This is a genomic window from Halosolutus amylolyticus, assembly GCF_023566055.1.
In the GTDB taxonomy this organism is placed as follows: Archaea; Halobacteriota; Halobacteria; order Halobacteriales; family Natrialbaceae; genus Halosolutus; species Halosolutus amylolyticus.
Genome location: NZ_JALIQP010000001.1, coordinates 791,969 through 846,271 on the forward strand (window position 1 = coordinate 791,969; position 54,303 = coordinate 846,271).

59 protein-coding genes and 1 pseudogene (2 of these 60 only partly in view) are annotated in these 54,303 nt (G+C 66.5%); 35 read left to right on the forward strand and 25 right to left on the reverse strand.

Annotation, left to right across the window (positions count from 1 at the left end; translation table 11 throughout):
- Positions 1-391: the end of a DNA repair and recombination protein RadA gene (gene radA / locus MUN73_RS03760; RefSeq protein ID WP_250139112.1), read on the forward strand. The gene continues 641 nt to the left of window position 1, outside the view; only the last 391 of its 1,032 coding nucleotides appear in the window; the start codon falls outside the window, past its left edge; it ends in the stop codon at positions 389-391.
- A gap of 12 nt (positions 392-403) precedes the next feature.
- On the opposite strand, the gene ddfA is transcribed toward radA, so the two are convergent.
- The 8 genes from ddfA to MUN73_RS03800 all read right to left on the reverse strand — a co-directional run bounded on the left by ddfA (position 404) and on the right by MUN73_RS03800 (position 7,231).
- Positions 404-694 (reverse strand): DdfA family disk-determining factor, encoded by a 291-nt coding sequence (ddfA, locus tag MUN73_RS03765; RefSeq protein ID WP_250139113.1) that lies wholly within the window; start codon positions 692-694, stop codon positions 404-406.
- 209 nt (positions 695-903) lie between these two features.
- Positions 904-1,323 (reverse strand): Fe-S cluster assembly sulfur transfer protein SufU, encoded by a 420-nt coding sequence (sufU, locus tag MUN73_RS03770; RefSeq protein ID WP_250139114.1) that lies wholly within the window; start codon positions 1,321-1,323, stop codon positions 904-906.
- A 101-nt stretch (positions 1,324-1,424) separates the two neighbouring features.
- Positions 1,425-2,057, reverse strand: coding sequence for an HD domain-containing protein (locus tag MUN73_RS03775; protein ID WP_250139115.1), 633 nt, complete (start codon positions 2,055-2,057; stop codon positions 1,425-1,427).
- A 117-nt stretch (positions 2,058-2,174) separates the two neighbouring features.
- The gene (locus tag MUN73_RS03780) at positions 2,175-3,419 is read right to left on the reverse strand and encodes an aminotransferase class V-fold PLP-dependent enzyme (RefSeq protein ID WP_250139116.1); all 1,245 of its coding nucleotides are present in this window, start codon (positions 3,417-3,419) and stop codon (positions 2,175-2,177) included.
- Positions 3,420-3,675: 256 nt separating this feature from the next.
- Positions 3,676-4,524 (reverse strand): DUF8054 domain-containing protein, encoded by an 849-nt coding sequence (locus tag MUN73_RS03785; RefSeq protein WP_250139117.1) that lies wholly within the window; start codon positions 4,522-4,524, stop codon positions 3,676-3,678.
- Positions 4,525-4,622: 98 nt separating this feature from the next.
- Positions 4,623-4,916, reverse strand: coding sequence for a DUF424 domain-containing protein (locus MUN73_RS03790; RefSeq protein ID WP_250139118.1), 294 nt, complete (start codon positions 4,914-4,916; stop codon positions 4,623-4,625).
- Between the two features lie 3 nt (positions 4,917-4,919).
- Complete coding sequence (locus tag MUN73_RS03795; RefSeq protein ID WP_250139119.1) at positions 4,920-5,765, reverse strand: tetratricopeptide repeat protein; 846 nt, start codon at positions 5,763-5,765, stop codon at positions 4,920-4,922.
- Positions 5,766-5,815: 50 nt separating this feature from the next.
- Entirely contained in the window at positions 5,816-7,231 is a 1,416-nt protein-coding gene (locus MUN73_RS03800; protein WP_250139605.1) for an FAD-dependent oxidoreductase, read from the reverse strand.
- A gap of 197 nt (positions 7,232-7,428) precedes the next feature.
- Here MUN73_RS03800 and thpR point away from each other — a divergent pair, with 197 nt between their 5' ends.
- The 5 genes from thpR (at position 7,429) to MUN73_RS03825 (ending at position 10,306) form a co-directional block, all read left to right on the forward strand.
- Positions 7,429-7,986 carry an RNA 2',3'-cyclic phosphodiesterase gene (thpR, locus tag MUN73_RS03805; protein WP_250139120.1) on the forward strand — a complete coding sequence of 186 codons (558 nt, stop codon included), beginning with the start codon at positions 7,429-7,431 and terminating at the stop codon, positions 7,984-7,986.
- Between the two features lie 223 nt (positions 7,987-8,209).
- Positions 8,210-9,151 (forward strand): hypothetical protein, encoded by a 942-nt coding sequence (locus tag MUN73_RS03810; protein ID WP_250139121.1) that lies wholly within the window; start codon positions 8,210-8,212, stop codon positions 9,149-9,151.
- 53 nt (positions 9,152-9,204) lie between these two features.
- Complete coding sequence (locus MUN73_RS03815) at positions 9,205-9,357, forward strand: 50S ribosomal protein L39e (protein ID WP_007141389.1); 153 nt, start codon at positions 9,205-9,207, stop codon at positions 9,355-9,357.
- A gap of 2 nt (positions 9,358-9,359) precedes the next feature.
- Complete coding sequence (locus MUN73_RS03820; protein ID WP_250139122.1) at positions 9,360-9,638, forward strand: 50S ribosomal protein L31e; 279 nt, start codon at positions 9,360-9,362, stop codon at positions 9,636-9,638.
- Between the two features lie 2 nt (positions 9,639-9,640).
- Entirely contained in the window at positions 9,641-10,306 is a 666-nt protein-coding gene (locus MUN73_RS03825) for a translation initiation factor IF-6 (protein ID WP_250139123.1), read from the forward strand.
- A gap of 60 nt (positions 10,307-10,366) precedes the next feature.
- Here MUN73_RS03825 and MUN73_RS03830 read toward each other — a convergent pair whose 3' ends face one another.
- Entirely contained in the window at positions 10,367-10,678 is a 312-nt protein-coding gene (locus tag MUN73_RS03830; protein ID WP_250139124.1) for an ASCH domain-containing protein, read from the reverse strand.
- Positions 10,679-10,818: 140 nt separating this feature from the next.
- Between MUN73_RS03830 and rpl18a the strand changes: the two genes are divergently transcribed.
- The 6 genes and pseudogenes from rpl18a (at position 10,819) to MUN73_RS03860 (ending at position 15,024) form a co-directional block, all read left to right on the forward strand.
- Positions 10,819-10,995, forward strand: coding sequence for a 50S ribosomal protein L18Ae (rpl18a, locus tag MUN73_RS03835; protein WP_250139125.1), 177 nt, complete (start codon positions 10,819-10,821; stop codon positions 10,993-10,995).
- Positions 10,992-11,447: a prefoldin subunit alpha gene (gene pfdA / locus MUN73_RS03840; RefSeq protein ID WP_250139126.1), complete on the forward strand. Its 456-nt coding sequence runs from the start codon at positions 10,992-10,994 to the stop codon at positions 11,445-11,447. The genes rpl18a and pfdA overlap by 4 nt, the downstream gene beginning before the upstream one ends.
- A 26-nt stretch (positions 11,448-11,473) precedes the next feature.
- On the forward strand, positions 11,474-12,823 hold the full coding sequence (ftsY, locus tag MUN73_RS03845) for a signal recognition particle-docking protein FtsY (protein ID WP_250139127.1): 1,350 nt from the start codon (positions 11,474-11,476) through the stop codon (positions 12,821-12,823).
- A 108-nt stretch (positions 12,824-12,931) separates the two neighbouring features.
- Positions 12,932-13,075 (forward strand): annotated as a pseudogene (locus MUN73_RS03850) (signal recognition particle-docking protein FtsY); the annotation flags it as partial.
- Between the two features lie 201 nt (positions 13,076-13,276).
- A complete protein-coding gene (locus MUN73_RS03855) occupies positions 13,277-14,200 on the forward strand; it encodes a CoA transferase subunit A (protein ID WP_265339091.1) in 924 nt (307 codons plus the stop codon).
- Positions 14,200-15,024 (forward strand): CoA-transferase subunit beta, encoded by an 825-nt coding sequence (locus MUN73_RS03860; RefSeq protein WP_425492714.1) that lies wholly within the window; start codon positions 14,200-14,202, stop codon positions 15,022-15,024. Before MUN73_RS03855 ends, MUN73_RS03860 begins: the two co-directional genes overlap by 1 nt.
- Before the next feature lie 103 nt (positions 15,025-15,127).
- Here MUN73_RS03860 and MUN73_RS03865 read toward each other — a convergent pair whose 3' ends face one another.
- The 4 genes from MUN73_RS03865 to gdhB all read right to left on the reverse strand — a co-directional run bounded on the left by MUN73_RS03865 (position 15,128) and on the right by gdhB (position 20,372).
- On the reverse strand, positions 15,128-16,489 hold the full coding sequence (locus tag MUN73_RS03865) for an aminotransferase family protein (protein ID WP_250139128.1): 1,362 nt from the start codon (positions 16,487-16,489) through the stop codon (positions 15,128-15,130).
- 226 nt (positions 16,490-16,715) lie between these two features.
- Positions 16,716-18,572 (reverse strand): aldehyde ferredoxin oxidoreductase family protein, encoded by a 1,857-nt coding sequence (locus MUN73_RS03870; protein WP_250139129.1) that lies wholly within the window; start codon positions 18,570-18,572, stop codon positions 16,716-16,718.
- Between the two features lie 120 nt (positions 18,573-18,692).
- Positions 18,693-18,989 (reverse strand): MoaD/ThiS family protein, encoded by a 297-nt coding sequence (locus MUN73_RS03875; RefSeq protein ID WP_250139130.1) that lies wholly within the window; start codon positions 18,987-18,989, stop codon positions 18,693-18,695.
- Positions 18,990-19,079: 90 nt separating this feature from the next.
- On the reverse strand, positions 19,080-20,372 hold the full coding sequence (gene gdhB, locus MUN73_RS03880; protein WP_250139131.1) for a glutamate dehydrogenase GdhB: 1,293 nt from the start codon (positions 20,370-20,372) through the stop codon (positions 19,080-19,082).
- Positions 20,373-20,583: 211 nt separating this feature from the next.
- On the opposite strand from gdhB, the gene MUN73_RS03885 reads away from it, so the two are divergent.
- Positions 20,584-22,098, forward strand: coding sequence for an aldehyde dehydrogenase family protein (locus MUN73_RS03885; protein ID WP_250139132.1), 1,515 nt, complete (start codon positions 20,584-20,586; stop codon positions 22,096-22,098).
- A gap of 74 nt (positions 22,099-22,172) precedes the next feature.
- Here the strand turns inward: MUN73_RS03885 and MUN73_RS03890 are convergent, their stop codons facing one another.
- Both MUN73_RS03890 and MUN73_RS03895 read right to left on the reverse strand, forming a co-directional pair.
- Positions 22,173-23,414 (reverse strand): M20 family metallopeptidase, encoded by a 1,242-nt coding sequence (locus MUN73_RS03890; RefSeq protein WP_250139133.1) that lies wholly within the window; start codon positions 23,412-23,414, stop codon positions 22,173-22,175.
- Complete coding sequence (locus MUN73_RS03895) at positions 23,414-24,760, reverse strand: acetyl ornithine aminotransferase family protein (protein ID WP_250139134.1); 1,347 nt, start codon at positions 24,758-24,760, stop codon at positions 23,414-23,416. Before MUN73_RS03895 ends, MUN73_RS03890 begins: the two co-directional genes overlap by 1 nt.
- A 186-nt stretch (positions 24,761-24,946) precedes the next feature.
- Between MUN73_RS03895 and MUN73_RS03900 the strand changes: the two genes are divergently transcribed.
- The 15 genes from MUN73_RS03900 to MUN73_RS03970 all read left to right on the forward strand — a co-directional run bounded on the left by MUN73_RS03900 (position 24,947) and on the right by MUN73_RS03970 (position 39,794).
- Positions 24,947-26,116, forward strand: a complete 1,170-nt coding sequence (locus MUN73_RS03900) for an NAD(P)/FAD-dependent oxidoreductase (protein ID WP_250139135.1) — start codon at positions 24,947-24,949, stop codon at positions 26,114-26,116.
- A gap of 148 nt (positions 26,117-26,264) precedes the next feature.
- Positions 26,265-27,365: an ABC transporter substrate-binding protein gene (locus tag MUN73_RS03905; RefSeq protein ID WP_250139136.1), complete on the forward strand. Its 1,101-nt coding sequence runs from the start codon at positions 26,265-26,267 to the stop codon at positions 27,363-27,365.
- 81 nt (positions 27,366-27,446) lie between these two features.
- Positions 27,447-28,556, forward strand: a complete 1,110-nt coding sequence (locus MUN73_RS03910) for an ABC transporter ATP-binding protein (RefSeq protein WP_250139137.1) — start codon at positions 27,447-27,449, stop codon at positions 28,554-28,556.
- Positions 28,553-29,548: an ABC transporter permease gene (locus MUN73_RS03915; RefSeq protein WP_250139138.1), complete on the forward strand. Its 996-nt coding sequence runs from the start codon at positions 28,553-28,555 to the stop codon at positions 29,546-29,548. The genes MUN73_RS03910 and MUN73_RS03915 overlap by 4 nt, the downstream gene beginning before the upstream one ends.
- Complete coding sequence (locus MUN73_RS03920) at positions 29,548-30,345, forward strand: ABC transporter permease (RefSeq protein WP_250139139.1); 798 nt, start codon at positions 29,548-29,550, stop codon at positions 30,343-30,345. The genes MUN73_RS03915 and MUN73_RS03920 overlap by 1 nt, the downstream gene beginning before the upstream one ends.
- 90 nt (positions 30,346-30,435) lie before the next feature.
- Complete coding sequence (locus MUN73_RS03925; RefSeq protein ID WP_250139140.1) at positions 30,436-30,948, forward strand: Lrp/AsnC family transcriptional regulator; 513 nt, start codon at positions 30,436-30,438, stop codon at positions 30,946-30,948.
- A gap of 167 nt (positions 30,949-31,115) precedes the next feature.
- Positions 31,116-31,385, forward strand: coding sequence for a hypothetical protein (locus tag MUN73_RS03930; protein ID WP_250139141.1), 270 nt, complete (start codon positions 31,116-31,118; stop codon positions 31,383-31,385).
- Positions 31,386-31,387: 2 nt separating this feature from the next.
- Positions 31,388-32,815, forward strand: a complete 1,428-nt coding sequence (locus MUN73_RS03935; protein WP_250139142.1) for a sodium:solute symporter family protein — start codon at positions 31,388-31,390, stop codon at positions 32,813-32,815.
- Between the two features lie 31 nt (positions 32,816-32,846).
- Entirely contained in the window at positions 32,847-33,362 is a 516-nt protein-coding gene (locus MUN73_RS03940) for a hypothetical protein (protein WP_250139143.1), read from the forward strand.
- A 456-nt stretch (positions 33,363-33,818) separates the two neighbouring features.
- Positions 33,819-35,504: a nitrite/sulfite reductase gene (locus tag MUN73_RS03945; protein ID WP_250139144.1), complete on the forward strand. Its 1,686-nt coding sequence runs from the start codon at positions 33,819-33,821 to the stop codon at positions 35,502-35,504.
- A complete protein-coding gene (locus MUN73_RS03950; protein ID WP_250139145.1) occupies positions 35,494-35,766 on the forward strand; it encodes a hypothetical protein in 273 nt (90 codons plus the stop codon). The genes MUN73_RS03945 and MUN73_RS03950 overlap by 11 nt, the downstream gene beginning before the upstream one ends.
- Before the next feature lie 130 nt (positions 35,767-35,896).
- Positions 35,897-37,519, forward strand: a complete 1,623-nt coding sequence (locus MUN73_RS03955; RefSeq protein ID WP_250139608.1) for a Coenzyme F420 hydrogenase/dehydrogenase, beta subunit C-terminal domain — start codon at positions 35,897-35,899, stop codon at positions 37,517-37,519.
- Between the two features lie 107 nt (positions 37,520-37,626).
- Positions 37,627-37,899 (forward strand): hypothetical protein, encoded by a 273-nt coding sequence (locus MUN73_RS03960; protein WP_250139146.1) that lies wholly within the window; start codon positions 37,627-37,629, stop codon positions 37,897-37,899.
- 218 nt (positions 37,900-38,117) lie between these two features.
- Complete coding sequence (locus MUN73_RS03965) at positions 38,118-39,083, forward strand: phosphatase PAP2 family protein (protein ID WP_250139147.1); 966 nt, start codon at positions 38,118-38,120, stop codon at positions 39,081-39,083.
- 96 nt (positions 39,084-39,179) lie between these two features.
- Positions 39,180-39,794 carry a GNAT family N-acetyltransferase gene (locus tag MUN73_RS03970; RefSeq protein ID WP_250139148.1) on the forward strand — a complete coding sequence of 205 codons (615 nt, stop codon included), beginning with the start codon at positions 39,180-39,182 and terminating at the stop codon, positions 39,792-39,794.
- On the opposite strand, the gene MUN73_RS03975 is transcribed toward MUN73_RS03970, so the two are convergent.
- Positions 39,791-40,480: a haloacid dehalogenase type II gene (locus MUN73_RS03975; protein ID WP_250139149.1), complete on the reverse strand. Its 690-nt coding sequence runs from the start codon at positions 40,478-40,480 to the stop codon at positions 39,791-39,793. The two genes, MUN73_RS03970 and MUN73_RS03975, sit on opposite strands and share 4 nt — an antisense overlap.
- Positions 40,481-40,605: 125 nt before the next feature.
- Here MUN73_RS03975 and thiE point away from each other — a divergent pair, with 125 nt between their 5' ends.
- The 3 genes from thiE to MUN73_RS03990 all read left to right on the forward strand — a co-directional run bounded on the left by thiE (position 40,606) and on the right by MUN73_RS03990 (position 42,536).
- Positions 40,606-41,271, forward strand: a complete 666-nt coding sequence (thiE, locus tag MUN73_RS03980) for a thiamine phosphate synthase (protein ID WP_250139150.1) — start codon at positions 40,606-40,608, stop codon at positions 41,269-41,271.
- On the forward strand, positions 41,268-42,107 hold the full coding sequence (gene thiM / locus MUN73_RS03985; protein WP_250139151.1) for a hydroxyethylthiazole kinase: 840 nt from the start codon (positions 41,268-41,270) through the stop codon (positions 42,105-42,107). Before thiE ends, thiM begins: the two co-directional genes overlap by 4 nt.
- 159 nt (positions 42,108-42,266) lie before the next feature.
- Complete coding sequence (locus MUN73_RS03990; RefSeq protein ID WP_250139152.1) at positions 42,267-42,536, forward strand: DUF7553 family protein; 270 nt, start codon at positions 42,267-42,269, stop codon at positions 42,534-42,536.
- Between the two features lie 39 nt (positions 42,537-42,575).
- Here the strand turns inward: MUN73_RS03990 and MUN73_RS03995 are convergent, their stop codons facing one another.
- Entirely contained in the window at positions 42,576-43,211 is a 636-nt protein-coding gene (locus tag MUN73_RS03995; RefSeq protein ID WP_250139153.1) for a rubrerythrin family protein, read from the reverse strand.
- A 154-nt stretch (positions 43,212-43,365) separates the two neighbouring features.
- Between MUN73_RS03995 and MUN73_RS04000 the strand changes: the two genes are divergently transcribed.
- Positions 43,366-43,809, forward strand: coding sequence for a DUF2391 domain-containing protein (locus MUN73_RS04000; protein WP_250139154.1), 444 nt, complete (start codon positions 43,366-43,368; stop codon positions 43,807-43,809).
- Positions 43,810-43,929: 120 nt separating this feature from the next.
- On the opposite strand, the gene MUN73_RS04005 is transcribed toward MUN73_RS04000, so the two are convergent.
- On the reverse strand, positions 43,930-44,142 hold the full coding sequence (locus MUN73_RS04005) for a hypothetical protein (RefSeq protein WP_250139155.1): 213 nt from the start codon (positions 44,140-44,142) through the stop codon (positions 43,930-43,932).
- Positions 44,143-44,349: 207 nt separating this feature from the next.
- Positions 44,350-45,219 (reverse strand): sulfurtransferase, encoded by an 870-nt coding sequence (locus tag MUN73_RS04010; protein WP_250139156.1) that lies wholly within the window; start codon positions 45,217-45,219, stop codon positions 44,350-44,352.
- Between the two features lie 281 nt (positions 45,220-45,500).
- Here MUN73_RS04010 and MUN73_RS04015 point away from each other — a divergent pair, with 281 nt between their 5' ends.
- Positions 45,501-46,304: a sulfurtransferase gene (locus tag MUN73_RS04015; RefSeq protein WP_250139157.1), complete on the forward strand. Its 804-nt coding sequence runs from the start codon at positions 45,501-45,503 to the stop codon at positions 46,302-46,304.
- Positions 46,305-46,337: 33 nt separating this feature from the next.
- Here the strand turns inward: MUN73_RS04015 and MUN73_RS04020 are convergent, their stop codons facing one another.
- From MUN73_RS04020 to MUN73_RS04030, 3 genes are all read right to left on the reverse strand, one after another.
- Positions 46,338-48,245, reverse strand: coding sequence for a PAS domain-containing protein (locus MUN73_RS04020; protein ID WP_250139158.1), 1,908 nt, complete (start codon positions 48,243-48,245; stop codon positions 46,338-46,340).
- A 32-nt stretch (positions 48,246-48,277) separates the two neighbouring features.
- Complete coding sequence (locus tag MUN73_RS04025; RefSeq protein ID WP_250139159.1) at positions 48,278-49,822, reverse strand: dihydrolipoyl dehydrogenase; 1,545 nt, start codon at positions 49,820-49,822, stop codon at positions 48,278-48,280.
- A 66-nt stretch (positions 49,823-49,888) separates the two neighbouring features.
- Positions 49,889-50,116 carry a type II toxin-antitoxin system HicB family antitoxin gene (locus MUN73_RS04030; RefSeq protein WP_250139160.1) on the reverse strand — a complete coding sequence of 76 codons (228 nt, stop codon included), beginning with the start codon at positions 50,114-50,116 and terminating at the stop codon, positions 49,889-49,891.
- A gap of 196 nt (positions 50,117-50,312) precedes the next feature.
- On the opposite strand from MUN73_RS04030, the gene MUN73_RS04035 reads away from it, so the two are divergent.
- Together MUN73_RS04035 and MUN73_RS04040 are read left to right on the forward strand one after the other, a co-directional pair.
- Positions 50,313-51,704, forward strand: coding sequence for a signal recognition particle protein Srp54 (locus MUN73_RS04035; RefSeq protein ID WP_250139161.1), 1,392 nt, complete (start codon positions 50,313-50,315; stop codon positions 51,702-51,704).
- Positions 51,705-51,844: 140 nt separating this feature from the next.
- Positions 51,845-52,813, forward strand: a complete 969-nt coding sequence (locus MUN73_RS04040) for a hypothetical protein (RefSeq protein ID WP_250139162.1) — start codon at positions 51,845-51,847, stop codon at positions 52,811-52,813.
- A gap of 2 nt (positions 52,814-52,815) precedes the next feature.
- Here the strand turns inward: MUN73_RS04040 and MUN73_RS04045 are convergent, their stop codons facing one another.
- From MUN73_RS04045 to MUN73_RS04055, 3 genes are all read right to left on the reverse strand, one after another.
- The gene (locus MUN73_RS04045; protein ID WP_250139163.1) at positions 52,816-53,745 is read right to left on the reverse strand and encodes a CBS domain-containing protein; all 930 of its coding nucleotides are present in this window, start codon (positions 53,743-53,745) and stop codon (positions 52,816-52,818) included.
- A 111-nt stretch (positions 53,746-53,856) separates the two neighbouring features.
- A complete protein-coding gene (locus MUN73_RS04050; RefSeq protein ID WP_250139164.1) occupies positions 53,857-54,270 on the reverse strand; it encodes an RNA-binding domain-containing protein in 414 nt (137 codons plus the stop codon).
- A protein-coding gene (locus MUN73_RS04055) for an AAA family ATPase (protein ID WP_250139165.1) crosses the window boundary here: on the reverse strand, positions 54,267-54,303 show its 3' end. Its footprint extends 533 nt past the window's final position; only the last 37 of its 570 coding nucleotides appear in the window; its start codon lies beyond the right edge, outside the window; its stop codon occupies positions 54,267-54,269. The genes MUN73_RS04050 and MUN73_RS04055 overlap by 4 nt, the downstream gene beginning before the upstream one ends.

The window sequence follows — 54,303 nt, forward strand, 5'->3', positions numbered from 1 at the left end:
GGCGGGCGAACACGAGGACAGCGAGTACCCGATTCGGCTCCTCTGCGTCGACTCGCTGACCGCCCACTTCCGCGCGGAGTACGTCGGCCGTGGCGAACTCGCCGACCGCCAGCAGAAACTCAACAAGCACCTCCACGACCTCGACAAGGTCGGGAACCTCTACAACACCGCCGTCATCGTCACGAACCAGGTCGCCTCGAACCCCGACTCGTTCTTCGGCGACCCGACCCAGCCGATCGGTGGCAACATCCTCGGCCACAAGTCGACGTTCCGGATCTACCTCCGCAAGTCCAAGGGCGACAAGCGGATCGTCCGACTGGTCGACGCTCCGAACCTCGCCGACGGCGAGGCCGTCATGCGCGTCCAGGACGAAGGGCTGAAGCCGGAATAACGCCCACAGACCTCAGCGTGGGTTTCGGTCGTTCCGCCCCTCTATCGAGACCGTGTTCGACTCGCCGTACGCGACGGTGACGTCGTAGTCGCAGTAGCCGAACTCCACGCGCCCGGCGCGGCGTCGTGCTCGGCCGCCGTTCGTCGGTGCGAACAGTTCTTCGAGCGCTTCGGGATCGATCACGTTCCACAGCGGCGGCAACGTGCGGACGTCGACGCCCTCGGCGTCTGCGACCGCGGTGACGATCGCGTCGGTGATCGGCTCCGGCTGTTCGTCGCCTCTCCACGTCCCGGTGATAATCATCGAATCCAGTATGTGATTGACTATCAAAAAGCTATACCCGAACGAGTCGCTACCCTGCCGCTATCGGATCAGAGACGGCGTCGACGAGACGATCCTGGGCGATCGTCGTGAAAATCAGTCCGGACGTTCATACGGTCTGCTGTAACGAGTTGCCGGTGCAACCGCAGGATTGTCGCGGTTGCACCGGAACTGACTCGCAGTAGTCCGTATCAGTCCTCGGTCGTCGTCTTCTCGACGTCGAGTTCGCCGCGGTAGATCTCCGCGCCGTCCTGGGCGACCTTCTCGGCGAGGACCGCACACTTGACGCGCATCGGCGAGATATCGACTCCGAGCATGTCGATCACGTCGTCGCGGTCCATCTCGAGGAGGTCGTCGATCGTCGTCCCGGCGAGTTCGGTCGAGAGCATGCTCGCCGAGGCCTGGCTGATCGCACAGCCGTCGCCGGAGAAGGCCACCCGTTCGATCGTCTCCCCGTCGTCCTCGAGGCGGACGTCCATCCGAATCTCGTCGCCACACATCGGGTTCTCGCCGACGTGGGTAAACGTTGGATCCTCGAGTTTCCCGTAGTTCCGGGGGTTCTTGTAGTGGTCGAGGATCTGCTGTCGGTACATATCGGAACCCAGTCCCATCGTTGGATACGGGTAGGCCAGTGAGTTGTAAAAGGGTTCCGGGGCCCCACGGCGGCGGTCTCGAACCCGGGACGGTCGACGGTCCAGACCGCCCCTCCCGACTACCGCTCGCCCGCCGTCTCCGCGTCGAACTGGGTGACGAACTCGCGGACGAACGCCGCCCGATCGGTCGCGAGGTCCCGGCCGACGTCGGTGTACATTCGCGCCGGCAGGTCGAGGATCTTCTTGTGAATGTGGTTGTACTGGGTGGCACCGGCCGACGTCTCGTCCTCGGCGACCGGGACCGACGGATCGTGAATCGGCGAGCCCAGTTCGCCGCCGTACGCGAACACCCGGGCGATGCCGACCGCGCCGAGCGCGTCGAGGTTGTCCGCGTCGCTGAGGAGTTTCGCCTCGATCGTCTCGGGTTCGACGTCGTTCGAGTACCGGTGGGCCCGGATGCAGTGCTGGACCGCGTCGATCGTCGTCGCATCCGCGCCCACGTCCTCCAGAATCTCGCCCGCCTCCCGCGCTCCCCAGGTCGCGTGGTCGTCGATCTCGCCGCGATCCTCCCGCGATCGACCGACGTCGTGAAGGGCGACGGCGAGGTGCAGGACCCGCTCGTCGACCGGGTCCGGGTGGCGATCGGCGAGCGTCTCGGCCAGCGCGTCGACGCGCTGGACGTGGTGCCAGTCGTGGGCGGGGGGCGCGTCGTCGAAGTACGGGCGGGCGCGATTTCGAACGTCCTCGAGCATGCGACCCTCGTTCTCGGGGATCGGTGAAAAAATACCCGTCACTGACGTGTGCCGATCGTCCGGCCGGACGGGGAACGCTAACAATCGGCGACTGCGACGTGGTACTCGCTGTCGTTCTCACGCGAACAGTTGTCGCGCGTCGTCCAGCGCCGCGATCAACTTGTCGACCTCCTCCCGGGTGTTGTAGACGTAGAAGGATGCGCGAGCGGAGGCCGCGATACCGAGTTTGTCGTGCAGCGGCTGGGTACAGTGGTCGCCGGCCCGGATCGCGATCGTGTGGTCGTTCAGGATCGAGGTCAGGTCGTGGGCGTGGACGCCGTCGACGTTGAAGCTGACGAGGCCGCCCCGATCGGGGCCGCCCTCGGGGCCGTAGATCTCGACGTCGTCTTCGGCCGCGAGCCGATCGTAGGCGTAGGCGGCCAGCTCCTCCTCGTGGGCGCGGATGCGGTCCATGCCGACGTCCTCGAGCCAGTCGACCGCGGCGTGGAGGCCGACGGCTTCCGCGATCGGCGGCGTGCCGGGTTCGAACTTCCACGGGAGCTCGCCCCACGAGGAGTCCTCGAAGGTGACCTTGCGGATCATGCCGCCGCCGTAGAGGTAGGGGTTCAGCTCCTCGAGCAGGTCCCGTTTGCCGTAGAGGACCCCGATCCCGGTTGGACCGGCCATCTTGTGGCCCGAGAAGGCGTAGAAGTCGGCGTCGATTTCTTTCACGTCGACCGGGCGGTTCGGGACGGCCTGTGCGCCGTCGATGAACGAGAGCGCGCCGTGTTCGTGGGCGAGGTCGGTCAGCTCCGAGACGGGGTTGACGGTGCCGAGCGTGTTCGAGACGTGGACCGCCGAGACGATCGCGGTGTCGTCGGTGACCAACTCGCGGGCGTGGTCCATGTCCAGTCGGCCGGTCTCGTCGACCCGGATGTAGTTCACCTCGGCCCCGGTCCGCTTGCCGATCTGTTGCCACGTGACCAGCGAGGCGTGGTGTTCCATCTCGGTCAGGACGATTTCGTCGCCGGGACCGAGTTCGTCCAGGCCCCACGAGTAGGCGAGCAGGTTCTCGCTCTCGGTCGTGTTCTTGGTGAAGATGACCTCCTCCCGACCGTCGGCGTTGATGAACTCCGCGACGCGATCGTGGGCCTCCTCGTAGGCGATCGAGGCCTCCTGGCTGAGGTGGTGGATCCCGCGGTGGACGTTCGCGTTGGACTGCCGGTAGTAGTCGCTCATCGCGTCGACGACCGGGTCCGGCGTCTGGGTCGTCGCCGCGTTGTCGAGGTAGACGACCTGCTGGCCGTCGAACTCCCGCTTCAGAATGGGGAACTCCTCGCGGATGGCCCCGACGTCGAGCGGTTCGAGTTCCTGGTGACTCATTACCGTCTAGGAGGGACGCCAGACAAAACACTCCTTCGGTCCGCACCCCGTTCTGCCGGTCTCGCGGTCGCGTACCGACCAATGTGCCCAAAAAACCCGGGTAGGGGTACACGGCAGGACGCTTCCGTCGACAGGGCGTGATGGACCTGCCGTGCGTACGTGTACCACACTCGAACGTATACGTGTATCGCCGATCGACGGTCCCGGGTCCGCGCCGACCGACGGCCGGTGGGCCGCGACGGGCCGTCGCGATCGGCTACTGCTGCACTTCGAGGACCCGCACCTCGCAGTCGTCGCAGGTGATCGCGTACACCTCGTGGGAGCGACAGCAGGATTCGACAGTCTCCGCGTCGATCGAGATCGGTCCGTCGCAGGTCGGGCAGCGCTCGACGAACGCCCGGAGCCCGCTCGCGAGCTGGCTCCGCTGTTCGAGCGGCCGTGCCTCCCAGTCGGGCAGGCGATCCTCGAGTACCCGCGAACTCGCGAGGTCGGCCACCAGCGCGGCGTCGGACTCCCACTGGGCGGCCAGCTGCCCGTCGATGCGGGCGACGACGTTTCCGCCCGACACGTCGAGCGACAGTACCTCGGAGTCGGTTTCGAGGAAGTCGGCGACCTGCGACCGGCGATCGGCGTCGCGCATCTCCTCGATCGCCGCCCGCCAGGCAGTCCGGAGGCCGTCGTCGAGACAGAGGTCCTCCTCGCCGTCCGGCGTGGTACAGGGGGTGACGACTCCGTGGTCGAGGAAGTACGTCTCGGGGTCGACCGGCTCGAACTCGTCGGTCGGCGCGTCGCCGTCGGTCCCCGTCTCACGAGTCTCGACGGCTGGACCGCCCGGTTCGGGCGCCTTGTCGAACTTTGCGAGGAGCCAGTCGGGGAAGTACCGCTTCGTCAGCGTCGGCGTTCCCGGAACCAGGTAGCCCCGGAAGTAGATCGCGGCCAGCGAGACCGCCAGTACGATCGGCGCGGCCGGCGGTGAGAGCAGTGCGATCACCGCCGAGAGCACGGCTGCGATCACGACGTTGACGATCGTACACGGGATGCACCGGTTCTCGCCCGTGTACTCCGGCTGTCGGAGGCGATCGAGCGGGTGCGAGCTGTCTACCATACGGATTCAGTACATGTCTCTCTGCAAAAAGCTTGGTGTCGATCGGGCGCGCTGGCGGCGGATGCCCGGTATCCGTCGCGATCTGCCCGCTCGCGCCGCTAGTCCATCCTCAGCAACTGGGCGTGTCGCGTCGCGCCCACGTCGAGGACGTTCGCCTCGTCGACGAACCCCTCCTCGATCGCGAGTTCCACTGCGCGGGTGCCGACGATGTTGGCGACGGAGGCCCGCGCGAGGCTGTCGACGACGGCCCCCTCGTCGACCGGATCGCCGCCGTAGAACTCCTCGGTGACGGTCAGCGAGATCTCTCCCTCGGCGAACGTCTCGCCGAGGACGTCCTCGTCACAGACCGCGACCAGTAACCCTTCCTGCGTCTCGCGTTCGTTGACGATCATGGCCTACTCCAGTCTCCACTCGCCGTCCTCGTCCTGCTGGACGCGATCGACCTGTTCGATCTCCGCGTCGTCCATCGTGCCGGGCTGGCCGCCCTGGCCGTGCATCTCCTGGCGTTCCTCGACGACGCGCTGTTCGGCCCGCTCGCGCATCTCGTTGGCCTCGTCGGCGATCTCCTCGGCTTCGTCGTACTCGCCCAGTTCCTCGAGGATGCGGGCTTTCTCCTCTAAGACCTGCGCGTTGCGCATCCCGAGTCGAACCGCGTTGTCGATGCAGTGAAGCGCCTCCTCGGCCAGGCCGCGCTCGGAGAGGAAGAACGCGCGGTTGAACCAGCCCTCGGCGAACCGCTCGTCGATCTCGACGGCGCGCTCGGCGTGCTCCAGGGCCTGTGCGGTTTCGCCGAACTCCCAGAGCGCGTAGGCGAGATTCGTCTCCGCCGTGGCGGCGTGCTCGCTCGAATCGTCGATCCGGAGCGCCTCGCGGTGGGCCCCGATCGCCTCGTCGTACTCCTCGAGTTCGGCGTGGGCGACGCCCTTGTTGACCCACGCCTCCTGTGCGACGCGATCGTCCTCGGCGAAGCGGGCGGCCCGCTCGAAGGCATCGGTGGCCTGCTCGAAGCGGTTGATCTGCATGTAGTTCAACCCGACGTCGAGCAACTCGGCCGCGTCGACCGCCCCCCGGTCGATGTTCTGCTCGTCGAGCGTGTCGGTGACCACCCGCGAGTCGACGGGGTCGACCTTCGAGGGGTCGATCCCCAGTTCCGGCGGATCCAGGTCGAACTCCTCGTAGGGATCGTCGAATCCCTCGCCCTCGGAGAACGGGTGCTCGCGATCGCCCTCTCGGTCAGTCATTGGGAGAATGGTGGCGGCGACGACTGTTAAGGGCTACGACCCGAACGACGTCATCGAAGCGTCCCCGAGAGCACTTTCGCGGCGACGAGGACGGGATCCCACGTCGTGTTGAACGGCGGCGCGTACGCGAGATCGTAGTTCTCGAGGTCGGCGACGGTCGCGCCCTCGGTGATCGCGCCGACGATCGCGTGGCTCCGATGCACCGCCCCTTCTCCGTACTCGCTGACGAGGCTCGCCCCCAGAAGCCGGCCGGAGTCCCGATCGGCGGTGAGCGTGACGGTGACGGTGCCGCCCTCGGGGTAGTAACCCGCGCGGGACTTCGCCGTGATCGTCTCGGTGACGGGATCGAAGCCGGCGGTACGGGCCGCCCGGGGACCGACGAGGCCAGTTCTCGCCGCCTCGACGTCGAACGCCTTGACGGCCGCGGTGCCGGCGATCCCGCCGCCTTCCGTCGGCGTTCCGGCGACGGTCTGGCCGACCGCGCGCCCGTGACGGTTCGCGGTCAGCGCCAGCGGGACGTACGCCGGTTCGCCCGTGACGACGTGGGTCGACTCGGCGCAGTCGCCCGCCGCGTAGACGTCCGGCGCGCTGGTCTCGCGGTAGGCGTCGGTCGCGATCGCGCCCGTCTCCCCGATCTCGATCCCGGCGTCCTCGGCGAGAGCGGTCCGGGGTCGGACGCCGGTACCGAGCAGGGCCATGTCGACCGGGACCCGATCGTCGGCGGTGACGACGGCCTCGATCTCGTCCTCGCCCGCCAGTTCCTCCACTTCGGCGTCGAGGTACAGGACGACGTCCTGTTCGCGGAGGTGGTCGGCGACCGCCTCGCTCGTCGCGTCGCTGAACCCCGTCAGGACGGCGTCGCCGCGCTGGAAGAGGTGGACCTCGAACCCGTTCGCGGCCAGCGCTTCCGCCATCTCGATTCCGATGTACCCCCCGCCGACGATCCCCACGGGACCGGTACAGGTCTCTAAGTACTGGCAGGCCGGCCCCCGATCGGGCTGCTGGAGCGACTCGCCGCCCCGCGCTCGCGCGACGTACTCCCGGAGTTCCTTCCCGTCGCTCATCGATCCGAGGGTGTAGACGCCCTCGCGATCGGTGCCCGCGATCGGCGGCACCGTCGCCGCCGCGCCGGTCGCGATCAGCAGGTGATCGTACGACTGGACGACCTCGCCGTCGTCGCTCTCGGCCGTGACCGTGCGGTCGTCGGGATCGATCGCGACGACCTCGTGGCCCGTCCGCAGGTCGACGTCGCGCTCCTCGCGGAACTCCTCGGGAGTCACCGAGACGAGGTGGTCGAGCGACTGGATCTCGCCCTTGACGTAGTAGGGGAGGCCGCACGCGCCGTAGGAGACCCACTCGCCCTTCTCGAAGACGACGACGTCCAGGTCGGGATCGTCTCGCTTTGCCTTGCTCGCGGCGGCCATCCCGGCCGCGTCGCCGCCGACGACCACGAAGGTATCGGACATGGAGCCACGTAGACCACCCAGCCCCATTGCAGTGTTGCCGATCGTGCGTTCGCCGCGCAGTACCGGGGTCGCGTCCGCCGTGTGCGGCGTCGCCCGATCGCCGCTCAGGGTGTCGTGATCGATCGCGTCCCGCCACGTCGGCCGCGTCCCGTGCCGACCCACCACCGTTGAATAGCGTTCGCCCCGGAGTCTCCCGTATGCGACTGTTCGTCAGCGTCGACCTGTCCGACGAGTTCGCGGACCCGATCGCCGACCTGCAGGACGCCCTCGCGGACGCGAGCGGCCTCAACTTCACCGATCCCGAACAGGCCCACGTCACGCTGAAGTTCCTCGGGGACCTCGACGAGGACCGTCTCCCCGAACTCGAGGACGAACTCGCCGCCGCGGTCGCGGATGCCGACGTCGACCCCTTCACCGCCCGTTACGGCGGTCTCGGTGTCTTCCCCTCGCTCGACTACATCAGCGTCGTCTGGTTCGGCGTCGAAGCGGGCGGCGAGGAACTGACCCGTCTCCACGAGGCGATCGAGGAGCGGACGACCGCGATGGGGTTCGACGCCGAGAGTCACGACTTCACGCCCCACGTCACGCTCGCGCGGATGGAACACGCCGGCGGGAAGGAGCACGTGCAGGAGATCGTCCAGGAGCGCGACCCGACGATCGGCGAGTGCCGCGTCGAAGAGGTCCGACTCACCGAGAGCACACTCACCTCGGACGGCCCGGTTTACTCGACGGTCGAGTCGTTCCCGCTCGGGTGAGCGGCCGGTTTCCCCGATCTGGACCGCGTTCGACTGGTCTGGCATCGTGCCGGCTGTAGCCGCTCCCTACTGCCGACGAAACCGGGTTAAAACGTCTGTAAACGCGATAGTTCAGGAACTACAGAACTGGGTATCATGTCGGCGTCCGGTGTAGCCCGTCTCGTACGATGGCGTCCGCACCCGATTCCGCGGGCGGATCGATCGATCTCTCCAGGGGGCACCCATGACGGCCGATCCGGACGGCGAGCGAACAGCGAGCAGTCGCTCCGTGACACGCCGGGACGTGGTCGTCGCGCTCGGCGGCGCGGCGGCCGCCTCGACGATCGGCGTCGACGGCGCGACCGCACGCGAGGCCCCGCTCCACGTGCGCGTCTATCCGGGGCCCGTTCCGCTTCGCGCCTGGGTGCGATACCGGTTCCAGGGCATGTCCCGGGACTGGCCACCCCCGTACCGGGCGGCGATGGTGGCCGTCGAGGACGCCTTCGAACAGGTGCTCGACTACGCGCGGGAGCGATCGCGACTCCCTAACGTCGATTTCAGAATCGAGCGCGGACAGCGCGTCCGGTTCCCGCTCACGGCCGCGGACCCGTCGATCGACGCGTTCGTCCCGACCCGGAAGACGGTGCTCGACGTCTTTCGCGACCAGGTGCGCGAGCGCGACGTGGGGTCGGCGACGACCTGTCACCTGTTGCTGTGCTGGGCCCCGTTCAATTTCCGACTGGGCTACGGCGGCACGCACCCGTCGATCGATCGGATCGACCGCGCCGACGGAGAAGGTGCCTACACCGCGGCGAACGTCGGGGCGACGGAACTCTGGGACTCGCGGGCGGTGACCCGTAACATGGCGATCCACGAGACGCTCCACACCTTCATTTCGCCCGACGTCGCCGAATCGGTGGGCGGATCGCCGTGCGATCACAACCTCGGCTCTGCCGTCCGGACCGACGACGCACTTCGCGTCTCGCCGATAGCGACGGCCTACGCCAGCCCCGATCGGTTCGACGCCGGGACTCGCTGGGAAGGCCGCGGGTGTGCGGATCACGATCGGTTCCACCGCCACGACGGCCACGAGGGGATCGATCGGTACGCGTACACGACGCGGTTGAGCGAAGCGACCTGCGAGGCCGTCACGCGGTATCTCGAGCGTCAGCGGCCCCTCTCGTGAACGCCGGCAAGATGGACAAGATTTTAAGCCAGCGTGGGCTACGTCCGGCCACTATGGGTAAGAAATCGAAGGGCAAGAAGAAGCGTCTTGCCAAACTCGAGAACCAGAACAGCCGCGTTCCGGCCTGGGTCATGATGAAGACCGACATGGAAGTCCAGCGGAACCCGAAGCGACGCAACTGGCGGCGCAGCGACACTGACGAGTAACCATGAGTGCCAGTGATTTCGAGGAGCGCGTGGTAACGGTCCCGCTCCGAGACGTCAAGAAGGGGGCCAACCACGAGGCCGCCGACCTCGCGATGCGACTCGTCCGCGAACACCTCGCGAAACACTTCGCCGTCGACGAAGACGCCGTTCGACTCGACCCCTCGATCAACGAGACGGTCTGGTCGCAGGGCCGATCGAACCCGCCGCGAAAGCTCCGCGTCCGCGCGGCCCGCTTCGACGAAGAGGGCGAAGCCGTCGTCGAGGCCGAGGTCGCCGAGTAAACTTGCAACGTCTCGCCTTCGCCGGGTCGGCGTACGTCGGGGTGTTCGCCCGCGCGACCGACTCGTGCGTGCTCGTTCGCCCCGACCTCGACGACGACGTCGTCGCCGACCTGACCGACGAACTCGGCGTGCCGGCGATCGAAACGACCGTCGGCGGTTCGTCGACGGTCGGTGCCCTAGCGACGGGGAACGAGAACGGCCTGCTGGTCAGTTCGCGCGTCCTCGAGACCGAGCGCGATCGACTCGCAGAGGACGTCGACGTCCCCGTCGCGGAACTGCCGGGAAACATCAACGCCGCCGGCAACGTCGTGCTTGCCAACGACTACGGCGCGTACGTCCATCCCGACCTCCCGCGGGAGGCGATTCAGATCGTGACGGACACCCTCGAGGTTCCCGTCGAGCGCGGCGACCTCGCGGGGGTCCGGACGGTCGGCACGGCCGCGGTCGCGACGAACGCGGGCGTGCTCTGCCACCCGAAGGCCACCGACGAGGAACTGGACGTTCTGGAGGAGACACTCGACGTCCGGGCCGACGTCGGCACGGTCAACTACGGCGCGCCGCTGGTCGGGTCGGGCCTGATCGCGAACGAGAACGGCTACGTCGTCGGCGAGGACACGACGGGGCCGGAACTCGGCCGGATCGAGGACGCGCTGGGCTACCTGGACTGACGCCCGTCTTCGGTCCGATCTCGCTTCTCCGATCTCTCCACCAGCCACCACACGCGGCCGCTACTGCGGCTCGAACCGGTGCATGACGACTTCGCTGTCGTCGTCCCACTCGAAGTTCTCGTGGGCGCGCTCGAGCAGTCGTCGATAGGCCTCGAGATCGTCCATTCCTTCGGCCTGCGCGTCCTCGTCGGTCAGGTCGCCCAGCGTACGATCGGTCACCTCGCGCACCTCGAACGTCGTGTCGTCGATCGTGAACGTGTCTCCTTCTTCGGCGTACTGCTGGCCGCGGTGGATCTGCGTGACCGCGCCGTCTCTGGCCCGCTTGCGCATCCGATCGCTCGGGAGCAGGGTTGCGGGATCGATCTCGCTCATGGAGCGTCGTTCGCTCACGTCCCGGAAAACCGTTTGGCCTCCGCACGTGGGGTTTCCCCGACACCGTGGCGCGATCGATCGCGATCCGACCGTCGAATGGGAAGGGAAGATTCTTCCGGCTCCCTGCCGGAGGGGAAGACATGAGTGAGTTTACGGTCAGTGGTCGGTTCAAGAACCGCGACGGATTCGCGGAGTTCGAGACGACGATCGACGCGGAGAACGAGAACGTTGCCCGCGAGCACGCCCTCTCCCAGCTCGGGAGCCAGCACGGGCTCAAACGTACCGAGATCGAACTCGAGGAGGTAGCCCAGCGATGAGCAGTCAACAGCAGCTCCAGCAGCTCTCCCAGGAACTCCAGGAGATCCAGGAACAGATCGAGGCGCTCCAGCAGTCGGTCGAGGGCATCCAGCAGGAGAAGACCGAGGTCGACGAGGCCATCGAGGCCCTCGAGACGCTCGAGTCGGGCTCGACCGTGCAGGTGCCCCTCGGCGGCGGCGCGTACCTCCGCGCGGAGATCCAGGACATCGACGAGGCGATCGTCGACCTCGGCGCCGACTACGCCGCGGAGTTCGAACAGGACGACGCCGTCGACGCCCTCGAGAACAAGAAAGACCACCTCGACGATCGGATCGACGAGATCACGTCGGAGATTTCGGAACTCGAGACCGAGAGCGACCAGCTCGAACAGCAGGCCCAGCAGCTCCAGCAGCAGGCGATGCAACAGCAGATGCAACAGATGGGCGGTCAGGGCCAGGGCCCCGACGAATAGCCGCGTAGGGACCACCACCGATATCCATGTTCGACAACCTGAAGGACAAGCTCGGGAGCTTCCGCAAAGACGCCGAAGAGGCCGCCGAAGAGAACGTCGAGGAGGTCGAGGAAGACGAACTCGACGACGAGGAACGCGCGGAGGCCGAGCGTGGCGACGGTGTGGAGGCGGCCGCGTCGGCGGAAGCCCCCGATACTACCCCTGGAGAGTCTGCGGAGGCGGCCGAACCACGGGCGGATCTCGACGCCGCGGCGACCGAAGCGGCGGGCGCACGGACCGGGCCGGACGCGGAACTGGATGCACAGGACGGCGACACTCCTGGGTCGTCAGCGGCGACGACGGCCGAACCGTCTCCGACGTCCGGCGGCGAACCGGAGTCCACGGGGGCGCCCGACGCCGAACCGGAACCGGAACCGGAGGCCGACCCCGTAGAGTCCGCAGCCGACGACGCCGTGGACGAGGACGCTGACGGGGATGAGGAGAACAACTCGACCGGCTTCGGCCGGAAGGCCAAGTCGCTCGTCCGCGGGAAGTTCGTCATCGAGGAGGAGGACCTCGAGGACCCGCTGCACGAACTCGAACTGGCGTTGCTCTCGAGCGACGTGGAGATGGGCGTCGCCGAGGAGATCCTCGACAACATCCGCGACGAACTGGTCGGGGAGACCCGCACGTTCACCACCTCGACCGGCGACGTGGTCGAGGAGGCCCTGCGTGACGCGATCTACGACGTGATCAGTGTCGGCCAGTTCGACTTCGACGAGCGCATCGCGATCGAGGACAAGCCCGTCACGATCGTCTTCACCGGCGTCAACGGCGTCGGGAAGACGACCTCGATCGCCAAGCTGAGCCGCTACTTCGAGGAGCGGGGCTACTCGACCGTGATGGCGAACGGCGACACCTACCGTGCCGGGGCCAACGAGCAGATCCAGGAACACGCCGACGCGCTGGGGACGAAGCTCATCAGCCACGAGCAGGGCGGCGATCCCGCTGCGGTGCTGTACGACGCCGTCGAGTACGCCGAGGCCAACGACGTCGACGTCGTCCTCGGCGATACGGCCGGTCGCCTCCACACTGACGAGGGGCTGATGGACCAGCTCGAGAAGATCGGCCGCGTCGTCGATCCCGACATGACGCTGTTCGTCGACGAAGCCGTCGCGGGCCAGGACGCCGTGAATCGGGCCCGCGAGTTCAACGAGGCCGTCGAGATGGACGGCGCGATCCTCACCAAGGCCGACGCCGACTCCAACGGCGGCGCAGCGATCTCGATCGCCCACGTCACCGGGAAGCCCATCCTCTTTCTCGGCGTCGGACAGGGGTACGACGACCTGGAGCGGTTCGATCCCGAGGAGATGGCCGATCGGCTGCTCGAGGAGTAACGCGGTTCGTGCCTTCTTCGACGTTCAATACATCGAAACTGACGAAGCCGACCCGACTCCAACGGCGGTGAGCCGAGCAGCGCGAGGCGATCCACGTCGGACCTCCGGTCCGACGATGGCGCAGCGATCTCGATCGCCCACGTCACCGGGAAACCGATCCTCTTTCTCGGCGTCGGACAGGGGTACGACGACCTGGAGCGGTTCGACCCCGAGCAGATGGCCGATCGTCTCCTCGCGGACGACGAGTCGTAGCCCACTCGCCGTCTTTTCGGCACGTGATCCGTTCGGAACGATCGACGAGAGCGATGTCCATCCCGGGCGTCCGTCGATCGCGTCGACAGTAGCCACCGCAAGGTCTATAGAGTCGGGATATATTGTAATACGTACAAATGAAGTACGATATAGTTGGTCGAAAAACGACCAGAATGGCGGTAAATAATCCTGTGGTCAACAATGGCTGACGGATCGGCGGCGGTGACGGACATGGAGACCGCGATCGACCGATCCGTAAGCGACGGCGATTCGGTGTATCTCGCGGGGTTTACCCACCTGATCCCGTTCGCGGCCGGTCACGAAATCGTCCGACAGGAGTACACCGATCTGAACCTGATCCGGGCGACGCCGGACCTGATCTACGATCAACTGATCGCCGCAGGCTGTGCGTCGACGGTGACGTTCTCATGGGCCGGGAATCCGGGCGTCGGAGGCCTCCGCGCATTTCGCCGGGCGGTCGAAGACGACGTTCCGCATCCGATCGAGATCGACGAGTACACGCACTTCGGACTGACGGCACGGCTCGCGGCCGGCGCGCGCGGGTTGCCGTTCATGCCGGTCCGGACGTTCGTGGGTTCGGATCTGCCCGAACACAACGATCACATCCGCCGGGTCGAGGACCCCTTCGGCGACGACGAAATCTACGCCGTACCGCCGCTGTGTCCGGACGTCGCGGTCGTCCGGGCCCAGCGAAGCGACGCGAGCGGTAACGCACACGTCTGGGGGATCCAGGGCGAGATTCCCGAGGTCGCGTTCGCCGCGGATACCGTCGTCCTGAGCGTCGAGGAGGTCGTCGACGAGCAGGTCATCCGGAGCGATCCGAACCGGACCGTCGTCCCTGCCTCGGTCGTCGACTACGTCGTCGAGGAACCGTACGGTTCCCACCCCTCCTACGCACAGGGGTACTACGATCGGGACAACGACGCCTACCTCGAGTGGGACGAGGTCTCGGAGTCGCAGGCCAGCATCGAGGCGTGGCTCGACGAGTGGGTCCACGGCGTGGCCGATCGCCGCGAGTACCTCGAGAAACTCGACAGCGATCGACTGCTCGACCTGGAACCGACCACCGAGTACGCGACGCCGATCGACATGGGGGGCTACTGATGACGGGAACCGAATCCGACGCGGACGAGGCGATCGACGGAACCGACGAGCGAGCGGCCGACGCCGACTGCGACTACACGTCGACGGAACTGATGGTCACGACGGCGGCCCGGGAACTGGAGGACGGCGAGTCGGTGCTCGTCGGCGTGGGCGTGCCGAACCTCGCCTGTAACCTGGCGAAACGAACCCACGCGCCGAACCTGCGGATGGTCTACGAGTCGGGGACGATCGACTCGGACCCGACCTCGTTGCCGCTGTCGATCGGGGATCCAGTCCTCGCGACCGGCGCGGCCGGGGTCGTCCCGATGTTCGAGGGGTTCAGCAAGTACCTCCAGGGCGGCCAGATCGACGTCGGCTTCCTCGGCGGAGCCCAGATCGATCGCCACGGCAACATCAACTCGACGGTCATCGGCGACTACGAGGACCCGGCCGTTCGACTGCCGGGCAGCGGCGGGGCCTGCGAGATTGCCAGCAACGCTCACCGGACGCTGGTCATCACGCCCCACCAGGAGCGCCGATTCCCGGCTGAAGTCGACTTCGTCACCAGTCCCGGCTACGTCGACGGACGGGAGGGCCGCGAGGAACTCGGCCTCCGCGGCGGTCCAGAGGCGATCATCACGGACCTGGCGGTCATGCGCTTCGACGAGGACGGCGAACTGTACGTCGAGACGCTCCACCCGGGCGTCTCGCGCGAGGAGGTCCGGGACGCGACCGGCTGGGACGTCGCGTTCGCCGACGACGTCGGGACGACGCCGACGCCGACCGCCGAGGAACTCCGACTCATCCGCGAGAAACTCGATCCGGACGGCGTTTATCTCGAGTAGCCCGATCGCTTTTTTGCCGTTCGTCGTCCGAAGCACGTCGTCCGGATCGACCTCCGATACCCTCGCCGCACCGATGGAAAACAGCGCCCAGTCTCGAATTCGGTTACTGCGAGGCGGCGTTCGGCGCGACCGTCTCGGCTACGTGTTCGACCGCGTCGATTACCGCGTCCGCGACGCGCTCGATCGACTCCTCGCTGATCGTCAACGGCGGCGTCAGCATGAGGTGGTCGCCGGCGATTCCGTCGACCGACCCGGACCCGGGGTAAGTGTAGACCCCCTGCTCGAGCGCACGATCGTAGACGCGTTTGTTGACGTTCAGGTCCGGATCGAACGGCGTTTTCGTGTCGCGATCGGCGACGAACTCGATGCCGATCATGGCCCCGGCGTGACGGACGTCGCCGACGATCGGATGCTCCCGCAGTGAGGCGAGTTCGGAGACCAGTTGCTCGCCGCGCTGTCGTCCCGTCTCCAGCACCGCGTCCGTGTACTGGTCGACGACGTGGGCCGCGATCGCCGCCGAGAGCGGGTTTCCGCCGAAGGTGTGGCCGTGTGCGAACGACTGGCCGGACCCGTTCTCGAACTCGGCGGCGACGTCGTCCCGGACCAGCGTCGCGCTGATCGGCGCGTAGCCGCCGGAGAGCCCCTTGCCGAGAGTCATCATGTCCGGGACGACGTCGAAGCGTTCCATCGCGAACATCGGTCCCGTCCGGCCGAACCCGGTCATGACCTCGTCCGCGATGAAGAGCACGTCGTACTCGTCGCAGATGCGCCGGATCTCCTCGTAGTAGGCGGGGTGTGGGTGGGCGGCGGGGATGCTCGCGCCCGAGACGGGTTCCGCGACGAACGCGGCGACCGTCTCCGGCCCTTCCTGTTTGATCGTCGTCTCCAGTTCGCGCGCGGCGGCGATCGCCTGCTCCTCGCGCGTTCCGTCGTACGACCAGCGGTAGGGGTAGGCCGGGGGAACGTGGGGCCAGCCGTGGAGCATCGGTTCGTACTCGCTCCGTCTGGTCGTGTTCCCGGTCGCCGAGAGCGCCCCGAGGGTCGCCCCGTGGTAGGATTGCCAGCGGCCGATGATCGTGTTCTTGTGCGGGTTCCCCGTTTCCCGGTGGTACGTCCTGGCCAGTTTGAACGCCATCTCGTTCGCTTCGCTCCCGGAGTTGACGAAGAAGGCAGCGTTCAGGTCGCCGGGTGCCGCTGTAGCCAGTGACTCGGCCAGTTCCTCGGGAGCGTCGTGAGAGAAGTGTGAGAGACTGAGATACGAAACCTCGTCGAGTTGCCCGCCGGCGACGTCCGCGACGCCCGGAACGGAGTGGCCGAGATTGACGACCGCCGCACCCGCTGCGGCGTCGACGAGTTCACGACCGTCTTCGGTCACGAGAAATTCGTCGTAGGCGCGGCGGATCCGCGGAAAGTCGGGGTCCATTCCGCCGCCCCACTTGTAGAACAGGTGTTCTGGATTGCCCATGTATAGCGCTAAACGTATTTGTCTGAATTAAGTCTTACTGAAGGGGTAGTTGATTGGCTCTATTCTGAATAGAGTGGGATAATATGATAATCGTTGCAATAAATCGGGCCTACAGGAGAGCGACCGCTCTCGCGTCCCCGTCGGGGCTGGCAGAGTAGCGGCGACGGTCGCTGGCCACCGATCGCGTCGCCGCGCGGATCGAGCCTGGAGAAGAGTCGGTCCAGAATCAGGCCAGTTCGGCCATGCCGATCTCGGCGAGGTGGTCGTCGGTCGGCCGGCCCTCGTCGTCCCAGCCGCGCCGTTCGTAGTACTCCTCGAGCATCTCGGCCAGTTCGACGACCTCGCCTGCGTTGGACCCCTCCTCGTGGGCCTCGTCGGTGAACAGCGACGGGAGCCGATCGTCCTCGCGAGAGATGCCCTCGCGGACGTTGAACAGCCGCTTCATGGTGAAAATCCGATCGCCGAGTTCGAGCACGTCGTCCCGGTCCATGTCGCGGCCGGTCGCGAGGCCGAGGAGGTCCGCGAGCTGGGCGACGGTGATGTTCTCCGTCCCCGGCGGGTAGGAGAACTTGCAGCCACACATCGAGTCGTAGACGTTGAACAGGTTCTGCATGACGACCTCGAGTTCGGCCTTCCCTTCGGAGGCGTGGCGCGGGTAGTTGTCCGAGTAGATCTCGAGGTCCGGAATGTCGTAGCCGTAGATGTCGACGTAGCCGGTGAACGCCCGCATGTGACACGCGCCCCGGTTCGACGTGGCGTAGGTGAGCCCCATCGTCTTCTGGGCTCGCGGTTCGTGCATCGGGAGTTCGAGGCCCTTGACGTGAAGCGCGTGTTCCTCGCCGTCGATCGCACTCGCCGCCCGGACGACCCCGTCGGCGAGCACGTCACCGAAACCGTCGCGATCGGCGATCCGGTGGACGAGTTCGACGATTTCCTCCTCGTTCCCCCAGTCCAGGTCCATCCCGGTCTCGTTCTCGTCGACGAGGCCGCGGTCCTGTGCGGCGATGGCGAACGCGACGACGTGGCCGGCGCTGATCGTGTCCAGCCCGTACCGGTTACAGAGTTCGTTCGCCCGGGCGATGCTCTCGAAGTCGTCGTTCATGCTGAGGCTTCCGAACGAGGCCAGCGTCTCGTACTCGGGGCCGCCCTGGTCGGACAGCGAACCGAACCGATCGCTCTCCATCGAGACGACCCGGCCGCAGGCGATCGGACACTGGCCGCACGCGTAGACGTTCGTCAGGTAGTCCTCGGACATCCGGGGGCCGCTGATGTCCCAGGCCCCGTCGAACTCGCCCTTCTCGAAGTACTTCGTCGGGAGGTTGTCGAACACCTCCGACTCTTCCTCGATGGCGGCCGCGGTCCCGTGATCGCGCCGGGTCTTCGTGCTCGGGGTCTGCGTGACGGTCTGGGTGAGTTCCAGCGTCAGGTCCCTGTACGCCTCCGTGTCGTCGATGTGATGGTGCGGATCGCCCGTCCCGATCACGCTGATCGCCTTGAGTTGCTTCGCGCCCATGACCGCTCCCATCCCGGTCCGGCCGGCGGCGCGCTTGACGTCGTTCATCACCGCGGCGAACCGGACCTCGTTCTCGCCCGCCCGTCCGATCGTACTCACGACGGCGTCTTCGCCGACGTCGTCCTGGATCCGCTCGGTCGTCTCGGGGACGTCCAGCCCCCACAGATCCGACGCGTCGCGGAGTTCGTACTCGCCGTCCTCGACGTGGAGGTAGACGGGGTCGTCGGCTTCGCCCTCAACGATGACGAGGTCGAACCCGGCCCGCCGCAGGGCCGAGCCCCAGTCCCCGCCGCTGGTCGCTTCGCCGAGGATTCCCGTCAGCGGGCTGAGCGCGCTCACGGAGTGGCGGCCGCTGGTCGGGGCGCGCGTTCCGGTGATCGGGCCTGTCGCGAACACCAGTTTGTTCGCCGGGCCGAGCGGGTCGACGCCGGGTTCGAGTTCGTCGTAGAGGATGCGAGCGGCGAGACCGGTCCCGCCGAGATACGTCTCGACGAGTTCGTCGTCGATCCGTTCTGTCGTGACCGTCCGATCGGTGAGGTCGACGCGGAGCGTCGTTCCAAACGCTGACATGTGAGTCTCTTGGCGGAGAGAGGCGACAATTTCACTTAACACTTGTGTCGGACTGGTTATGTGTTAGTAACAATAACGAGAAACGATCGAACTATTGCGTGCTATAATAAAAATTCGGGTTCAAAATCGTCTTTGATACAGCAATCGATGACTTCCGCCGCTCATCGCGGCCGTGATCTGGACCGTCTCGCCCCCCTCGAGCGTCGTGTCGACGCCGTCCAGCGTCGCGAGCTTTCGCCCGTCGACGAGGACGTTGATCTCCGATCGGAACTCGTCGTCGTCGTACAGCGCCGACTCAAGTTCCGGGTGCGTGGCGACGACGTCCGCGAGCACCGCGTCGACGGTGTCGCCGCGTGCAGTGAGTCGTTTCTCGCCGACCGCGTCCCGGACGGGACCGTAGAGTACGACCTCGACCATCGCCCTCACTATCTGTGGCAGGTACAAATATATTCGCAATACGTTCGGTTCGTTCCAACGGAGTCCGGGGCCGGGACCGGACGGCGATCGTCAGGGCCAGAGCCCGCGAGCGGTTTTTGCGTCGGCGATTCGCGAGAGTGCGACGACGTAGGCGGCCTCGCGCCACGAGACGTCCCGATCGCGAACCTCGCGCCGGACGTCCCGCCAGGCCGACAGCATCGTCGACTCGAGTTCCTCGTGGACCTCCGCTACGGTCCACTGGCGACGGTTGACGTGCTGGAGCCACTCGAAGTAGCTGACGGTGACGCCGCCGGCGTTCGCGAGGATGTCCGGGACGACGTCGATGCCGCGATCGTCGAAGATTGCGTCGGCGGCGGCGGTCGTCGGTCCGTTCGCGCCCTCGACGATCAGGTCCGCCCGGACGTCGGGCGCGTTGTCGGCGGTCAGGACGTTGCCGACGGCGGCGGGGACGAGGACGTCGACGTCGAGAGTCAGCAGGTCGTCGTTCGAGAGCGCGTCGGCGTCCTCGTAGCCGGAGACGGCGCCCGGTTCCTCGTGATGGGTGAGGAGGACCTGCGGGTCGAGCCCGTCGGGATCGTAGATCGCGCCGTCGACGTCGCTCACGGCGACGACGTCGGCGCCCCACTCGTCGAGCAGGCGAGCGGCGTTCGCGCCGACGCTCCCGAACCCCTGGACGGCGATCGTCGCGTCCGCGAGATCGTCGCCGCGGTCCTCGACCGTCTCCCGGGTGACGATCGCGACGCTCCGGCCCGGTGCCGCGTCGCGACCGTAGCTTCCGCCGAGAACCGTCGGTTTCCCGGTCACGACGCCGGGGATGGTCTCGCCCTCCTGCATGCTGTAGGCGTCCATGAACCAGGCCATCGTCTGGGCGTCGGTCCCCATGTCCGGTGCCGGAATGTCGCGGGTCGGCCCGACGTAGTCGCGAAGTTCCTCCGCGAACCGGCGCGTGAGTCGCTCCCGCTCGCCCTCGCTGAGGTCTTTCGGATCGACGACCACGCCACCCTTCGCTCCGCCGAAGGGGAGGTCCATGACGGCGCACTTCCAGGTCATCCACATCGCCAGTCCGACGCACTCGTCTTCGCTGACGGCCGGGTGGTAGCGCAGTCCACCCTTGTACGGGCCGCGAACGTCGTCGTGCTGGGCACGATACCCCGTGAACACCTCGAGACTGCCGTCGTCTCGCCGCAGCGGTATCGACACGCGGTGGACCTGCGTCGGGTGTTTCAGCCGCTCGATGATCCCCGGATCGACCTCCAGGTGCGCCGCTGCGCGGTCGAGTTGCTGGCGCGCGGTGTCGGCCGCCGATTCGGACGCGCCGTCCGTTCGATTCCCGTCCGTCGTTCCGTCGCGGGTAGTTGCCATCTCCGTGAACCTCCACCGGACCGGTCCGACCCGATCGCCGCGGGCCGTCACCGCTCGCGGTCGTGTTCGACAACACCGAGCAACCTACATTAGGTTTCCTATCATATATCGCCTCCAAAATCGTATTCGGAGTTACCAAAAGGACGATTTATTGTAGGCGATCAAAACCACTAAGCGGTCCCGGTCCGTCGTCGCCGACGAGGAACCCACGATGGTCGACTACTACGACGGCACGATCGAGGAGAACCACCGCGAGGCGATCGAACGGGCGACGACGGATCGATCGTTCGGCAACTGGATCGATGGCGAGTCGGTCGCCGCGAGCACCGACGAGACGTTCGAGACGACCGACCCGGCCGTCACGATTCCCATCACGGCGGTCCCGCGAAGCGGTCCGGCGGACGTCGATCGGGCCGTCGCCGCCGCACGCGACGCGATGGACGGCGAGTGGGGCGAGACGACGGCCGCGGAGCGATCGCGGTTGCTCCGGGAGTGGGTCGATCGGCTCCGCGACCACGTCGACGAACTGGCGTTGCTGGAGAGTCTCGACGTGGGCAAGCCGCTCGCTCACGCGAAAGGCGAGATCGAGAAGGCCCTCGAGTTCGTCGAGTACTACGCGTCGGTGGGCCGCGGACAGGAGGGGGTTCAGGTTCCCGTCTCGAACGACTCCCACGTCTACACCCGCCGCGAACCGTACGGCGTCGTCGGCGCGATCGTCCCGTGGAACTTCCCGCTCGTGCTGGCATCGTGGAAGCTCGGCCCCGCGCTGGCGGCGGGGAACGCGGTCGTCCTCAAGCCGGCGGAGGACAGTCCCCTCACGGCCACCCGGGTCGCCCAGCTCTCGGCGGGCATCCTCCCGGACGGCGTCCTCAACGTCGTCCACGGCTACGGCGAGGAGGCCGGCGCGCCGCTCGCGGGCCACGAGGGCGTGGACAAACTCTCCTTTACGGGCGAGGACGTGACCGGCGAGGAAGTGATGCGCACCGCGGCCGACGCGATCACGCCCGTCACCCTCGAACTCGGCGGCAAGTCGCCGTTCCTCGTCTTCCCCGACGCCGACCTCGAGACGGCCGTCGAGACCGTCGCTGGCGGCATCTTCTACAACACCGGCCAGTCCTGTGACGCGCCCTCGCGGGTGCTCGTCCACGAGGACGTCCACGACGAGTTCGTCGATCGGTTCGTCGAGGCGGCCGAGTCCCACGTGATCGGCGACCCGCTCGCCGAGGAGACGACGATGGGACCGCTCACCTCCCGGGCCCAGTACGAGAAGGTCACGGGCTACGTCGACGCCGGGATCGACGAGGGCGCGACGCTGGTTTCCGGCGGCGATCGGCCCGGCGGCGACCTGGCGGATGGCTGGTACGTCGAGCCGACGGTCTTCGACGGCGTCGACAACGACATGCAGGTCGCGCGCGAGGAAATCTTCGGCCCCGTCGAGACGATCAACACCTTCGGAACGTACGAGGAAGCGATCGAGATCGCCAACGACACGCCCTACGGGCTGGCCGCTGGCATCGCGACGGAGACCACCGACCTCGCCCACCGGGCCGCCGCCGACCTGGAGGCCGGGAGCGTCTGGGTCAACACCTACGGCTCGACGGTCACCGGTGGTCCGTTCGGCGGCTACAAGCGCTCCGGGATCGGCCGCGAGTGCGGCAAGGACGCCCTCGAGTACTACACCCGGACCAAGACGGTCAACCTCGAACTCGACGAGCCCTCGCTGTAGGCCGTCTGCCGATCGAGACGGCCGCTTTTCGCACTTCTCGCTGGAGACCTGTTTTCACTCGAACGCGTGGATCGCTACGACAGCCAGGTCGCGGCGGCGTCGGCGACGATCCGGGCGACGTCCACGACGTCGTCCGTATAGACGTATTCGCCGGCGTCGTGGACGTTCTCGCCGTCGGGGCCGAGGATGACGGTCGGGATTCCGGCCGCGTGGCCGAGGTAGTTGAAATCGCCGATGCTCGAAAAGTAGCCGATTTCGGGGTCGCGCCCGGTCACCCGTTCGCTCCGATCGGCCAGCACCCGGACGAGGGGGTGGTCCTCGTCGGTCACGTACGGCCCGAACCGCGCGTCCTCGCCCGGCGTGTCCCTGAGTTCGACCTCGACCGTGGAGTCGAGATCGAGCCCCGCGACGAGCCGTTCCGCTTGCTCGAGGACGCTCGCCGCGGTCTCACCCGGGACCACGTGACGGTTGACCGCGAGCGTACACCGATCGGGCACCGAGAGCGGGTCCTCGCCGCCCCGGATCTCCAGGGGACAGATCGATCCCCGGCCGAGCGCCGGATGCTCGCCACAGTCCATCTCGGTGATGGCGGTCGCGATCCGGGATGCGTCGACGACGGCGTTCGTCCCCATCTCGGGGTGGGCGGCGTGGGCCGGGTCGCCGGAGACGGTGATCTCGTAGCGGAACCCGCCCCGCGCCCCCAGGACGAGCGCCGGATTCGTCAGGTCCTGCTGGCCGATCGCGGGGCCCGGTTCGGCGACGATCGCGCCGTCCACGTCGTCGAGGAGTCCGTCCCGAAGCAGCTGGTAGGTGCCGAGTCCGTACGGTCCCTCCTCGCCGACGACCGCCGTGAGGACGACGTCACCACGGAGCTCCAGGTCGGATTCGGCGAGCGCCCGGAACGCCACGAGGAGCGAGACCAGCCCGCCTTTCATGTCGCAGGCACCCTGGCCGTACAGTTTGCCGTCCTCGATGCGCCCGGAGAGCGGGTCCTCGTCCCAGCCGTCGACGAGCCGAACGGTGTCCATGTGCCCGTTCAGGAGGAGCGTCGGCGCGTCGGGATCGGTCCCCTCGAGCCGTGCGACGACGTTGTCGCCCTCGAAGCCGGTGATGTCCGGTTCGCTCACGGCGTGGTATTCCGGCTCCAGACCGTGCTCATCGAGCCAGTCGTAGACCGCCCGGGCGAGTTCGTCTTCCTCGAAAAACGGGCTCTCGATGCGCACGAGGTCCTGGAGCAACGACACCGTCTCGGTCGCGTCGATCCGATCGCGGAGGTTCGCGGTGGCGGTCGGCGATCCGTCCCGCGGCCGACTCATCAGTCCATCACCGCGACGGCTTCGGCGACCGCGTCAGCGAACAGGTCGACGCCCGTCGCGGCCTGCTCGCGGGTGAGCGTCAGCGGCGGGGCGAACCTGATCGTGCTCTCGCCGCAGGGCAGGAGCATCAAGCCCTGTTTCCAGGCGGCGTGCATGATCTCCTCCGCGAGGTCGCCGAGGTACTCGCCGGTCTCCGGATCGGTGAACTCGACCCCGATCATGAGGCCGCGTCCCCGGACGTCGCTGATCTCGTCGACGTCGGCGGCGAAGTCCCGAAGTTCGTCCTGAAGATGAGTTCCGACCGACCGCGCGTTCTCGAGCAACGCCTCGTCCTCGATGACGTCGATGACGGCGTTGGCGGCGGCCGCGGCGACCGGATTCCCGTGATACGTGCTCGCGTGCGTGCCACTGCCCCAGGTCATCACGTCTGACCGGGCGACCATGGCGGACATCGGCAGGCCGTTGGCGATCCCCTTGCCCATCAGGGTGATGTCGGGTTCGACGTCCCAGTGGTCCATCGCGAACCACTCGCCGGTCCGACCGAATCCGGTCTGGATCTCGTCCGCGATGAGCAACATGCCGTGTTCGTCCGCGAACTCGCGGAGCCGCTGGTGGAACCCTTCCGGCGGGACGACGTAGCCGCCCTCTCCCTGGATCGGTTCGACGACGATCCCTGCGACCTCGTCCGCGGGCACCCGCGTCCGGAGCAGATCCTCGAGCGCGTCGAAGGTCGTCTCGATCGCGTCTTCGGGGCCCTCGGCCTCCGCGGGGTTCGGGTAGGGAACGTGGTCGACGCCGGGGACGAGCGGGCCGAAGCCGCGCTTGTACTTGGTCTTGCTCGCGGTCAGGGAGAGCGATCCCATCGATCGGCCGTGAAACGCGCCCTCGAACGCGATGAACCGGTGGCGGCCGGTGTGGTGGCGTGCGAGCTTGATCCCCGCCTCGACCGCTTCGGTCCCGCTGTTGCCGAAGAAGAGCCGCTTGGGCGAGTCGCCGGGCGCGAGGTCGACCAGGCGCTCGGCCAGTCGCACCGGCTCCGGCGAGTAGTAGTCACAGAACGCCGGGTGGACGAGCGTGTCGAGTTGGTCTTTCGCCGCCTCGACGACTCGTTCGTGGTTGTGCCCGACGTTCGTCACGGCGATGCCGCTCGCGAAGTCCCAGAACGTGTTCCCGTCGACGTCCGTCACGGCCACGCCCGAGGCGCGTTCGATCGCCAGCGGATAGGCGCGCGGCGAACTGGGCGAGATGACCGCGTCGTCGGCCTCGACGACGCGCTTCGTCTCTTCCCCGGGAAGGTCGGTTTCGATCCGTGGTTCGGTCGCTGGAGTCGCTCGTTCGTCACCCATGTCGAACCCGTATAGGCCCCCGGTCTATTAAACTACCTATCAAAATATCCGCCGTATACTAAATGGAGAACAGATAACCAAACATCTAGTTGGTCTGCTCCCAAAACATTAAGCTCCGGCGCACAAACAGTCTGCCAGGAGTCTACAGTGGACACTGGCGCGTCCACGTATACTATCCATCGATTCATGACGCACGCAACTGTGATCGGCGCGGGGAGCATCGGCGTGAGCGTGGCAGCCCATCTCGCGAACCGGGACGTCGACGTGACGATTCTCGATCGGGGGTACGCGGCGGGCGAGACGACGGGTAAGGCGGGCGGCCTGATCTTCAGCCAGCTCCACGAACCGTCGGACGTACGGGCGATGGACTACAGCATCGAGTACTTCCGATCGCTGTCCGACGACGACAACCACTTCACGTTTCACCAGACGGGGTTTCTCCGGGTGGGGACCGAGGCGGAACGCCCCGTCTTCGAACACGAGGTGGCGATGCAACAGGAGGCAGGTGCCGACGTTCGCCTCGTCGAACCGGACGAGATGCGGTCGATCTATCCCGATCTATCGCTCGACGGCGTCACCGTCGGGACGTACGCTCCGGCGGACGGATACGCGGATCCCCACACGTTCACGACGACGCTTCTCGCCGACGCGGAGGCGGACGGGGTCGACTACCGACCCGGAACGTCCGTGACCGATATCGATCCGGGCGACTCGCCGTCCGTGACGACCGACGAGGGGACGATCGAAACGGACGTCGTCGCGATCGCCGCCGGACCGTGGTCGCATCGGGTGGCCTCGCTCGCAGGGATCGATCTCCCCGTAAAGCCCTATCGTGCCCAGGCCCTCGTGACGACCCCCGTCGACGTCGACATCGGAACCGTGTACGACGCCCACGAGGAGGTGTACTTCCGGCGGGAACAGGAGGGTGGCCTCCTGGTCGGCGACGGCACGGAGGAGGTGGAGTCGGACCCCGACGACTATTCCCAGCGGGCCGACTTCGACTTCCTCGCGAAGATGAGCGATACGATCGACCACCGACTCTCGGCCGGGGAGGTCGGCGTCCAGAACGCGTGGGCCGGACTCTGTACGGCGACGCCCGACGGGCATCCGCTCGTAGGCCGTCCGCCGTTCGAACCCGGCGGGGCGAGTCGCCCGAACGGAGTCGTCGTCGCGGCCGGCCTCCAGGGCCACGGGTTCATGCGATCGCCTGCGGTCGGGCGGGCGGTCGCGGCTCTGCTCTGTAACGATCGACAGACGTATTCCGACTGGGATCCGACTCGGTTCGACGCCCATCCGGGCGATTTCGAGATCGAAGAGATGCTCAAACTCGAGGGCAAGCACCATCACCTCAGGTAATCTCGCCGCACTCAAGATATTCAACTCTCTCCATTATACTCCCTTGTATTTAGGAAGAATATCGAATTTACTCTCCACTAGTTATTCTGATCCCACCATCGTGCGTAACGCTTAATACGTTTCATGGGAAGTGGTAGGGTGAGTCAAAATGGCACGGCATTCACGACGACGATTCGTCCAGCGAACTGGTGCGCTATCCGCGGTGGGGGTCGCGGCACTCTCGGGGTGTCTCGGCGGCGGTGACGGCGGCGATACGCTCGGGCTGTACTCCTGGGGTGGATCGACCCAGGAGGCGCTGATGGAACACATCGCGGATCCCTTCGAAGAGGAGTACGACGTGGAAGTCGAGGCGACCAGCTTCGACAACCAGGACAGCATGCTCTCGAACGTTCGCACGAGTCCCGAGGGCTCGTACGACATCATCATGCCGTCGGCGGAGCGAACGTACGAGGCAGTTCAGCAGGACCTCGTCGAGCCGATTCGAACGGAGAACATCGATACGTGGGACAACCTGTTCCCGGTCTTTCAGGACCTCAGCCTGGATCCGGGGGACGACGCCCACGTCGCACCGCTTTACTACGGCACGATCGGGATGGTGTACAACACCGACTACGTCGACACGTCGTCGCCGCCGTCGTGGGAACTCCTCTGGGACGCCGAGTACGAGGATCGCATCACCGTCCAGGACATGGCGATGCTCCGGGTGTTCACCACTGCACTCCATCTCGGCCTCGATCCCAACACGCTGGAGTCCGACGGTTCGTACGAGGACGGACTCGAGATGGTGTACGACGCGATGGCCGAACAACACGACCTGGTCCGAACGTACTGGGGAAGCGGCCAGGAGCAGGTGACCCAGTACCAGGAGGAGTCGTCCTACGTCGGCACCGGCTGGGGCGGCCGCATCCTGGCGCTGCAGGACGAGGGGTACGACCAGCTCGAGTACGCCATCCCGGAAGAAGGTGCCAAGGGCTGGAGCGACATGCTGGCGATCGCGAAGGGGTCGGAGAACCGGGAGCTGGCCGAACAGTTCATCGAGTTCGCCTACCAGGACGAGATCATCCAGGAACTCGCACCGGATATCGGCTACCCGCCGGCGACGGGCGTCGAGACGGACGAGATCGAGGCGCTCCCGGACTTCGACCCCTCCGGCGGCGAAGGGCTCCTCTTCGAGGATCCCGAGTTCATCGACGAGCACGAGGACGAGTGGATGGACACCTTCGAGGCCATCAAAATGGGTGAATACTGACCCGTATGCCCGCCGTGGCCACCGGGACACTCGTCGAACGGACGCCGAACGGACGATAACGAACAACGAAGGGGATCTGGAATGAGTTATCTCGAAGTCGAAAACGTAACGAAACGATTTGGTGATCTCGTCGCCGTCGACGACGTCAGTTTCAGCGCCGACGAAGGGGAATTTCTCTCCCTGCTCGGGCCGAGCGGCTGTGGAAAGACCACGATGCTCCGCATGATCGCCGGACTGGAAACGCCGACGGCGGGGGAAATCCGCATTCGCGGGGAGACCGTGACCGACCAGCCGCCGTACGAACGGGACATCGGGATGATGTTCCAGCACTACGCGCTGTTTCCGCACAAGACCGTCGGCGAGAACGTCGGCTTCCCGCTCAAGATGCGGGGCGTGAACAAGGCCGATCGCCGCAAGCAGGTCGCGGAGGCCCTCGAGATGGTCAGGCTCCCGGACGCGATCGATCGATCGCCGACGGAGCTCTCCGGCGGCCAACAACAGCGCGTCGCGCTGGCCAGGGCGCTCGTGTTCGAACCCGACGTGTTGCTCCTGGACGAGCCTCTCTCGGCGCTTGACCGCGTCCTCCGCCAGCAGATGCGCGTCGAACTCGAACGCATCCAGAAGGAGATCGGGGTCACGACCGTCTACGTCACGCACGACCAGATGGAAGCGTTCTCCCTCTCCGATACGGTCGTGGTGCTCGACGAGGGGCAACTCTCCCAGCAGGGGGCGCCGATCGACATTTACGAGAACCCCGCCTCCGAGTTCGTCGGCGACTTTATCGGCCAGTCCACGAAGCTGACCGGGACGGTGGCCGAGAGCGAGGGACGGCCGGTCCTCGAAACGGCGAGTGGACAGGAGGTTCGTCTTCCGTCGACGGCCGACGTCGAGCGTGGCGGGCACGAGGCCGCATTCCTGCGGGCCGAAAAGCTCGACATCCGCGATCAGCCGTCGGATCACGCGAACTCGTTCCCGGCGACCATCAAGGTCATCAATTACCTCGGGGAGAAGACGGTCTTCTACTGTGACCTCGCCGACGGCACCGAAGTGATCGTCTCCCAGCAGGGCTTTACGGACGTCGACCAGTACGAACGCGGCGACGATGTCTACGTCGTCGCTCGCCCCGAGGACCTGGTGATCGCTCGCTCCGCTACCGAGCCCACCCCCCAGCAGGTGGAGGGGATGCAATGAGCGGGCAACCCGAGACGGGGAGCGGCCGCGAGTACGCCGACCAGTGGCTCGCTGTCCGGAGTCGGATCCTGAACGCGCCGGTCCTGATGAACGGCGTCCAGTGGTTCAAGGCCAGGAAACGCGTTCTCGCGACGGCCCAGGCTGGAATCGGCCTCTTCTGGATGGTGGTGTTCCTGCTCGCCCCGCTCCTGTACATCCTGACGCTCTCGTTCTGGGAGTCGGGCACCGCCGGCACGATCGTCCAGGAGTTCACGCTCGAGAACTACTACGCCGTGCTGGTCGAGAGCGTCTCACTGTCGAGTTTCGACGTCGGAAACATCTTCCTGCTCGTGCTCTGGCAGTCGCTCAAGTTCGGCCTCAGCGTGACCGCCGTGACGCTCGTTCTCGGCTACGTGCCGGGCTACTTCCTGGGCCGATCGGAGAGCAGGTGGCTCCCGGTGTTGCTGTTGCTGGTCGTCCTGCCGTTCTGGGTCCCGCTGATCGTTCGCTACTACGCCTGGATGCTCGTCCTGGGCGAGAACGGGGTCATCTCGTGGCTGTCCGAACTGGTCGGATTCGGCTCCCAGAGCTTCCTGTACAACGAGATCGCCGTCGTCTCGGGACTCGTCCAGGTCCTGCTTCCGTTCATGATCCTGCCGATCTACAACAGCGTCGCCAAGATCGAAGACTCGCTGATCGAGAGCGCGAAGACGATGGGCGCGAACCCGGTCCGGGCGTTCTACGAGGTTTCGCTCCCGCTGTCGCTACCCGGCGTCGTCGCCGGCTGTATCCTCGTGTTCATCCTGGCGGTCGGGAGCTTCCTGGCACCGGCGCTCCTCGGCGGCCCCGGCGACCAGATGATCGCGAACCTCATCGAACGCACGTTCCTGCGGGGACAGAACTGGCCGCTCGCGAGCGCGATGTCGATCGTCTACCTGGCCGTCCTGTTCGTGATGATCACGGCGTTCAACCGCTTCGTCAGCCTCGACGAACTCTTCGGGGAGGGTAACTGATGCGCGGGAACCCGCTCTGGACGGCGATCAAAGCGACCACGGCGATCGTCTACCTGTTCCTGCTTGCACCGCTGATCGTCGTCGTGGCCGTGTCGTTCAACCCGACGCAGTTCGCGACCTTCCCACCGGCCGGGTTCAGCCTCGAGTGGTACGTCGAGTTCTTCACTCACGATCGCATGCTCGGCTCGCTGTTCAACAGCTTCGTCGTGGCGGGCGGAAGTGCGATCGTCGCCGGGGTCGTCGGGCTGATCTCGGCGCTCGGCTTCGTCCGGTACGACATCCGGTGGAAGAACGTGCTCTCGAGCCTGCTGTTCCTGCCGATGATCATCAGTCCGGTCGTCATCGGCGTCGCGCTCACGATGTTCCTCACGCGCATCGGGATGGAACGGAACTACCTCTACCTGATCGTCGGCCACTCGACGCTGGTCCTCCCGTACGTCTTCGTGACCGTCCGGGCACAGCTCTACCGGTTCGACCAGGAACTCGAGGAAGCGGCCCGAACGCTCGGCGCGAACGAACTGGAAACGTTCGTCGAGGTGACGTTGCCGCTGATCATGCCGGGACTCGGTGCCGGCATGTTGCTCGCGTTCGTCATCAGTTTCGGGGAGTTCACGGCGACCCAGTTCTGGGTCCAGCCCCAGACGACGACCGCCCCGATCGAGATCTACACGATGGTTCGCACGAGTCTCACGCCGATGATCAACGCCATGGCGACGATGCTCATCGTCGTGACCGTCGTCGTTCCGCTCGTCCTCGACGCCGTGCTCGGGAAGAACCTGATCCTGAAATCGGCCTGACTCCCGGCATATTGGACGCGCTCCAATTCGCGTCCTCGATTTCAGGACCTGTAACAAGTTATTTACCGGTCCCCTTCCCTCACTTCGCGTATGGTAGAACTCGACCTGGACGAGAAAGACCTTGAGATTCTGCGCTGGCTCGATCGCGAGGGCGAAATCGACGTCGACCAGTTGAGCGACGAACTCGGGATCAGCACCTCGACGATCTACTACCGGCTGGACAACTACCGCGAGAAAGGCATTCTCAAGGGGAACGTCGCGGACATCGACCACCAGAAACTCGGCTTCGAACTCACCGCGATCTCCGAGATCAAGAGCGAGTACGGCCCGGGCTACGAGGGCATCGCGGACCGGCTCACGGAACTGTCTGGCGTCCAGTCGGTGTATTTCATGCTCGGCGAGATGTCGTTCATCCTGATCTCGCGGCTTCGCGACCACGAACACCTGCAGACGCTGATCGACGACATCATCCACACGGAGGGTGTCGAACACTCCTCGACGCACATCGTCCTGAAGGAGTTCAAGGACGAGTCCCGACTGCTCGTCAACTACGACGACGACGATCTGGCGAAACTGATCGACGACGGGTCGGCCGACGACTGACGCCTGGCGGGAGCGATGTGGCGTTCGAGGATCTGGACCTCTCTATTGGGCTCTTCGTCGCTGTATCGCTCATATTATGGATTCTCTACAAACAGATAGGTTTTTTCTCACTCCCAAAGCAGAAACATTCCCTAATAATTAATACGTGGCGCATCTGATGGGTGGTCATGGCGCAGCATACCAAATCCAGTTCAAGCGGTACCGACGCAGTCGATACGAGCGGCTGGTTCTACCTGGACCCGGTGTCGAAACTCATGGTCGCAGGGTGCATCGCGGGCATCCTCGGCATCTATGTGCCGGTTCTGTACTCGCCGGAGTTGACTGTCGGGGGGCTTCCGTGGATGTTCGTCTCGAAACCGATCGTCGGGCTCGCGCTCGCGGGAAGTTTCGTCGGGGCGACGTACTACGTCGACTTCGTACACGAGGGAGGTGACTGACGATGGTGCGCGTCGCCGAGTTGGCGATCGTCCTTTGTTATTTCGTGCTCGTGTTAGCGATCGGGCTCTACTTCCGCGACCGGCGATCGGCCGACGAGTACTGGTCGGCCGACGGGTCGATCGGGACGTTCGTCAACTCGATGGCGATCTTCGCCGCCTTCGCGAGCGGCGGGACGTTCCTGGGCGCGATTGGGATCGTTTACGACCTCGGCGTGCCGCTATGGTGGGCTGCGGCGGTCGGCTCGGTCGTCGGCTTCCTCGTCGCGGCGATCTTCGTCGCGAAACCGCTCCGGCGTCTGGAGATGCACACGTTGCCCGACATCTTCGACTATCTCTACGCGGACGGCCGGATCAACCTCCTCGCGCCGGTAATCATCCTCGTCGGCTACTTCATGTACATGGTCGCCCAGCTTCGGGCTGGCGGACTCGTCTCCGACTACTTACTGGGGATCGGCTACCTGCCGGCGGTCACGGCGATCGGCATCGTCTTCATCGCCTACGTCGCACTCGGCGGCATGTGGGCGATCACGGTCACCGACTTTCTCCAGGGGATCCTGATGTGGGGCCTGCTGGCCGTGATCTGGGCCATCAGCTTCGGCTACTTCGACTACTCGCTGTCCGCTCCGCTCTCGGAGGCGCCGCGCGTCGCCGGTACGGGCGCGCTCGACATCCAGACGTACATCGGCTTCGCGCTGATCTGGGCGTTCGCCGTCGCCGTGTTGCCGCACATCGCGATGCGGGCGTTCTCCGCAAAGAGCCCCGAGTCGGCCAAGCGCGCGTACGCCTGGGTCGCCCTGATGTACATCCTCGTGACGCTCCCGTTCGTCCACATCGCGGGCGCGGCGATTTCGATCGATCCGGACCTCGCCCAGGCCGATTACGCGCTGTTGCTCGTAATGGAGTCAATCCTCCCGGAGATCATCGCCGGCTTTGCCGCCGCGACGATCCTCGCCGCGGTAATGTCTTCGACGGACGCGCTGTTACTGGCGATGGCGGCGGCCGTCTCCAACGACCTGTACGGGAACCTCGTCGACGACGGTGCTTCCGAGGAGCGTATCGTCAACATGGGAACCGTCGCAGTAGTCGTAATCGGTCTGCTCGGCATCGTCGCCGCCTGGAATCCCCCGACCTACCTCGTCGAACTGTACACCGACGGGACGGGGCTCATGGCGGCCGCGTTCTTCTTCCCGATGATCCTGGGGATCTGGTGGAAACCGATGAACCACCACGGCGCGGTCGCTGGAATGGTCGGTGGCGGAATCGCGTACGCCATCGCGTACTTCTACACCCCGATGTTCGGAGCGATCATCTACGCGGTCCCGGTATCGCTGATTTGCTGTGTCGTCGCGACGTGGGCCACGGAGGCCCGTAGCGCCGACCGGATCGAACAGCTATCCGAAGAACTCGGCCACGATCGGTTCGGCTGGTAACTCTTTCGTCTTCCCACGATTTCCGTTCTCAATGATCCCCCATACCGTACTCAAGATCCTGATCGGCCGCACGTGGCGCACGTTCGTGGGAACGTCCCACGACGAACTGGTAGACGCCGTCGATCGGACGCTAACCGATCTCGAGCGGTCGTACGACCGGGAACCGACCGACCCCGCGAGCGGCGAACGGGCTATCTTCGGGGCCCGGGACGCGACTCGATTCGAACTCGCGGACGGGGACTGGGCGCTTACGATTACGTCGGTCTCCTACGATCCACTCCTGCGAGCGTTTCTGGCGATCGGTTCGTCCGGGTCGACGAAGTCGAAGTACACGAATACAGCGTGTATTCTGGACGTGCGACCGATCTCGAACGAGGACGAGCCACAAATCCGGACGGTGCTCCAACGCCTCTCGGAGGAACTCGATGCGGAGCCGTGGTCGATCGAGCACCCGAGATTCGCCTACTCGCCGCTCCTTCGATACAAGGTAAAGCTTCTGTGGCGATACTGGCTCTCACGGGGTGAAACGGCCGATACCAGCCGGTGAACTGCGTTTCGTGCTGTTCGTGGTTCCGTCTGGGTGGGCCCGCCGGTCGTCGAGGTTCCGCCTCGATCGGGGTAATTCCGTTGCGTGCCGAGATTCGGCAGACTCGAGACAGTGTCGTCCAGTGGCGGCGTAGCTCGTACCGGCAACATCTACCCGCACCTCACACGACTCGTTTCTCGCCGCCGACACGCCCGCTCGCGTAGTCACCGCGAAGACGCGATATCACGAACTCGCGATCGACTGCCTGTGCAAAGGTTGCCGCATCGGCCGAGCCCCGTCAGCGATCGCCTATTTGCGCGGTCGTATAGGGTCGGGTCGATATTACCCGTCAAACAATGGTCCTTCCAGATCGCGTGAGCGCACTGGCCGAGGGTATCGCTCACTGGCGGTGGTTTGCGTGAGCGACGAGCGAACGAGTTCATTCGGACTCACACTCGACCACGGAGGTGGTCTCGCGTGAATACAGTCGAAGAGCACAAGCAGGAGAAACACCCCCTCGACGTGATCGACGACGTCTACGAGTACGCCGAGGAGGAACTCTCTTTCGAGGAGATCGAGGAGCGCGCCGGCGGCGGCGAGTGGGAGCGCCTGAAGTGGGCCGGCATGTACGCCCAGAAGCAGGAGGGGTACTTCATGATCCGGACCAAGGTACCGGGCGGCTACCTCACGCCCGAGCAGGCCGAAGTGATCGGCGAGGTCACCGACGACCTCGCGGTCGCGCCCGAGGAGTACGGCGGCGCGGAGCAGAACGAACTCTGGGGCGACGCCTACCTCGACATCACGACCCGACAGGACATCCAGAAACACTGGATCCGCGTCGAGGACGTCCCGGAGATGTGGGACCGCTACGACGAGGTCGGCCTGACGACCGTGCAGGGCTGTGGCGACTCCGCCCGGAACGTCCTCGGCTGCCCCGCCGCCGGCCTCGACGATCACGAGTGCTTCGACGCTCAACCGGTCGTCGACGCCGTCTCGGACTTCTTTACCGAGAACCGCGAGTACGCCAACCTCCCGCGGAAGTTCAAGCTCACGATCACGGGCTGTCGTCACGACTGCGCCCAGTCCCAGATCAACGACGTCGGCCTCGTTCCCGCAAAGAAGGAACTCGAGGGCGACTACCTCTACGGCTTCCACGCCCGCGTCGGCGGCGGCCTCTCCGACGGCCCGCGGATGGGCTCGGAACTCGACGTCTTCGTCCGGCCGGAGGACGCCGTCGAGTTCACCCGCGCCGTCGCCCAGACGTTCAAGGAACTCGGCGATCGGAACAACCGCGGCGTCTGCCGGATGCGCTATCTCGTCGAGCAGATGGGCCCCGAGAAGTTCGAGGAGGCGATCCGCGATCGCTGTACCGTCGACTTGCCTGAGGCCGGCGAAAACCTGACCGTCGGCTACCAGGGCGACCACGTCGGCGTCCACGACCAGAAACAGGACGGTCTGCAGTACGTCGGCTTCAACGTGATCGCCGGGCGGATGGGCGGCGCGGAGTTCGCCGAAGCCGCTCGCGCGGCGAAGCGGTACGGCACCGAGGACGCCTCGGTCCGTCTCGCGACCGACCAGAACTTCCTCATCAGCCACATTCCCGAGGAGAACGTCGCGGACCTGCTGGCGGAGCCGTTCGCCCAGGAGTACCAGCCCGATCCCGGCCCGTTCTCCCGCGGTGCCGTTGGCTGTACCGGGAGCGAGTTCTGTAACTACGCGATCATCGAGACGAAAAAGCGCACCAAGCGCTGGGCTCGCGAACTCGACGATCGGATCGACGTCCCCGACGATATCGAGGCCATCCGGATGCACATGTCCGGCTGCTCGGCCTCCTGTGCGCAACCCCAGATCGCGGATATCGGTTTCCGCGGCGAGACGGTCAAGCTAGACCAGGAGGGTGAGTCCGACATCGTCGAGGGGATGGACTTCGGGCTCGGCGGCTCGCTGGGCGCGGACAACGAGTTCCTCGACTGGGTCGAGAACGCGGTTCCCGCCGACGCCGTGCTCCCGGCGCTCGAACAGCTGTTCGAGGCGTACGCGGCCGATCGCGACGACGGCGAGAAGTTCTACGAGTGGACCCGCCGCGTCGACAACGCACGGCTTCGGGAGGTCATGCAAGGTGCGGACGCGCCGGTCGCACGGGGTGTCGCCCATGGGGACTGACGGCGAGGACGAACGCAGTGAGTCCTCGGAGATGCGAGCGGGAGATGCGAGAGCCGAGCGGAGCGAGGGTCTCGATAATGCGAGCGGTGGAACCGCGAGCGAGAAGCGACACGCGAGCCGCGAGGGCGAACGAAGTGAGTCCTCGGAGATGCGAGCGGGAGATGCGAGAGCCGAGCGGAGCGAGGGTCTCGATAATGCGAGCGGTGGAACCGCGAGCGAGAAGCGACACGCGAGCCGCGAGGGCGAACGAAGTGAGTCCTAGTGAGTCCTCGGAGATGCGAGCGGGAGATGCGAGAGCCGAGCGGAGCGAGGGTCTCGATAATGCGAGCGGTGGAACCGCGAGCGAGAAGCGACACGCGAGCCGCGAGGGCGAACGAAGTGAGTCCTCGGAGATGCGAGCGGGAGCGGAGCGACACGCGAGCGGCGACGGCGTCGACGAGTCGGTGTTCCCGGGCGTTCCGGAGTCGGAAACGGCCGACGACGCGGCCGTTAGGGTCCCCGAAACGGGTAGCACTGCGTCGCGGTCACGAGCGGACGCGACGCAGGCCCGCGACGATGCCGTCCGGACCGACGCAAGCGGCGACGCCTGTTCGCCGGACACCTGTACCTGCGGCGAGCAAACCGGTGCGGAGGCCGGGGCGGAGACACCGCCCGTCGCCACGGACGGGGCCGGCGTCACCAACGTCGACGACCAGGGCTCGCTCGGTGAACTGGAGTTCACCGAACCCGCGGAAGACGTCAGCCAGGACGTCTACGACGACGCGCCCGACACCCGCGTCGGCGTCCCGGATGGCGTCGACCTGGACACGCCGACGTATTCCATTCGATCGGAGATGAACGACATCGAGACGCCGGACGAGAAGACCTGGTTCATGGAACTGGACGAGGCCGTCATCGACGAGGGCCGCTGTATCCAGTGTGGGACCTGCGTCGCCGCCTGTCCCTCGGACTCGATCGGCGTCGGCGAGGACGACCTGCCGGAACTCGTGAAGATGTGCACCGGCTGTTCGCTCTGCTGGGACTTCTGTCCCCGCGGCGGGATGCGCTACGAGCGACAGTGGAAGATCACCGGCGGCGAGGACAACGTCAAGGGCGCGGGCGACCCAATCACGGAGTTCTCCGCGCGCGTCGAGGACGACTGGACCGACGCGGCCCAGGACGGCGGCGTCGTCACCGGCATCCTCGCGACGCTACTCGAGGAAGGGGAGATCGACGGCGCGCTGATCGCGACCGAGAGCGACGAGGAGGCCTGGAAGGCCGAGAGCTTCCTCGCGACGACCCAGGAGGAACTGATCGAGAACGCGGGCACCGTCTACAACCAGACGCTCGCGCTCGGCAACCTCGATCTCGGCCAGTGGGAGCACAAACTCCCCGACAAAGACTGGGACGACCTCAGCCTCGCGCTGGTCGGCACCCCCTGCGAGATCGAGGGCATCCGCGCCCTGCAGGACTTCGAGTGGGACTACCAGGCCCAGAACGAGGGCATCCGCGCGGTCGAGTACACGATCGCGCTGATGTGTACGAAGAACTTCAATTACTACAGCCTCATGGGCGAGCAACTGGAGGATCAGCGCGGCGTCTCGCCCGAGGAGATCGGCAAGATGGACGTCCTCCACGGCAAACTGATGGTCTACGACCACGACGGCGAGATGATCGTCGAGGAGGACATCGAGAACTTCCACGACGCCGCGCTCAAGGGCTGTGACGAGTGCGCGGACTTCACCGGCTTCTGTGCCGACGTCACCGTCGGCTCCGTCGGCTCGAGCGACGAGTACTCCAGCGTCATCGTCCGCACCGAACAGGGAGTGAACGCGTGGGAACTCACCGAGCCGAAACTCGACTACCACGACCTGGAGGACAAGAGTGCGGTCGGCAAACTTCAGGGCTGGGACAAGAAGAAGGCCTTCGAGAGCCTCGATCGGCCGTTCGATCCCGACGCGCCCCGGTTCATCGACTACACCGACCACGCCGAGAACTACGGCACCGCGTTGAACCCCCACGATCAGGGGCACTGACGCTGGGCTCCACGATCGGGGCCACTCGCCTCCTGCCGGCGGCGCATCCGAGAGACGAGCCATTCAAGTCTGTGCGGTTATCACAATATTACACAGGCTACTATCGAATGAGCGTCCAACGAGAAGTGGAAACCGGCGGTAAATCGGCCCGGCGCATCGCCGGGGTCGTAACGGGTGTATTCAGCGCCCTCGTGTTGCTCGCGGCCGCTTCGTACTCCGTCATCGTCTCCGTCGTGAACTGGGTGACGGTCGGTTTCCTCGCCTACCCCGTTAGCGGCGTCGCACCGTTCGTGGTCATCAGTGGCGCAATACTGACCATGCCGATCGTCATCCCGACCGTGCTGGTCACGGTGAAGATCCTGGACGATAGTAGCCACTGAAACGAGTTACACACTGATCGCAAAGCCGTCCTGCGATCAGGTGTGCATTGACTTTCAGTGGCTACGATAGCTCGTCCGGGCTTCCCCGGACGACCCGATCGAGGCGCGGTGATGCCCCTCTTCGTTCGTCGACGGCTCGGTCGATCCGACTCGACCCGCCACGACGGCCGGGTACGGAAGTCGCCGACTTATTGAGGGGCTACTGCGTAACGAGTGGTATGTCCCGCGGCATCGGCGAGTTCGGCCCGATCCAGGAGTTCGTCCCCGAGTGGGCGGCGGTCGTCGTCGCGCTCGTGACGCAACTGGGCGACGTCTGGTTTCTCTCCCTCATCGTCGGCGCTCTCTACTGGGTTTCCGCGCGGGAGGACCGCGAGCGGGCCGCCGTGTTCGTCGGCCTCCCGCTGATCGGCCTCTCGGTCGTCACCGGGCTGAAATACGTGTTCGCACTCCCGCGACCGGACCGTCCGCTGGCGCAACTCGAGACGGTACCGGTGCTGGCCCAGCCGCTCTACGAGGCCACCGCCTACGCCAGCGGCTACGGGTTCCCGAGCGGCCACGCGATGATGACGACGGTGGTCTACGGCTACCTGGCACTGGCGCTGTCGGTCGGGACGGCCCGCCAGCGCGTCGCCGGTGCGGCGGCCCTGGTCGCGGCGGTCTGTCTCTCGCGGGTCGCCCTCGGCGTCCACTACCTCGTCGACGTGCTCGCCGGCGTCCTGGTCGGTCTCGCGGTCCTCCTCGTGACGACCCGGCTCCTGGCCCGGTACCGGACCGAAGCGGGCACCGTCGTGTTCGCGCTGGCGATCGGCGCGAGCGCGTTCGCCGTCGTCTCCAGTGGCGGCGATCCGGACGCCGTCTTGCTCCTCGGGGCCTCGCTCGGCGCGTTTGGTGCGTGGCAACTGCTCCGCCTCGCGTCGGCGCTGTCCGCGGCCGATCGGCCGGCCGACGATCGGCGGTCGCTGGTCGCCAGGGGGGTGCTCGCGGTCGCCGCGTTCGTTCCCCTGCTCGCCGCACCCGTGTTCGTTCTCCCGCCGTCGGTGCCCGCGCTGGGCGGTGCGATCGGCCTCGCGGTCGCCGTTGGCGTTGCGGTTCCCGTCGCGAGACACTCCGATCCCGTAACGGAGGGGTTGCGAACCCTTCCCGGCGCGTGCTGGCGGCGCGTCGCCGTCGCGTTCCGGCGGTAGGCGGCGCGGTCCGTCGAGCGCGCTGTGCGGTATTTCTGTTCTCCGACCCGATTCTCGTTCGGCGCGCTTATCCCTCGATCGGTCGAACGCGCGAGCATGTCCCACCGAATCCGGATCGCGTCCCCCGACGACGCGGCCGCCGTCCGGGAGATCTACGCCCCGTTCTGCGAGTCGTCGTCGGTCACCTTCGAGGAGGACGCGCCGACCGCGGCCGAGATGGCCGATCGGATCGAATCCACGCTCGAGACCCATCCGTGGCTGGTCTGCGAACGCGACGGCGCGGTCGTCGGCTACGCCTACGCGGGCCCGTTGCGCAAGCGCCGCGCCTACGGGTGGCTCGTCGAACTCTCCGTGTACGTCTCGACGGACGCGCGCCGATCGGGCGTCGGCCGGGCGCTCTACGAGTCGCTGTTCGCGATCCTCGAGCGGCAGGGGTTCCTGGACGCCTACGCCGTGACGACGCTCCCCAATCCCGCGACGGTGCGGTTCCACGAACGGCTCGGTTTCGAGCGCGTCGTCGACTTCCCCGCGATGGGATACACGCAGGACGCGTGGCACGACGTGGCGTGGTGGCGGCGATCGATCGCCGAGAAGCCGGCCGATCCCGATCGGCCGACGGCGTTTGCGGCGCTTCGCGACGATTCCGCCGACTCCCTCGCCTCGCTGGTAGCGGCCGGCGAAGACGAACTCGAGTTCGAGCGCGTACCCTAGACGCCGAGTTCGGCCGCCAGTTCGTCGATCGTCTCGATCGTCAGGTCCGGGTCGGAGCCGAACGGCTCCCAGGGAGTCCCTTTCCGATCGAGGCGGACGCCCTGCATCCCGGCGTGGATCGCCCCCTGGACGTCGAACCAGAGCGCGGCGACGTGGGCGATCTGCTGGATCGGCGTACCGGTCCGGCCCGCGGCGTGGCGGTAGAGGTCGGCGTCGGGTTTGAACGTCGCGCGTTCGTGGGCGCTGATCGTGTCCTCGACGAGATCGCCGATCTCGGCGCTCTCGACCATCGATGCGAGCATCTCGGGGTTCCCGTTCGAGAGGACGTAACAGTCGTAGCCGCCGTCCCGCAGTCGTTCGATGCCGTCGCGGACGTCGTCGAAGACCTCGAGGTCGTGGTAGGTCGCGAGGATCGCCTCGCGTTCGTCTTCGGTGGCCTCGACTCCGTGCACCGCGAGCGCGTACGCGAGCGCGTCGCGGTTGACGTCGTAGAACCGTTTGTAGTTCCCGAGGTGGTTGCCGACGAGAGTGTACTGCATCGATCGCTCGCGCCACGTTTTCGAGATCGGTTCCGGATCGCCGACGTCGGGGTGGTCCCCGAGCGCGGATTCGACCGCGTCGACGTCGACGAGGGTGCTGTAGGAGTCGAACGTGATCGTCGTGACGAGGTCCGGATCGAACGCCATAGGGGGTGTACGACGGTGGAGATGAAGAACGTGAGTCCGCCGGTGGATCGAAATTTGCAGGTTGCCGGCTCTCGGTCGACTCCCCAACCGAAGCCGCTTTGTGCGATTACCGACTGATATCAGCCATGAATCCATCGAACTGGCGGACCTACCTCGTCACCCAGGAGTCGCTCTCGGCGGGCCGATCGACCCGCGATATCGTCCGGGCGTCGATCGACGGCGGCGTCGACGTCGTCCAGTTACGCGAGAAGGAGACGCCGACGAAGTGGCGGTACGAACTCGGGCTCGAACTGCGCGAACTGACCGCCGAGGCGGACGTCGACCTGATCGTCAACGATCGGGTCGACATCGCGCGGGCGATCGACGCCGACGGCGTCCACGTCGGCCAGTCCGACCTCCCGGTCGACGTCGCGCGGGATCTGCTGGGGTCGAACGCGATCGTCGGCTGTTCGGCCTCGACGGTCGACGAAGCCAGACGGGCGGAAACCGACGGTGCGGACTACCTCGGCGTCGGAACGATCTACGGGACGACCTCGAAGGACGTCGACGCGGAGCAAGACGGCGTCGGTCCCGAGCGGATCGCCGAGATCACCGACGCGGTCTCGATCCCCGTCGTCGGGATCGGCGGTATCACGGCCGAGAACGCCGCCCCGGTCGTCGAGGCGGGTGCTGCCGGCGTGTCGGTCATCTCCGAGATTACGGGGGCCGACGATCCGCAGGCCGCGACGGCGGCCCTCGCCAGGGCCGTCGAAAAGGGGAAGCGTTCGGCGAGCGGAGGGGAGCGCGTATGACCGACTCGAACGAGGCGGCCCTCACCGGCACGGCCCTCGCGGATTCGATCGAACGCCTCGCGGAGACGGAACCGCTGGTCCAGCACCTGACCAACGAGGTGACGATGAACGACGTCGCGAACCTCACGCTCCACTGGGACGCGCTCCCTGTGATGGCCGACTCGACCGGCGACGCCGGGGAGATGGCCGAACTCGCGAGCGCGGTCCTGTGCAACGTCGGGCAGGTCCCCGACTGGAAAGTCGAGGCCATGCACGAGGCCGCCGGGACGGCGACCGATCGGGGAATCCCGGTCGTCCTCGACCCCGTCGGCGTCGGCGCGACGCCGACCCGCCAGGCCGTCGCCGAGGCGCTCCTCTCCGAGATCGAGTTCGCCGTGATCAAGGGCAACTACGGCGAGATCAGCGCGCTCGCGGGCGTCGAGGCCGACGTCAAGGGCGTCGAGTCGATCGGCGACTACGAGGAGATCGAGGAGACGGCCCGATCGCTCGCCGCCTCGACCGGCGCGGTCGTCGTCGCGAGCGGCGTCGAGGACGTCGTCGCTGACGCCGATCGAGCGGTACGGCTCTCGGCGGGCCACGAGCGACTGAGCGAGGTCGTCGGCACCGGCTGCATGCTCGGCGCGACGATCGCGGCGTTTACCGGGGCGATCGAAGACCCGTACGCAGCCGCGGTCCACGGCACGCTCGCGTTCGGCATCGCCGGGGAGCGTGCGGCAGATCAGCCACACGCCGGCCCGGCGAGCTACCGGACCGCCTTCCACGATACAGTGGCCGGGCTATCACCTGAAGCGGTGGCCGACGTCGACGTCGAGGACAGGGTGGAACGGCTCTCCTGATACGGTTTCTGTACGCCATTTCCGGCGCAACCGCGATCCGGGCGCCGGTTGCGCCGGTACATCGGTACAGCAATCCGTATGAGTCGAGTCCGCGTCGAGGTCCGTCGCCGGACCGCAACTTCTGCAACCGTTTTGTCGATCACCGACGAAGTTACACGTATGACTCGCGAACACCTGACAGATGCGGCCGAATCGCTCCGAACCGCAGCCGAAGCGGCCTCGGACAACGCGGCCGATCGACTCGAATCGCAGGCGGATCAGTTCGAGACGCTGGCGGACGCCGATCGCGGTCCGGACCACGGCAAACTCGCGCGCCACGAGCACGTGCTCACCGAAATCGCCGACGAGGAGGGTGGCAACGTCGCCGACCACGTCGACACCGCGCTCGACTCGGTGCGGGCCTACCGGGAGACAGTCGAGGGGGTCTGATCGCTCGCCAGCGCTGGAACAGGCTCGATCGCCGCGCGATCAGCAGACCGGCTTCGGGTTCGCACCCATCGCCTCCAGGTTCTCGACGTACTCGTCGTAGGCGGCCTCGATCGCGCCGCTCGCGGCCTCGAGCGCCCGCTCTTCGTCAGCGTCGCTCTCACAGACGGTCTCGAGGAGGTCCGCGGCGCGATCGAGTTGCTCGTCCAGGTCGTCGCCGAACTCGCGGAAGACCCCTGCCGTCTGGGGGTCGGCGTCGCCGACGAAGTAGCCGACGACCTGGTCCTTCGATCGCTGGCTCGCGAGGATCCGGCCGATCAGCGCGCCGACGCGATCGATCGTCGACTCGCGGCCTCGCAGGTATTCGTGGAGTTCGGGAACGGAAGCCGGCTCGTAGGAGTCGGTCCCGAGTTCGTCGAGGACGGTCTCGTAGTGGCCCTGTTCCTCCTCGGCCGTCCGCTCGAACGCCTCGTGGGCCGCGTCGTGGTCCTCGTCGTCGGCCCACCCGCTGAAGGTCTGCCAGGCGGCGTGTTCGGCGTCGGCGGTCGCCTCCAGTACGGGGCCGGTATCGATGTCCCCGCCGGTATCGGCGTAGAGGGACTTCGAGGAGCCGAGCCGCGAGAGCGCGGTCTGGTTTTCCTCGCGGACGGTCTCGACGAACGCATCGGAATCGGTCATGACGGGGTCTTCGACCGGATCCGAGTTAGGTCTGTCGCGATACCGGGCCGTCGCCGGCGCGAAACTGTCTGACCGGGGTACGACGGGTCGTCTTCGCCACTGGGACCGGTTCCGATCGGTCGGTACTTTACGATCGCCTCGAAAGCACCCGTCCATGAGACTACGCCGTCCGCGCCGGCCGCGCGAGTTTCGACCGGCCGACTCCGCCCAGCAGATCGTCGGCGGATTCCTGCTCGCCGGCCCGTTCGTCGTCACCGAGGAGGTCTGGGACCTCGCGGGGAACATGAGCGTCCTGCAGGCGCTGGCGACGATCGCCGTCGTCTCCGCGATCGGCTACGGTGCTCTGTACACGGCCGACACGACTCGCGATCCGGACGCCGAACAGGAGGTCGCCGGCGTGCCGATCCGGTTCATCTCCCTGCTGTGTGTCGCGTTCGGCTCGGTGCTCATCCTCGCGCTCCTGTTCGACGCTCCCGACACGTTCCTCGACGGGACCACGACGGCCGAGCGCGCGCTGACCACGTTCAAGGCCGTCAGCGTCGGCTCGGTGTTCAGCATCGTCGGCGCGGCGACGGCCGACAGCGTCTTCTCGAAGTGATCGGTCGGGAACGGCGTCGAGGCCGGATCCGGAACGGTGCTCTCGGGACTTTGTTGTCCCCGCCCTGCTCCGAAACACGCTCCGGCTCCGTCACCGATCGTGCAAGGCGAACCGGGCCCGTCACCGATCGTACAACATGAGCCATCCGAGAAACAGCACGATCGCGACGACGAGTATCAACACGAGCACCGCCTCCGAAACGACCTGTATCGATCCGGGGCCGATGTCGCCGACGCTGACGAACCCCGCGGCGAGCACGACGATCATGAACCCGAGCAGTTGGTTCGTGGCTTTGCGGCTGGATACCCACGACGTCCAGGACCCGTCTCCCATCGTCTAGGAGATCTGACTCGAGTGTGGTAACGGTTCCGATCAGAACGTCGAGGGTCGATCGCGATTCACGTTCCCCGTTCCGGTACGAGGCCGGCTTCGCCCTGCTCGCGGGTCACGTTCGTTCCCCGCTCGCTATCTCGAGGCCTCGTTCGCTTCGCTCACTCGGCCTCGCCCTGCTCCGCTTCGAGGCGGACTCCTTCGCTACGCTCAGTCGTCCGCCTCGCCTTTCTCGATCGGCGCGTTGACGAGATTGCCCCACTCGGTCCAGGAGCCGTCGTAGTTGACGGTGTCGTCGTAGCCGAGCAGTTCGTGGAGCGCGAACCAGGCGACCGAGGAGCGCTCGCCGATGCGGCAGTAGGCGACGGTCGTCTCGTCGCCGTCGATGCCTTCCTCGGCGTAGAGTTCTTCGAGTTCCTCGCGGGTCTTGAAGGTGCCGTCGTCGTTCGTCACGGCGGCCCACGAGATGTTCTTCGCGCCCGGGATGTGGCCGCCGCGCTGGGCGGTCTCCTGTAGTCCCGGCGGGGCGAGGATCTCGCCGGTGAACTCCTCGGGCGATCGGACGTCGACGAGCGGGACGCCGCGCTCGATCGCGTTCTCGACGTCCTCGCGGTAGGCGCGGATGCTCTCGCGCGGGCCGGCGGCGTCGTACTCGACCGCGGAGAAGTCGGGCTCCTCGTCGGTCGTCGGGTAGTCGTTCTCGAGCCAGTACTCGCGGCCGCCGTCGAGAAGGTAGACCTCGTCGTGGCCGTAGTACTTGAACTGCCAGTAGGTGTAGGCGGCGAACCAGTTGGAGTTGTCCCCGTAGAGAACCACGGTGGAGTCCTCGCTGATGCCGTGGCTCCCGAGCAGGTCTTCGAAGTCCTCCTTCGTGAGGACGTCGCGGGTGGTCTGGTCCTGCAGTTGCGTCTCCCAGTTGAACCCGATCGCGCCGGGGGCGTGTTCGTCCTCGTAGGCTTCCGTGTCCACGTCGACCTCGACCAGTCGGTGTGCGGGGTCGTCGCTCTCGAACTCGTCGAGGCGCTCCTCGACCCAGTCGGCCGTGACGAGTACGTCGTTGGCGTAGTCGTTCGTTGCCATACTGGCATCGTCGGGAGCCAGGCCTATAGTGGCACTCCAACCGGTCAATTCGGTCGACGGTCGACCGTTCCGGCACCCATTGCCGGTAGTTCGCCCGGCCGATCGAACCACCCTCTCATAGCGGCCTGCTTCGGCTCGATTTTAGATACTCCCGACGTACGTTGGGGTACCGTCGTCGATCGCCCCGCCGAGAAGCGGAAAGCGTTGCCACGACCTCGGTACGTCGGGGAGACGTGCCGGGACCGGAGCGTTCTCGGCGCTGGGTCGATACTGTCGATCCGATGGACGAATCCGTCGTCGTCGCCCCCGACTGGCTCGCCGATCGACTGGACGATCCGCAGGTGCGCGTCGTGGACGTGCGCGACGCCTGGGAGTTCGACGGCATCGGGCACGTTCCCGGGGCCGTGAACGTCCCCTTCGACAGCTATCGCGACGAGACCAGCGACGATCCCGGGACCTTGCCGGGCGCGGACGCCTTCGGCGACCTGCTCTCGGAAGCGGGGATCGAACCCGCGGACACGATCGTGGCCTACGACGACACCCACGGCGTCTTCGCGGCCCGGTTCGTCGTCACCGCACAGGTGTACGGCCACGACGACGTACGACTCCTCGACGGCGACTTCAGCGCGTGGAACCGCGAACACGAGACGACGAGCGAGACCCCGACGATCGAGTCGACCGACTACCGGGCCGAGCCGCTCGATTTCGCCGAGAGCCCGCTGGTCGATCGGGAGGCCGTCGAGGCGGCAATCGACCGGGACGCCGTGCTGGTCGATACGCGCGAGCGCGACGAGTTCGCCGAGGCCCACCTGCCCGGTGCGGTCCGGTTCGACTGGCGCGAGGTCGTCGACGACGACACTCGCGGCCTGAAACCCGGGTCCGAACTCGAGACCCTGCTGGCCGACCACGGGATCACCCCCGATCGCGAGGTCGTCCTCTACTGTAACACCGCCCGCCGGATCAGCCACACCTACGTGGTCCTGCGGGCACTGGGCTACGAGGACGTGGCCTTCTACGAGGGGAGTCTGACGGAGTGGCTGGCGGGCGACGGCGCGATCGAGACCGGACCGGCGTCCGTCGACTAGTCGAAACCCACGGCCGTCGCGTACGGACGCGTCTCACCGGACGAACTCGACGCCGGTGATCTCGAAGCGTGCGCCGCCGTCGCGGCTCTCCGTTGCGCGAATCGACCAGCCGTGGGCCTCGCAGATCTGATCGACGATACTGAGTCCGAATCCGTTCCCGTCCGGTGACGTCGTGTGGCCGGTTTCGAACACCGTCTCGCGCTCTTCCGGCGGGATTCCGGGACCGTCGTCTTCGACGTAGAACCCGTCGTCGACCGTTCCGACCGTAATCGTCACGCCGTCGTCGCCGTGTTCGACGGCGTTGCGGACGAGATTCTCCCCGAGTTGCTCCAGTCGACTCACGTTGGCCCTGATGGCGCGGTCCGTCTCGACCTCGAGGCGTGCGTCCTTCGTCCGGACGTTCTGCCAGCAGTCCTCGATCGTCTCGGCGATGGCGACCCGTTCGGTCTCGACGGCGGACTCTCCCTCACGCGAAAGCAACAGCAAGTTCTCGATCAACGACTCCATGCGGTCGTGTGCCTCCGCCACGTCGTCGAGGTGGTCGCTGTCGCACTCTTCGCGGGCGAATTCGAGTCGACCCATGGCGACGTTCAGTGGGTTTCGGAGGTCGTGAGAGACGATGCTGGCGAACTCTTCGAGCCGATCGTTCTGTCGCTGGAGGTCGGCCTCGCGTTCGATCCGTTCGATCGCGTTCGCAGTGTGACTGACGAGCAGTTCCGCGAACTCGACGTCCTGCGCGTCGAACGCGTGCGCCTCGTTACTCGCCGCCTGAAAGACGCCTCGCTCGCCGATCGGGACGCTGATTCCCGACCGATACGACTCCCTGGCGGGATCCGTCTTGTCGTCGTGGGTAATCTCGTCGACGAGGTGCGGGTCGCCGCTCTGGAACGTTTTGCCTGCGAGCCCCTGATCGATCCGCATTCGTCGGCTGCCGCCCGGTGGCGCGTCGATCGCGTAGGGGACGAGCCACTCTCCCTCCTGCAAGACGACGGTACACATGTCGAACTCGAGGACGTCGCCCGCGGCGGCGACCGCCCGCTCGCAGGCCCCCTCGACCGACGTTTCGGTCTGGATCGTCGTCGCGATCTCGTGGAGTGCCTCGAACACGCGCTGCCGTCGATTCCGTTCGGAGACGTCCCGACCGATCACGACGAGGCCGATCAGTTCGCCCTCGGGATCGGTCAGCCGTGCGCCGGCGAACTCGTAGGGGATGGCCCCTCCGTCGGCCGTGAGAAGCGCCGACTCGATGGTCCCTCGTCCGTCGGTCAGCGTCCGCTCGATCGCCGCCGAGATGCGATCTCGTTCCGCGTCGGGCACGAACTCGAACACGTCCATGTCGGCGATCGCGTCGTCGCTGTACCCGGTGACGTCGCTGAACCGATCGTTCCAGCGTCGGAGCGATCCATCCGGATCCACCACGTAAAACACGTCGTTGAGCACGTCGAGCGTCCGTTCGACGAACTCTCGCTCCTGTTCCAGTTCACGCTCTCGTTGCTCGTGATCGGAGACGTCCTGCTGGATCCCGACGAAGTTGGCGATTTCGTCCCCGTCGTAGAGCGGCGCGATAGTAACCCGGTTCAGGAAGGGCTGGCCGTTCTTCCGGTAGTTCCGCAGTTCGACGGTGACGGACTCGCCGGCGTCGACGGCCGCTCGCATCCGGTCGACCGGTGCCGATTCGGTTCCCTCGCCCTGCAGGAACCGGCAGTTCCGGCTGAGGATCTCCGTCTTCGGATAGCCAGTGAGCCGGGTGAAGCCGTCGTTCGCGTAGACGATCGGATTGTCCGAAAGCGCCGGGTCGGTGATGACGATGCCGACCGGTGCCTCGTCCATCGCCCGCTCTTTTAGCGCCGACTCCGGACGGGCCGACTCGGCGATGGTGCCGGACGTCTGCCCCCGATCGGAGACCGCATCGTCGTCGATACCGGAGAGCGGATCCGACATGTACGCCGTCTTCTGTATCGACGGCCATGAGGTTATTGGCCGTCGAAATCCGCCGATCGATCGTGAGTCGACCGGTCACTCGACGATCGGTCGTCGCTCACGTCACGCCAGTCCGGGGCCGTCGAGTAGGGCCGATCGGCGGCCTCGTCGAACGCTTTCAGCACCACCTCGTTCAGCGCCGGGTGGACGTGGACCGTCTCGGCGACGTCGTCGACGGTCCCGTCGCCGCGTTCCATCGCGACGACCACCTCGTGGAGCAGTGAGGCCGCGTCCGGACCGACGACGTGACAGCCCAGGATCTCGCCGTCCGGTCCCGCGAGGACCTTGACGAACCCGTCCCCGGCCTCGAGGATGAGCCCTTTCGGCGCGGCGTCGTACGTGACGCTCGTCGACTCGTACGCGCGTTCCGCGTCGGCGAGTTCGCCCTCCGTTCGCCCGACGCTCGCGACCTGCGGCGAGGTGAAGATCGCGTGGGGCATGGCCGCGTAGTCGACCGCCCGATCGGCGTCGTCGAGGATATTCGCCGCGACGACCTCCGACTCGTAGTCGGCCGCGTGCTTGAACGGCTGGGCGGCGAGTACGTCGCCCAGCGCCCAGACGTTCGCGGCGGTCGTCGCGAGCGTCTCGTCGACCTCGACGTGGCCCTCGTCGTCGGTTTCGACGCCCGCGGCGTCGAGATCGAGCGTGTCGGTGTTCGGCCGCCGTCCGGTCGCGAGCAGGAGGTCGTCGGCCGACAGTTCGACCTGCTCGTCCCCGTCGTCGGTCGGGGCCGCGATCGCGTCGACTCGATCGCCGTCGGCCTGGACCTCGGCCGCCTCGTAGCCGGTGTACAGATCGCAGTCGGTGCGAAGCGACTCGGTCACGACCTCGCTCACGTCATCGTCTTCGCCCGGTACGAGCCGATCGCTCCGACCGACGATCGAGACGTCGGTCCCTAACGCGGCGAAGAAGTAGCCGAGTTCGGCACCGATGTAGCCGCCGCCGACGATCACGAGGTCGTCCGGTCGCTCGTCGAGGAAGAGCGCGTCGTCGCTCGTCAGAAAGTCGACGTCATCGATACCGTCGATCGGTGGGACCGTCGGACGGCCGCCGACCGCGACGACGACGTGCTCGCCGCGGATCTCGTCGGGGTCGTCCTCGTCCGCCGTCCTGCCGGAATCCTCTTCTCTCGTCGTCTCGCCGGATTCGTCCTCGCCCCCGTTCGGATCGATCGCGAGGGTTCGATCGTCGACGAACCGGGCCTCGCCGCGGTAGAGCGTGACGTTCTCGGCCGTCTCGAGGGTCCGTTCCTGGCGATCGGCCTTGGCGTAGACCGTCTCGCGGATCGACGACGTGACCGCGCCGTAGTCGACGCCGTCGAGGGTGGCCTCGACGCCGAACCGATCGGCGCGGCGGATCGTGTCGACGACGTCGGCGCGGTGGAGCAACGCCTTCGAGGGGACACAGCCCCGGGTGATACAGGCCCCGCCGAGCGGGCCGCGTTCGATCACGGCCGCCTCGAGGCCCCGATCGGCCGCGGCGGTCGCGACCTGACTTCCGGACCCGCCGCCGATCACGACGATGTCGTATGCGTCCATACGGGCGTCGTCCACGGACGGTCGCGTAAAATTGCAGCCTGCGAGTCGATCGTCCCGACCGCGACGCTAGAGCCAGTCGTCGCCCGGATCGTCGTCCGTCGCCTCCCGGTAGGACTCGACCGCCGCTGCGAGGTTCGCGAGGGCCTCTCCGGGCGTCTGGCCCTGGCTCGAGACGCCGGTCACCTCGTCGTCGGCGATGTGGAGGCCGTGCTCGTTCTCGCGCATCGTCACGTCCGCGTCCGCGAGTTCTTCGTATTCGTTCGGGTCGGCGCTCGCGTCTCCCTCGGAAGTCATACGAGCGATTTGGTGGTCCGCGGGTGAAATACTCACCGACGCCGACCGGACGGTTCGACGACGGCCGACTCGCGGGCGGGACGACGACGCTCGGATTCGGTCGCCCCTGCGAACGCCGTTCGATCGATCCCGATCCCGACGAGCGAGTGCGGGCCGAGAAAAAGCCTTTAACGCCGCCGACTCGTAGAGCCCGCAAATGGTACTCGACGATCTCGGGAGTTCTCTGCGGGGTACGCTCGACAAACTCCGCGGGAAGTCCCGCATCAGCGAGGAAGACATCGAGGAGATCGTCAAGGAGATCCAGCGATCGCTGCTCTCCGCCGACGTCGACGTCTCGCTCGTGATGGAGCTGTCGGACAGCATCAAGGAACGCGCCTTGGAGGAGGAGCCGCCGGCCGGGACGCCGGCGCGGGACTTCGTCCTGCGCATCGTCTACGAGGAACTGGTCGACCTCATCGGGGAGTCGACCGACCTCCCGCTTGAGGAGCAGACGATCCTGCTGGCAGGCCTGCAGGGGTCCGGGAAGACGACCTCCGCCGCGAAGATGGCGTGGTGGTTCTCGACGAAGGGGCTCCGTCCCGCGGTCATCCAGACGGACACCTTCCGGCCCGGTGCCTACGACCAGGCCAAAGAGATGACCGAGCGCGCGGAGGTCGACTTCTACGGGAACCCCGACGCCGAGGACCCCGTCGCGATCGCCCGGAACGGACTCGAGGAGACCAGTGAGGCCGACGTCCACATCGTGGACACCGCGGGCCGCCACGCGCTGGAGGACGACCTGATCGACGAGATCGAACAGATCGAGGGGGTCGTCGAGCCCGACACGTCCCTGCTCGTGCTGGACGCCGCGATCGGCCAGGGCGCGAAAGAGCAGGCCCAGCAGTTCGACGAGTCGATCGGGATCGACGGCGTCGTCATCACCAAACTCGACGGGACGGCGAAGGGTGGTGGCGCGCTGACCGCCGTGGATCAGACGGATTCGTCGATCGCCTTCCTCGGAACCGGCGAGGAGGTCCAGGACGTCGAGCGGTTCGAGCCCGACGGCTTCATCTCGCGGCTGCTCGGCATGGGCGACCTCGGCCAGCTCGCGGAGCGCGTCGAGCGCGCCATGCAGGAGACCGAGATCGAGGAGGAGGACTGGGACCCCGAGGACATGTTGAAGGGACAGTTCACCCTGAACGACATGCAAAAGCAGATGGAGGCGATGAACAACATGGGGCCGCTCGATCAGGTGATGGACATGATCCCCGGCTTCGGCGGTGGGATCAAAGACCAGTTGCCCGACGACGCGATGGACGTCACCCAGGAGCGGATGCGAACCTTCAGCGTCATCATGGACTCGATGACGGAGGCCGAGAAGGAGTACCCCAAGGCGATCGGCGCGAGCCAGATCGAGCGCATCGCCCGCGGGTCCGGCACCAGCGAGGACGAGGTCCGGGAACTCCTCCAGCAGTACAAGATGATGGAACGCACGATCAAGCAGTTCCAGGGGATGGGCTCGGACAAGGAGATGCAGCGGATGATGAAACAGATGCAACAGCAGGGCGGCGGCGGTGGCGGTGGCATGGGCGGCATGGGGCCGTTCTGACCGTCCGCGATCGCTCGCAGCCTCTTCGAGTTCTCCCGTCGTCGCTGTTCGTTCCCGGTTCCGGCGATCGCCCGATCGGTTCGATCGACTGACAGTCGTTCTGCCACCACGTTCAAGCCGTTCTACCCGTACGGACAGACGTGAACAGACGACGCTATCTCGCTCGCGCCGGGTGTCTCGGTGTGATCGCCGTCACTGCGGGCTGTCTCGCCAGCGAGTCCGACGGGCCGGACCGCGCGGCGGACGATCGAACCGGCGATCGCGCGCTCGAGCGAGCGGTCGGCGAGTTGAACCGGGCGGCGCTCGCACTGGACGAGGGTCTCGACGGGGTCGAGGACTCCGAGGCGGTCGACTTCGACGCCGCCGAGCCACGCGACCTGATCGCGTCGGCGCGAGAGCACCTCGAGACCGCGGCGACGGCGCTTCCCGACGATAGCCAGCCGGACGTCGCGGAACTCCGGGCCTACGCCGACGTGCTCGATGGGATGCTCGACGTGGCCGTGACGATCACCGACGACACGCTCGCGGACGACATTGAGGCGGTCACCGCGGCGATCGAGGCGGACGGCCGAATCCAGGAGGCGACCCGGACCGTCGACGAGCGCAACGCGACCCTCGAGACGGCGGCCGACCGACTGGACGGGGCCGAGACGACCCTGGACGCGCTCGACGGCGATCGACTCGCCGACCTCTCGATCGTCGACCTCGCGAGGGTCGAGGAGGGACTCGACGCGCTCGCGGACGTGCTGGGGTCGATGGCGACGCTCGGCTCGGGATACGACGCGATGCTCGAGGGATACGCGTCGCTCGATCGGGGCCGGACGGCGGCCGAGGACAGGAGCCACGAGACGGCGATCGAGGAGTTCGAGGCGGCCGAATCGGCGTTCGAAACCGCGATGGCGGCGTTCGACGACGGCGCCGCCGCCGCGCCGTCGGGACTGGTCTCGTACTTCGAGACGGCACGGTGTCAGGGCGATACGCTGGAGACGGCCGCCGGACACTTCGAGGCGGCGTCGAACGCGGCGGCGTCCGGCGATACGCTGACCGCCCGGCGCCGCCGCGAGGACGGCGAGGCCGCGCTCGAGGACGCCGCGGCCTGTTCGTCGTGAGGTCAGGCCGTCGTCGCGCCGCGTTCGAGGACCGATTCCGGCGGGAGGTCGTCGACGAGCACGACGGCGTCGCCTTCGAGGACGGTCGTCCCGTCCCCGTCGCGGACGGTCGTCTCGATCCGGTACTTGCCGTCGCCGAGCGCGTCGACGACCTCGCAGACGGCCGTCACGCGATCGCCGATCGGGAGGGGTGCCAGGAAGCTGCTCTCCTGTGAGAGGTATATCGTCAGGCCGGGCAGCCGTGCGAGCGCCGCGCTGATCAGGCCGTTGGCGAGGACGCCGTGAACGATCCGTCTCCCGAAGCGGGTTTCGGCGGCGTAGGCCTCGTCGAGGTGGAGTCGGTTCGTGTCGCCGGTAACCTCGGCGAAGGCCTCGACGTCCTCGTCGGTGAGCGGCTTCGAGAACCGCGCGACGTCGCCGACCGCGACGGTCGTCTCGTCGTCGCCGCGGTATTCGAACTCCCAGTCGTCGCGCTCGTACTGGGTGTCGGTCCGCACCTGCCGCCGCGGTTTCTCGGCCCCGAGGCCGCCGGTACGGTGGGCCAGGTGGGGCACGTAGTAGGTGAGTTCGGTCGTCGTGAGGACGCCGACGAGGTCGCCGTCCTCGGCCCCGTCGACGACGGGGAGGTGTTCGATATCCTTGGTCCGCAGGTGCTCGACGGCGTCGACGATCGACGTGTCGGGGTCGATCGTCACGAGCGGGGTCGACATCACGTCGGCCAGTTCCACGGCCTCGAGGTGGTCACGTTCACAGAGGGACTCGAGGAAGTCGCCCTCGGTGACGATCCCGCGGGGCGTGCCGTCGCGCGTGACGACGACCGAACTCACTTCTTCGTCGCGCATCAGCGTCGCGGCCCGCGTCGCGGTCGCGTCCGGCGGCGCCGTGACGACGTCGGTGACCATGATCTCGGAGGCGGGGATCGTGTCGTGCATCTCGGGCAGGGTACACTGCCGGAGGCCATTATTCCCCGGGCTGCGCTGGTGGAACGAGTATGCGTCACGAGACCGGCCGGAAACCGACGCGAGGTGCCGTAGCGGGAGCCGTCAGCCGTCGATCGGCCGGCCGTCTTCCGTCGGCGGGGCGATGTGGTCGACGTACTCCTCGACGGTGGGTTCCTCGACGCGGACGCGGACGCTGATCTCGCCGAGTTCGTCGGGTTCGCCGACCGAGAAATTGACGCGGTCCTCGAAGGCCGCCTGTTTCTTCAGGGCGAAGGAGAACGTGTCTCCGTCGCGGTTCGCGAAGAACTCGCCGCGGGCGGTGTCGAGGATCTCCTGGCGGTGGAGCAGGTCCGAAAAGTGGTCCAGCGAGTGCGCTTCGCCCCTGACCTCGCCGAACTCCTCCTCGATCTCGGCGTTCGGGAAGATGTTCGCGACCGCGTCCACGACGCGACTCGTCACCTCTGTGTCGTAGACGGGGGCCGTGATCTCGACGTCGACCCGGTAGATCTCGCTCATCGGTGGCTCACCTCCCGATCGACCCCTTCGCGA

What these genes read in the sequence shown, in the direction of transcription:
- ddfA (WP_250139113.1), bottom strand. Translation starts at nt 694, where the DNA reads ATGATTATCACCGGGACGTGGAGAGGCGACGAACAGCCGGAGCCGATC.
- sufU (WP_250139114.1), bottom strand. Translation starts at nt 1,323, where the DNA reads ATGGGACTGGGTTCCGATATGTACCGACAGCAGATCCTCGACCACTAC.
- MUN73_RS03775 (WP_250139115.1), bottom strand. Translation starts at nt 2,057, where the DNA reads ATGCTCGAGGACGTTCGAAATCGCGCCCGCCCGTACTTCGACGACGCG.
- MUN73_RS03780 (WP_250139116.1), bottom strand. Translation starts at nt 3,419, where the DNA reads ATGAGTCACCAGGAACTCGAACCGCTCGACGTCGGGGCCATCCGCGAG.
- MUN73_RS03785 (WP_250139117.1), bottom strand. Translation starts at nt 4,524, where the DNA reads ATGGTAGACAGCTCGCACCCGCTCGATCGCCTCCGACAGCCGGAGTAC.
- MUN73_RS03790 (WP_250139118.1), bottom strand. Translation starts at nt 4,916, where the DNA reads ATGATCGTCAACGAACGCGAGACGCAGGAAGGGTTACTGGTCGCGGTC.
- MUN73_RS03795 (WP_250139119.1), bottom strand. Translation starts at nt 5,765, where the DNA reads ATGACTGACCGAGAGGGCGATCGCGAGCACCCGTTCTCCGAGGGCGAG.
- MUN73_RS03800 (WP_250139605.1), bottom strand. Translation starts at nt 7,231, where the DNA reads ATGTCCGATACCTTCGTGGTCGTCGGCGGCGACGCGGCCGGGATGGCC.
- thpR (WP_250139120.1), top strand. Translation starts at nt 7,429, where the DNA reads ATGCGACTGTTCGTCAGCGTCGACCTGTCCGACGAGTTCGCGGACCCG.
- MUN73_RS03810 (WP_250139121.1), top strand. Translation starts at nt 8,210, where the DNA reads ATGACGGCCGATCCGGACGGCGAGCGAACAGCGAGCAGTCGCTCCGTG.
- MUN73_RS03815 (WP_007141389.1), top strand. Translation starts at nt 9,205, where the DNA reads ATGGGTAAGAAATCGAAGGGCAAGAAGAAGCGTCTTGCCAAACTCGAG.
- MUN73_RS03820 (WP_250139122.1), top strand. Translation starts at nt 9,360, where the DNA reads ATGAGTGCCAGTGATTTCGAGGAGCGCGTGGTAACGGTCCCGCTCCGA.
- MUN73_RS03830 (WP_250139124.1), bottom strand. Translation starts at nt 10,678, where the DNA reads ATGAGCGAGATCGATCCCGCAACCCTGCTCCCGAGCGATCGGATGCGC.
- rpl18a (WP_250139125.1), top strand. Translation starts at nt 10,819, where the DNA reads ATGAGTGAGTTTACGGTCAGTGGTCGGTTCAAGAACCGCGACGGATTC.
- pfdA (WP_250139126.1), top strand. Translation starts at nt 10,992, where the DNA reads ATGAGCAGTCAACAGCAGCTCCAGCAGCTCTCCCAGGAACTCCAGGAG.
- ftsY (WP_250139127.1), top strand. Translation starts at nt 11,474, where the DNA reads ATGTTCGACAACCTGAAGGACAAGCTCGGGAGCTTCCGCAAAGACGCC.
- MUN73_RS03855 (WP_265339091.1), top strand. Translation starts at nt 13,277, where the DNA reads ATGGCTGACGGATCGGCGGCGGTGACGGACATGGAGACCGCGATCGAC.
- MUN73_RS03860 (WP_425492714.1), top strand. Translation starts at nt 14,200, where the DNA reads ATGACGGGAACCGAATCCGACGCGGACGAGGCGATCGACGGAACCGAC.
- MUN73_RS03865 (WP_250139128.1), bottom strand. Translation starts at nt 16,489, where the DNA reads ATGGGCAATCCAGAACACCTGTTCTACAAGTGGGGCGGCGGAATGGAC.
- MUN73_RS03870 (WP_250139129.1), bottom strand. Translation starts at nt 18,572, where the DNA reads ATGTCAGCGTTTGGAACGACGCTCCGCGTCGACCTCACCGATCGGACG.
- MUN73_RS03875 (WP_250139130.1), bottom strand. Translation starts at nt 18,989, where the DNA reads ATGGTCGAGGTCGTACTCTACGGTCCCGTCCGGGACGCGGTCGGCGAG.
- gdhB (WP_250139131.1), bottom strand. Translation starts at nt 20,372, where the DNA reads ATGGCAACTACCCGCGACGGAACGACGGACGGGAATCGAACGGACGGC.
- MUN73_RS03885 (WP_250139132.1), top strand. Translation starts at nt 20,584, where the DNA reads ATGGTCGACTACTACGACGGCACGATCGAGGAGAACCACCGCGAGGCG.
- MUN73_RS03890 (WP_250139133.1), bottom strand. Translation starts at nt 23,414, where the DNA reads ATGAGTCGGCCGCGGGACGGATCGCCGACCGCCACCGCGAACCTCCGC.
- MUN73_RS03895 (WP_250139134.1), bottom strand. Translation starts at nt 24,760, where the DNA reads ATGGGTGACGAACGAGCGACTCCAGCGACCGAACCACGGATCGAAACC.
- MUN73_RS03900 (WP_250139135.1), top strand. Translation starts at nt 24,947, where the DNA reads ATGACGCACGCAACTGTGATCGGCGCGGGGAGCATCGGCGTGAGCGTG.
- MUN73_RS03905 (WP_250139136.1), top strand. Translation starts at nt 26,265, where the DNA reads ATGGCACGGCATTCACGACGACGATTCGTCCAGCGAACTGGTGCGCTA.
- MUN73_RS03910 (WP_250139137.1), top strand. Translation starts at nt 27,447, where the DNA reads ATGAGTTATCTCGAAGTCGAAAACGTAACGAAACGATTTGGTGATCTC.
- MUN73_RS03915 (WP_250139138.1), top strand. Translation starts at nt 28,553, where the DNA reads ATGAGCGGGCAACCCGAGACGGGGAGCGGCCGCGAGTACGCCGACCAG.
- MUN73_RS03920 (WP_250139139.1), top strand. Translation starts at nt 29,548, where the DNA reads ATGCGCGGGAACCCGCTCTGGACGGCGATCAAAGCGACCACGGCGATC.
- MUN73_RS03925 (WP_250139140.1), top strand. Translation starts at nt 30,436, where the DNA reads ATGGTAGAACTCGACCTGGACGAGAAAGACCTTGAGATTCTGCGCTGG.
- MUN73_RS03930 (WP_250139141.1), top strand. Translation starts at nt 31,116, where the DNA reads ATGGCGCAGCATACCAAATCCAGTTCAAGCGGTACCGACGCAGTCGAT.
- MUN73_RS03935 (WP_250139142.1), top strand. Translation starts at nt 31,388, where the DNA reads ATGGTGCGCGTCGCCGAGTTGGCGATCGTCCTTTGTTATTTCGTGCTC.
- MUN73_RS03940 (WP_250139143.1), top strand. Translation starts at nt 32,847, where the DNA reads ATGATCCCCCATACCGTACTCAAGATCCTGATCGGCCGCACGTGGCGC.
- MUN73_RS03950 (WP_250139145.1), top strand. Translation starts at nt 35,494, where the DNA reads ATGGGGACTGACGGCGAGGACGAACGCAGTGAGTCCTCGGAGATGCGA.
- MUN73_RS03955 (WP_250139608.1), top strand. Translation starts at nt 35,897, where the DNA reads ATGCGAGCGGGAGCGGAGCGACACGCGAGCGGCGACGGCGTCGACGAG.
- MUN73_RS03960 (WP_250139146.1), top strand. Translation starts at nt 37,627, where the DNA reads ATGAGCGTCCAACGAGAAGTGGAAACCGGCGGTAAATCGGCCCGGCGC.
- MUN73_RS03965 (WP_250139147.1), top strand. Translation starts at nt 38,118, where the DNA reads ATGTCCCGCGGCATCGGCGAGTTCGGCCCGATCCAGGAGTTCGTCCCC.
- MUN73_RS03970 (WP_250139148.1), top strand. Translation starts at nt 39,180, where the DNA reads ATGTCCCACCGAATCCGGATCGCGTCCCCCGACGACGCGGCCGCCGTC.
- MUN73_RS03975 (WP_250139149.1), bottom strand. Translation starts at nt 40,480, where the DNA reads ATGGCGTTCGATCCGGACCTCGTCACGACGATCACGTTCGACTCCTAC.
- thiE (WP_250139150.1), top strand. Translation starts at nt 40,606, where the DNA reads ATGAATCCATCGAACTGGCGGACCTACCTCGTCACCCAGGAGTCGCTC.
- thiM (WP_250139151.1), top strand. Translation starts at nt 41,268, where the DNA reads ATGACCGACTCGAACGAGGCGGCCCTCACCGGCACGGCCCTCGCGGAT.
- MUN73_RS03990 (WP_250139152.1), top strand. Translation starts at nt 42,267, where the DNA reads ATGACTCGCGAACACCTGACAGATGCGGCCGAATCGCTCCGAACCGCA.
- MUN73_RS03995 (WP_250139153.1), bottom strand. Translation starts at nt 43,211, where the DNA reads ATGACCGATTCCGATGCGTTCGTCGAGACCGTCCGCGAGGAAAACCAG.
- MUN73_RS04000 (WP_250139154.1), top strand. Translation starts at nt 43,366, where the DNA reads ATGAGACTACGCCGTCCGCGCCGGCCGCGCGAGTTTCGACCGGCCGAC.
- MUN73_RS04005 (WP_250139155.1), bottom strand. Translation starts at nt 44,142, where the DNA reads ATGGGAGACGGGTCCTGGACGTCGTGGGTATCCAGCCGCAAAGCCACG.
- MUN73_RS04010 (WP_250139156.1), bottom strand. Translation starts at nt 45,219, where the DNA reads ATGGCAACGAACGACTACGCCAACGACGTACTCGTCACGGCCGACTGG.
- MUN73_RS04015 (WP_250139157.1), top strand. Translation starts at nt 45,501, where the DNA reads ATGGACGAATCCGTCGTCGTCGCCCCCGACTGGCTCGCCGATCGACTG.
- MUN73_RS04020 (WP_250139158.1), bottom strand. Translation starts at nt 48,245, where the DNA reads ATGTCGGATCCGCTCTCCGGTATCGACGACGATGCGGTCTCCGATCGG.
- MUN73_RS04025 (WP_250139159.1), bottom strand. Translation starts at nt 49,822, where the DNA reads ATGGACGCATACGACATCGTCGTGATCGGCGGCGGGTCCGGAAGTCAG.
- MUN73_RS04030 (WP_250139160.1), bottom strand. Translation starts at nt 50,116, where the DNA reads ATGACTTCCGAGGGAGACGCGAGCGCCGACCCGAACGAATACGAAGAA.
- MUN73_RS04035 (WP_250139161.1), top strand. Translation starts at nt 50,313, where the DNA reads ATGGTACTCGACGATCTCGGGAGTTCTCTGCGGGGTACGCTCGACAAA.
- MUN73_RS04045 (WP_250139163.1), bottom strand. Translation starts at nt 53,745, where the DNA reads ATGCACGACACGATCCCCGCCTCCGAGATCATGGTCACCGACGTCGTC.
- MUN73_RS04050 (WP_250139164.1), bottom strand. Translation starts at nt 54,270, where the DNA reads ATGAGCGAGATCTACCGGGTCGACGTCGAGATCACGGCCCCCGTCTAC.